This is a genomic window from Alteromonas abrolhosensis, assembly GCF_001953635.1.
Classification (GTDB): Bacteria; Pseudomonadota; Gammaproteobacteria; order Enterobacterales; family Alteromonadaceae; genus Alteromonas; species Alteromonas abrolhosensis.
The window spans coordinates 57,672-115,342 of the sequence record NZ_MEJH01000006.1 but is presented as its reverse complement, the minus strand read 5'-3'; the positions used below and the strand labels follow the sequence as shown (position 1 = coordinate 115,342).

Below are 57,671 nucleotides of genomic sequence, written 5' to 3'. Positions count from 1 at the left end.
AGCAGTGGCTAAGTACTACAAACTCATCTCCTCCAAGGCGCCCTACTGCATCTTGATCGCGGCATCGACTTAGCAGAATCTTAGCAATCACTTGCAGTACCTTGTCGCCACAATGGTGTCCATACCGGTCGTTAATTTCTTTGAAGTTATCTACATCGATAAACAGTAGCGTTAAATAACCACCCTCTTTATTAAAGTTAGCCAGTAGGCTTTGTGCTATGCCCTCCCAGCCGCTGCGATTTAACACTTTACATAATGAGTCTGTAGACGCTCGCTTAAACGCGCTTAGCCTATCATCATCAAGCTTTTTAACTTTTCTTGATGTAGCAATAGCAAAAATAAAGGCTTCGACAGTAATACCTACAATAAGACCATAGCGATACATAAACGCTGACACGTCAGAAAAGACCAAGCGAAAGAGCATAGAGAACACCATGATAGCGATGCCCATTAACACCAGGTTTGAACAGTGAACTTTGCGGTAAGCGGCGTAAATACAACTTGATAGCGTACAGGTCATAGTGATTAGCGTTATAACGCTGAGCATACTGTTAACCTTCATCGCGTCTGATGTCGATAAAATAATTTGCACAAAAGAGAGAGCCAATGCTGAACACGCCATTCCAAGGATGAATTTCCGTTGCCAGACTTTTAACAGCGCTTTGAAATCGAGTAGGTGATCGAGGAACTTCACCGCAGCAAAAACGGTAATCCCAGCAAACATTAAATGTAGCTTGAAGTTAGAGAAAAAGGTGACGTGAGGGTAGGCAATGTTAAGTAGCCCCTCCTGAAGCAAGAAGAAAATCGCTGCGCTGAGCACATAGAAACTGTAGGAATAGAAACCGTAATTGCGCATGCTTGTACCCAGCATTCCTACGTACAGCGTTAATGCCAAACAAAAGCCGATGAATAAACTTAAAGTGAAGGTATGTATGGATGCTAGCTTTTGAAAATCTTGTAGGGCAACGATATTTAACGTTATGGGTCGCTCGACCTGAGAACGAATGTCCAGGAAAAGTAGCTTATGCGTTCTGTCTATGGCATACGACTCGAAAGCACCAGTAAGCTTGGGAACCTTACGCATTTCGCTATCATACAGCTGATTGTAAGACAGGTAATTTCTAGGAAAATAGAGAACATGAGGCGAACTTACGTTGCAGCTAAGTGAAATGCGCTGCTCTCCCTCCTTAAGCGCTACCACCATGGAAGTAGGTGCACTATTTTCTGCATTAATCAAACATGTGGCGCTAGCAAACGTAGCCAAGGTTAACAGGCTAAACCCATATAATAAGCGAAGAATAATATGCGACATGCCACATGCCATAGATATGCTTCCTACTGGTACTGCTGCTCAATCCATGTAGCAAAAATATCCCTGTACGGCTATTTAAAAAGGTGAGCATTTGTATCTATTTGTCGATTGACCTGCTCACACTCATTAAGTCTAGTTTAAAAAAGAAAGAACGCTTGAAAAAATGGTGTGTTTTAATGATAAGAGATTCGTACTTTTACAGTTGCATTAGCCGTTAGCGCCGTCAAAAGAAAAATTAATACTACTAACGCCATTTAACCTAGGTCTTGCAAACAAGAACCCCTGAAACCTTTTTACACCAGCATGCTGCAACCACAACCACTCATCTACCGTTTCGACTCCCTCCACTACTAAGGGAATTCCCATGGAATTGGCAAACTCGAGTACGGCCTCGGTAATAGCTTGTCGATGCCCGTTTCTATCGATACCTGTCGTTATTTTTCTATCTAGTTTAATCTTGTCTGGTGTGAAGTCTGCGAGTAATGACAATCCTGCATATCCTGCACCAAAGTCATCTATGGCGACTCTCATTCCTAGTGAACGGATATGCTCAATCGCTTGGTAAAATGTATCGTTTTCATTGATTATTTCTGTTTCAGTAACTTCTATAACCAGCTGCTGAGGCTTTAAATTATTGTGTTGGACCAGTTCATAAAGGTAATCCGCGACGTTAGGAGAGTAAGTGATTGCACCTGGACACAAGTTAATTGATAAAGTCTGCTCGGAGCTTAACAACGCCGCTCCTTGTTTTATTGCTATAGCCTTGCTTCTTAAGTCAAACTCGTATTTCTCAGGCCCAATTATCCCCTCTAAAATAGCCTCGGGATATCTTCCATCGTCACTTCTAATCAAGGCTTCGATTGAAGAAACACACGCTCTGTGAGTGTCAACAATAGGCTGAAAGGCAAACTGAATATTGGAGTTTTCGACAGGTTTAACTGTCTTCTCTGATGTCATTACAGTAGATCTAACGCCTCTACGAGCTTCCTGGCTTAAACAGGTGCGCCACTTTCCTGAAGCAAAGCTATTAAGAAGTGCAAATATCCGACTTTCCCTGCCGATATTAATGTCTGACGGAAGCCAATAGCAGCGGCTTTCTTCAGCAATGGAGAGTGTTCTTAAATTCCAGTCACCAAAATCGCGTTTGTGAATGACCATTTCGGTCACTTTCATAATATTACTGTGACGACTGTCTTTCTTTATATGCTCGAAAAGTGCATTTACCTTCTCACATTCTCCTTCAAGCACTTGAAAGAAGTATTCTCCATCAAACAAAAGAATACCTGTAATATGGTTTTGCTCATTAAATGGCAACGAATCGTCTGTTATTTTGAGCAGTTCTTTTTCATCAATTTTTGCCGTTGACTGACTTCTGTAAACTAACTGCTTAAGCACGAGATGCCTCTTTTAACACTATGTCTTCATCCCTACTTAGAACCAGCCGCACCGCTAGATACAGCTTTTCACTCTTGTGTGGAACAAAGTATAGTCTCAGAAACAAGATTATCGCAAAGTCAGTTCTGGCAGCCTACATTAACTTTAAGTTATCGTCTTTCTATGGCTGGGATCTCAATATAAGCATCCGGGTCAGATTCTTTTAATGCATTTAGTTTACGTTTTCTTGTCGCTCGCTCATCAATAGTTTCACCAAAGACCTGTAGGTGTAACTCGGCAATAAGGCTTTTGCCCTGTTCATTAGTGATTACCCCAAGCATCTCGCCAGCATGCATAAACCCCTGCACTCGGTATTTCTCAGCATCGACCTTTTTACCGTTTTTGCTTGCTGTATAAAGAGCGATGAGCTGTTCAGTACAAGCATCTAAAAACCTTGCTCTCTCTTTCTCTTCAATCATAACTTTTCCCCTTCCACTGATGGCTTATCGTTATACACCTTAACGAGATTTCGACGCTGAGGATAGACATGAGTTTGTCTATCCTCGTATCGCCGATTGACTTTGACTACTCAGTACTCTTGCCATCACTTCAACTAAAGTTCATTGGTGAGATGTGCGTATCGCGCCTACGCTTTCATTAGTGCTAGAAAAGAAAACTTCTAGGTAGTCACTGTTACTAACTGAGTGAGCATCATTATGCGATACCAAATAGCTTTAGGCTTGGTCACTGCCTTGGCATTTGCCCCCATTGTTGCTGCAAAAGGAAGTGCTCACCATTGGGAAACGTCACCCCATCACTTATCTACATTAGTTGGCACAACGTATACAAAAGAATGTGGTAATGCCTTTACGATAGGCATCGACTATGAATATCGTGTCAGCGACTTTCTAGGTGTGGGTTTCGTTGCCGAATATGCCTTTGAAGACTTGGATGCATATACCTATTTGCTTGTTGCTGACCTTCACATCACCAATAACTTCATTGCTCAAATAGGCCCCGGCGTTGAGTTTCACGGTAGTCATAAGATGGAAGTAGCGAGATTGGGATTTTTGTATGAATTTGAAGTCTCAGGTTTTACCCTTTCACCGCAAATTCATTATGATTACCACCGCAATCACAAAAGTGCGGTGGTCGCAGGATTGGCTATTGGTATGTCGTTTTAAAAGCAGGCAGTTTTTCACTTAAAATGAACCAACCACAGTAGTTGAGCACCAAAAGTGACGAGCTTTAAGCCGATTAAAAGCTCTACTCGTGCCTACATGAAAAAATATCCCGTTTTAATACCAGTTTTGAACAAAGTCTTGTAGCCTCAAACAATGAATAATTTTATTCCGCTGAGCTTGGTACAAAACTATAACGTTGAGGAGACTCGATGAACGATCTCATTGCTTTTGTAAACCGACCTGTCTTCGAGTTTATGTCTCGTGAATTCACGGTTGGCATGCTGATCCTAATCCCGTTAATGCTAATCGTGGCGGTATGGCTACTTAAATTCATTTCTAAAATTATTCCACGCTTGCTTATCAAAAATGGAGTAACACCCGACGCGGTGCACTTAATTAATCGCGTTGTGCAGATATTGGTGCTGGTCATGTTAGTGATAACCACCCTCGATATCTTGAATGTCCCGTTAACTGCTTTCGCCTTTGTTTCAGGTGCAGTAGCTATTGGTGTTGGTTTCGGTGCGCAAAATATAATAAACAACTTTATAAGTGGCTGGATCTTGATGTGGGAGCGGCCAATTCGCATTGGAGACACATTAGAAGTAGATGATACCCGAGGCCGAGTAGAAGCCATTAATACCCGCTCAACGCGTATTCGTCGAGTAGATGGGGTGCATATGCTAGTCCCTAACAGCAAGCTGCTGGAAAATACAGTCATTAACTGGAATCTGGTGAATACCGAAACGCGAACCTCGGTAAAGGTAGGGGTTGCGTACGGCTCTTCGGTAAGAGAAGTGGAACAACTCATATACAGTGCCGTAGGCAAACTTGACGGTGTTCTAAAAACCCCGGCGCCCGCGGTAATGTTTGACGACTTTGGCGACAATGCCCTTAATTTTGAGGTGTACTATTGGCTAAATGCGAGCTCAGAGATGGAGCGGCGTAAGTCTCGTAGTGACCTTCGCTTTCTTATCTGTGAAGCCTTCGAAAAAGCGGGGATTGTGGTCGCCTTTCCGCAACGAGATGTTCATATTGATGGTGAACTTAAGCTCACTAGCGCTGATAAGGCACTGTAATCCTTCATACAACAACTTGCGTGATACGCAGGTTGCCTACCATGTTTTCTGTATTTGTAAGTGCGTACTTGTCCTTTGCAGTAAGAAGTCAGAATGAATAGTAGTTGTTAGGAAAAATAAACTTTTTTCGGCAAAAACTGTGACTTACGCGTAGTAAGAATTGTCTGATAGAAAAAGTAAGGAGATTATATGAAAACGAAGGTAGCGATTTACCTGTCTCTCATCGCATTGCTTGGAGCGGTTCTATTTCAGAATATCGAGGACGTTACTCTGCAACTGCTTTTCATCGAGTTTCAGATTCCACTGGTTTTATTAATGGTCATTATGTTCGTGCTAGGCGCATTGACCTTCGGCTTAGTAAACTATTTTAACGCTAAAAAGAAGAGGTAATGCGTCACTGATGCATCACCACTTGTGCTGATAAAGAGTTGTGGGGGGCTGAACTAAACCACCTGCCCTGCTGCCCAGCCGCTGCTCCATGCCCACTGGAAATTAAAGCCACCCAACCAGCCAGTTACGTCTACGACTTCCCCAATGAAATAAAGCCCTTCGACATTTTTTGCCATCATGGTTTTAGATGAAAGCTCGTTGGTATCTACGCCACCCAATGTAACTTCGGCAGTGCGATACCCTTCCGTGCCATTTGGCTTTATTTTCCAATTCTCTAGGGTGCCCGCAATGGCGTCGCATTCACTGTGAGAAAGCTGTTTTACCGGCACGTTGCGCCAGTTGTGATAATCAATAAAACTCTGCACCATGCGCTTGGGAAATACTTTATTCAAGCAAGTAGCAAGTAAAGCATCGGGCGTGTCGGTACGTGCAGTTTGTAGAAGCGCTGCGGCATCGTCATTAGGTAACGTATTAATAGTAAGCGTGTCACCAGCATCCCAATAGCTTGAAATTTGAAGCATGGCAGGCCCGCTTAAACCTCGGTGAGTAAACAACATCGCCTCTTTGAATGTGGTGTCGTTACAGCTGGCATATACATCAACAGCAATGCCGCTAAGTTCAGCCAAGGTTTCTTTGTCTTTATCGTGTAAGGTAAACGGCACCAATGCTGCTCGAGTTGGCAGAACGTTTAGACCAAATTGCTGCGCAATTTTATAACCGAATGGAGTCGCACCCAGCTTCGGCATGCTTAAACCGCCAGTAGCAATCACTAAAGACTCACATTCATACTCTCCATTGGTGGTAGTAAGTGAGTACCCACTTTCAATTTTTTCGACCTTCAAAATCTCACAGCGAGTGGTAATAGTAACGCCCGATTTACTGCATTCGTTAAGCAATAAATCGACAATGTCTTTCGCGCTGTCATCGCAAAATAACTGGCCTAAGGTTTTTTCATGGTACGCAATGCCGTGCTCTGCAACCAGGCTAATAAAATCCCATTGGGTATAGCGGCTAAGTGCAGATTTACAAAAATGAGGGTTTTGCGATAAAAAATTTTCTGGGCCCGCGTACATGTTGGTAAAGTTACAACGACCACCACCAGACATCAGAATTTTCCGCCCCACTTTTTTAGCGTGATCGAGTACTTCTACACTTCGCCCGCGACTGCCTGCTTGCGCGGCGCAAAAAAGCCCTGCGGCTCCTGCTCCAATTACAAGCACATCGCGTTTTATTACGTTCATAATCTTCCAGTCTACCTAGTTTGAGAAAGCTTAGAAGCTCAATCAGAATATTGGCCGCGAATTATACGTTATCGCATTTCCTAGACAACTAAACCTCAAAAAATACTGACATTTAATGGAAGATATTGCTACACAGACCTCTCTAAAGTTTAGTACTTAGTTGATTAAAAAACGGCTATTATTAAACCAATCACCACATGAGGGGTTTTTAATGGCTATAAAGTCTAATTTGAGCAGCGTAGACCGATATACACGAGGGGCAATCGGTATAGGAGTTACAGCCTTCGCGCTATTTAATGGCAATATTATTGAAGACGTATTTATTGAAGTCCTGTTAGGGATCTTTGGGGTTTTAAACCTTATTTCCCTTTTCAGTGGATGGTGCCCGGTTTATCAAATCGCTGGGATAAGCACGAAAGAGAGAACCTAATATTGAGCAGCAAGGCTTAATGGAGCACTCTCCGTCTCTCCCTAAAAAAACCGCTATTCGTTCAAAATTGATTTTTGCATGTTTAGCGGTATCAATACTCGTTTCTGCAATTTATGTCACAGTTTCTTATCGATTAACTTCGGATGTAAACATGCAGGCGGAAATGAAAAGTATGCAATTGCTTCTTTCTTTAATTGCAAGAGAGGTTAGTGATCCTGTTCCAATGAAAGAGGAACGTCTTAAAGCAATCAAGAATCTCATTTCAGAAAGCGAGACTGCGGCTTTTGTAAACCTTGGCCGAACCGAAGAACAATTCACTATTACCCATAACTTCGATGAGCAACTTGTAAAAGAATTGGTTGCTATCATCGGTAGAGAGCATTTAGCAGGCAATACAAATGAGCCAGTGATCACGCTGGGGGATAAAAGCTATTTGTGGGACGTAGCATCAGAAAATGGCGCTACTATTGTTTACGCGAGAGAGACTGCTTTACTTGACGCAGCGCTCTATACTGTGGCTAAACGATTATTCATAACGACTGTTATTGTTTTTTGGATAGCGGTTTGGCTTGCGTTAACCTTATCTTCTATTATTGCCAAGCGTGCAGATGAAATAAATGAAGCGCTAACTCGCCTAGCAACTCATGATTCGTTAACGGGGCTACCTAACAGCTTTTATCTGAAAGAGTTGTTAGCACACTTCGCAAACACACATAAAGACAGCGGCCCTTCCAACCAAGCCTGCCTTTTCGCCATCGATTTAGACAAATTCAAGGATGTTAACGACGCATTTGGTCACAGTGCTGGCGACCAACTGTTAATTACCTTGTCGTACCGTATATCAGCAATACTAGATAAGCCGTGTGAGTTAATTCGTATTGGGGGCGACGAATTTATCATATGGGCTCCGGGGTTTTCCGTTGAAGAAGGTAAGGCGCTAGCCAAGAAGGTTATCAACGCCTGTGATACCACCATTCCCTTAAATGGCCTAGAGGTAAACACTGGGGCAAGCGTCGGCTTTTCTCATTACCCTTCGCATACCGACAATTTAGAGTCGCTGTTATCGTGTGCAGATACCGCGATGTATAAGGCTAAAAAACAACGCAGTGGGTGGGAAGTTTACGATGTGCAAAATCGCATCAGTAATGAACGGGACATTATGTTAAGGGCAGAGCTTAATAATGCGATGCTAGAAAAACAACTTATCCTGCATTTTCAACCTAAAGTGGATATACGGACAGGCGCTATAACTGGAGTTGAAGGGCTCTGTCGTTGGCAACACCCTTCACTTGGCTTATTAAGCCCTTATCATTTTATTGATTTAATCGAACATTCTGGAAAAGTTCAGGATTTCGGTCGCTACATTATTCAGTCAGCCATGCAGCATGCCAGTGACTGGCGAAAAGAGAATATGAACATCCCTATCGCTATTAACTTGTCTCCTTACAATTTACTCGACCCGACATTGGCTACCTATATTTCACAGCTACTTCGTGAATTTAACCTGCCCCCGAGCGCCATCGAGATTGAGCTTACTGAAAACGAAACCTGCATTAACATCGCACATATTAATAGCGCGCTAAGTGATATAAGAGACCTGGGAGTAGAGATTGCGATAGATGATTTTGGGACAGGTATGAGCTCGTTGGCCTACTTAGATAACCTAAAAGCTAATACTATTAAAATCGATAAGTCTTTTATTTCAGATATAGACACTAACCGGGGTCACCGAGCTATCGTCGCCTCTGCTTTAACCCTTGCCGATACCTTTGAATGCAAAGTGTTAGCTGAGGGTGTAGAAACCCAGTCTCAAGTTGATACGCTTCTCTCTCTGGGCTGCTTTTATGCGCAAGGTTACTTTTACGCTAAACCCATGTGCGAACGCGACTTAAAACACTATATTCAAACAACACTTGTCCAAGCGGTCTGAGCGTCAGCGTAAAGGAGTTCGAGGGCTACTCGCGAAATATATCAGGCTCGATTTTACTAAGACCGAGGAAATACAGCGAGTGGATGTGTGGTGATTAGCTGCACGTAAGCGCGAGTTCCCGGCTTAATAGCATTTTCGTGACTTACACGTACTTTAAGCTCGTCGCCGCTGTCTAAAATAACCGCGTAAAGTCGACTCTCGCCTTCATAACGTACCCACTCTACCGTACAGTTAGTCTCACTAAGGGTAGCATCTAGGCTTAAATCGTCAGGGCGCACCAATAAGTCTACATTACCATTAGCGCCTTGAAGCGGTGTTCCGGGCACCTTGCCAATATCAGTGACTACCGTTCTGTCGACATTTGCTGCGCTACTGTCAAAGGTTGCACTTAGGAAACTTGCCTCACCCATAAAGCGCGCTACAAAGCGGCTAGCTGGCGAAGAGTAGCAGGCTTCCGGTGTGTCTAGTTGCTCCAGTACGCCTTTATTTAGAATGCCTACTCTATCGCCTACGCTGAGCGCCTCTTCCTGATCGTGGGTCACCCAAATAGCGGGAACACCCGCCTTTTTAAGCGCGTCACGTATTTCCCAGCGCAAGCTATCTTTTAGTGCTGCATCAAGGTTTGAAAGCGGCTCATCTAGCAATACAAATGATGGTTCGTGAGCAAGAGTTCTTGCCAGCGCAACGCGCTGCTTCTGACCACCCGAGAGACGAGCTGGCTTTGCATCGCGGAAGTTATCTAAGCCTAGTAATTTAAGCCAATGGTCGGCAAGCTTGGTGTCTTTTAAACGAAAGCACACGTTCTGCTGAACAGTAAGGTGTGGAAAAAGCGCAAAATCTTGAAATACCATACCCACGTTACGCTTTTCAGGTGGCACATGTTTACGTGCTGTACTTTGCCAGTTACCAAGGCTCATAGAACCTTCTGAGATAGGAATAAGCCCTGCCAACGCCTGCAAGATAGTGGTTTTACCACAGCCGGTTGGCCCTACCAACATAAGGATTTCGTCTTGTCCAAGCTCAAGATTTAACTTGTCGACTACGCGGGTAGACCCATAATTCACGGACAAATTATTAACACTAAGCATTACGAACGGCCATCCTCGGTAACGGTAAACTGGGCTTTTCTTTCGCCCGACAGCATGAGAATTAGTCCCACACATGATAATAAAACAAGTAAAAGCCCAGGTACGGCGGCACGGCCAAAGTAACCCGCTTCATATACGCGCCACATGTAGGTAGCCAAGGTTTCAAAACCTGTAGGGCCCAACATAAGCGTGGCTGGCAACTCACGCATAGCTTCTAAAAACACTAACGCAGCGCCGGCTATCATACCACGAAGGGTTAATGGCAGCGTAATTCGCATGAACGCTTCACGGGGGCTCGCACCAAGTACACGGGCAGCTTTTACCAAACCAGAATCAATATTCTCAGCTGTACTTCTTACACTTCCCACGGCAAGTGGAATAAAGCGCAACACATAAGCCATTACCAGCAAACTCAGCGTTTGATACAGCGCGGGTAGTTGTAAGCCGACATATACAAGGGCAGTTCCCATAACGATACCTGGCACGCCAAAGCCAAAATACGTGATGCGCTCCATAAAGCGCCCTGCTTTTCCGGCAATAGCGGCATGAGCAACTGGGATGGCAAGCAGCACAGCAACAATGGCCGCAATGAAAGACGCATGCGCAGAGTTCCACGCGTAGCTTAACTCAAAGCCACCGGTGCCTTCTCGCACTAACCACAGCGTAAAGATAGCCAGAGGAAGAACAATAGCCATAATCACCACTGGCAAGGTGGCCAGCAGCATTAAGTTTCGCTGCCAGCGCACAGGAAACAAGGATAAATGCTTACCCGGACGCTCTTGAGCGCCGCTGATACGGCTTTCAATAAATAAAATAAGCCCCACAATAACCATAAGCTGAAGGCTTAGCATTGCAGCCTGACTCAAGCCAAAGGCATTGTATTCAACAAAAATTACGCGCGTGAAGGTATCAAAGCCCATTATTGCCGGCGTACCAAAGTCCGATAGTGCGTACAGTGCAGCAAGCAGAGCGCCTGCGGCGACGCTATTCACAACACGTGGTAAAACCACGCGCCATAAACTTGCACCTAATGTTAGCCCTAACGTACGTGCAGCGTTGACTAGGCTTGCATCTAAACTCAATAAGCTTGAACGGGTTGTCATCATCACAAAGGGATAAGTGTAAAGACTCATTACCAACGCAGAGCCCCACAGGCCGCTAATAGGGGGTGTGCTAATTCCTAGAACGTTTTCAATCTCGCCGCCCGTGCCAAATGAAAAATACATGGCAAACGCACCAATGTAGCTTGGCAGTGCTAATGGCGCGGCAAGTAAAATAAGCCAAAACCGCTTAAACGGCATTTGCACATAAGCGGTTAAAAAGGCAAGCGGCACACCAATAAGTACCGAGCCAATAATGGTAAGCACAACCAATGAAACTGTGTTACCTAAAACACGAAGATTATGAGTATCAAAAAGTTGTGCACTATCTTGAGCTAAAGAAAATAAAACGCCGACGGGCAATAAAGCCATCAGCGCGATAAGAAGTGCCAGTGGATACGACTTTGGCCAATTTGTCACAGTACGCCAACTTCCCTCATAAGGTTAAGTGTGGGACGCAAATCGGCCAGCTTGCGAAGGTCCATTTCAGGTGGCGACAGCGTACTTAAGTTTGCTAAGCCTTGCGGCTGCTCAACGCCTTGAACCAGTGGAATCTCGTAAGCCTCGCGAGCAAGGTAAGACTGCACTTCATGCGACAGCAGATATCGAATAAAGTTAACCGGCAAGTCACCATCACTTAGCGCCACAATGCCAGAAGCATTAACTAAGCAACCTGCATCGCCTTTGCTGTAGGCCAGCGCCACGTTTGCGTTTGGTTTACCTGATTTAAGGCGAAGTGTGTAATAGTGATTTGCAAAGCCAATATCCACTTCTCCGCGCTCAACACCCATAACCACGCCAAGTTCGCCTGCATACTTTTTAGCGTGCTTATTAATGCCTTTAAGCCATGATTTAGTGGCTTTGTCGCCTTCCAAAATACGCATGGCGGTAACGAAAGACTGAAATGACGAGTAAGCTGGCGCCCAACCAATCTTTAAATCGCTGTCAGCTAGCGCCATCACGCTTTCAGGGATTTGCTCCGGTTTAACGCGTTCAGTGTTATAAGGCAGTGTACGCACGCGGCCTGTTACCGGTGACCAACTCGGGTATTGGAAATCTTCGCGAAGCTGCGCGCGCAAGTCGTCGGGTAACGGCTTTGCTGCACCTGCATCAGTGACAACGCCAATTGAGCCTGTATCTACTGCCCAGAATAGGTCAGCGCGCTTAACGCCCGCCTTGGTTTCGGCAACGATGGTGTTAGCCAAGGCTGCAGACCCGCCGCGTCTAATTTTAAGATTTAGCTTTGGATTGCGCTTTTCGATGGCCTTTAGAACATTCTCGTACAAACCGCCTTCGCCACGCCCCAAATATAGGGTGAGATCACCTTCTAATTTAGGCAGTGACTCAACCGACACACTGCCAGTTTGGGTCATAGCGTGAACAAAACTAAGCGGCAAGCCAGATAATGCACCGGCTGCTGCTAAGCCTTGTAAGAATGTTCTACGTTGCATACACCTTCCTTAAAATACGTCTTTGCGACTTTGTTCAACTTCAACCAACAGTGCGCGAGCGCGATCGAGTTTTGTCTGCATCGACTCTACTACTTTGCGAACCGCATCAACGCCAGTATCTTTTGAGATGGCCTGCGGAAGCGTTACGTTAAAGTCTTTTTCTAAGTCTTCAACCAAGGCTGCGTCTTTTGCAATTAAATCACCTTCTACACCTTCAAAACGCTGAAGGTAGGTGTCGTGAACAAGCGTAGTCGCCACTTCGTGCAGCTGTTCTGCGTACTTGGCAACAACACGATCAAGACGTGTTTTTATATCATCGATAACTTCAGGGCCTGTAGTTGGTTCTTTTTCAGTGGTTTGAACCTTATTCACCAAGCCTTTCTTTTGATACTGGGACGCAAGTTTAACTGCGCCTAACGCCTGCCACAAGGCATGATTTAGCTTCTCTTGCTCTACTCTTACTTCAGCAACCGGCTTATCTTCGTCGATAGCGACTTTCACACCGTAAATGCCCTGCCAGATAGAGGCGTAAATAGGCACGTATTGGGTTTCAATGGCAGAGTGAAAATCGACTTCTTCCCAATATTCAATAAGCGCATCGGTTTTCAGCGACTTATCTTTTGCTTCATACGCGTCAACAACACTGCCAAATTTGCTTTCTAACCAATGCACCTCTTCTGTGTATTCACCGATGTGCGCATGAAGGTTGTTCACGTGATCACCAATGGCACCGTTGGCAAGCGCCTGAGAAGAAAGCATTGAGAAAGTGACGGCAGATGCCAATACCAAAGCACTCATTTTTTTCAGTGTTGTTGTCATAATTATTCCTAAAACATTTGTCTTTTCGCGCAAATGATACTTATTATCATTAAGCAAGTAAAGGTAACTAAACGAGGCTACATGCTACGTAACGCACTGCGCTACCTCTTAATTTCTCTGCATTTTCGTTAAAGCATGTTACACATACGTTCATTAACCTGCACTGAACGTGTTGATATTCAACGCAATTAATAGCGCGCCAGATCATACAAAGGTTACATTTTAATGAAAATGGCAACCAAGTATACGCCTAAGTAAAGAATACCAATCCACATAGATAATTACCCACTCAGAGGCGCGGGTAATTATCTATGCGGACTGGTATTAACGAATATTCACAAACATCTAAATAAAAAAAGCCCGCAACCGTGGTTGCGGGCTTCTTGATATTTTAATGCCGTGCTTGCCGGTTTAAAGGCTATCTAGCATGCTTTGCGCATCGCTTACATCGAAACGACCTGGATCTTCAACGTTAAGCTTTTTCACTTCACCATCTTCTACAAGCATAGAGTAGCGCAGTGAGCGCAAGCCACCGAAGTTGCTAGTGTTCATATCTAAGCCAATTTGCTTCGTGAAATGACCATTGCCATCAGCAAGCATAATAATTTCTTCAGCGTTATTCGCTTTGCCCCACGCATCCATAACGAACGCATCGTTAACAGACAGGCAAATGATGCTATCTATGCCTTTGGCTTTAATTTTGTCTGCAAGCGCCACATAGCCCGGCAAATGAGCTTGTGAACAGGTTGGCGTAAACGCCCCTGGTACTGCAAACAACACAACGCGCTTGTCCGAGAAAAGTTCATTAGTGCCTGGGTTTGTCACTTCTCCATTGACTAAAAGACCGAAATCCACCTCGGGCAAGGTGCTACCAACTTGTATCATGTTGTTCTCCTAGGGTTTTTGACACAAATACACATCAAATCTATGTTTTTTACTTTCTATTGCCATGGAGGGTTTCTCTCCTGCCAGCACGTCTGCACTGTTTGGGCGTTTAACCACTACCCGGTGCGTGGCTAGCTTTAGTGCTGGCGGTAACAGCGCATCTGCGTCTGGATCATGACCAAGCAGTTGCTGAAACAGCCGCATTTCCTTTTTCACCAAGGCTGACTTCTTTTTATGTGGGAACATGGGGTCTAAGTAAATAGCGTTCACATTCTCACCAGTGAAGTATTGCATTACCTCAGCACTATTTCCATGTTGAAGCGACATTTTAGCTGCAAGTTCTGGAAAACTAAGCGCTAATCTGCGAATACCATCTTCGAGTAAAGCGGCAACAACTGGCGAGCGCTCTATCATTGTGACCTTGCAGCCAACGCTTACCAAAACAAAGGCATCACGACCTAGCCCAGGTGTTGCATCCACTACGTGCCACGCTTCGTTGCCTTTAAGGCCAATGGCTTTCACAATGGGCTCTTTGCGCCCACCGCCGTGCTGCTTGCGATACAAACTAGCGGGCGATGCAAAATCAACCTCTACCGGGTTCACTTTTTTCTCGCCTGCGTCGGCAAGGCCTAGCACGCCGTTTTGTACCTGTAGATACAGGCCTTCGGTAGGTTTTTCACTACTGCTGACAACAGGAAAACCCCACTTTTCGCTGATCGCACCAATTAAGGCAGTATCATCTCTATTGGCGTCATCACAAATAATTAAAGGCACACGATTAAGCATGACCGTACTGCTCCTTATGCCCTATCCACCTATTGATGATGGCTTGAGCGTGAGAGGGATATTTGTCCCAAAGGGTATAGGCAATTTCCTGAACCTTAGGAATAAGAGCGGCGTCGCGCACAAGATCTGCTATTTTAAGCTCGGCCATTCCGGTTTGTTTCGTCCCCATAAACTCACCCGGACCACGAATTTCCAAGTCTCGCTGGGCAATATAAAACCCATCGTTAGACTCACGCAATACGCCAAGACGCTGAGTAGCGGTTTTCGATAGTGGGCTTTGGTACATAAGTACACACTGACTTTCTACCGCACCACGCCCTACTCGCCCTCTAAGCTGGTGAAGTTGCGCTAGGCCCAAGCGTTCAGGGTTTTCAATAATCATGATACTGGCATTGGGCACATCTACGCCTACTTCAATAACGGTAGTCGCGACCAATAAATCCAGCTTTCCGTCTTTAAAGTCAGCCATAACCTGCGCTTTTTCAGCGGGTTTTAATCGCCCGTGTACCAAGCCAACGTGTAAGTCTGGCAGCGCGGTACGCAGGGTAATCGCAGCGTCTTCTGCTGCCTGACATTCCAACACTTCCGACTCATCAATAAGCGTACACACCCAATACGCTTGCCGACCATTTTCTTTACAGGCCTGACGCACTCGTTCTATCACATCAGCGCGGCGTGTATCCGGCAGCACCACAGTTTGTACCGGTGTTCTGCCCGGTGGCAATTCATCAATAACCGAAGTGTCTAAATCGGCATAGGCCGTCATGGCCAGCGTTCTTGGAATAGGCGTTGCCGTCATGATCAGCTGGTGAGGATAGCGGCCTTGTTGCTCACCTTTATCACGAAGGGCTAACCGTTGATGCACGCCAAACCGATGCTGCTCATCTACAATCACTAGCGCTAATTGCTGGTAGTTCACGCTTTCTTGGAAAATAGCATGGGTACCCACCAACATTTGAATATCACCGGCTTCTAAGCGGGCTAATACTTCATTGCGGGCTTTGCCTTTAAGCTTTCCAGCAAGCCAACCTACTTCAATACCTAAAGGTTCTAACCAGCCACGAAAGTTATTGGCGTGCTGTTCTGCCAACAGCTCTGTAGGTGCCATTAACGCTACCTGATGCCCTGCACCAATGGCTGATAGCGCTGCCAGTGCGGCAACCAAGGTTTTACCAGAGCCAACGTCTCCTTGAACCAAGCGCATCATGGGTCGCGCATGCTGCATATCTTTTTGAATGTCTTGTACTACGCGAGCCTGAGCACCTGTGGGGGAAAATGGTAATTGGGCAAGCATTTTATCGATAAGCGGCTGATTCACCTTAATGGGAATGCCAGGCTGCGCGTCTGATAGCTTTCGCACTTTAAGCACACTAAGGTGATGAGACAGCAGCTCTTCAAGAATTAATCGATACTGGGCGGGGTGCAACCCCTCTTCCATTTCGTGAACGTCTACATCAGGCGGCGGCCGGTGTACCTGATGAAGGGCCTCATTCAGGCTTATTTGATTATCGTAAATGCCTTCAGGCAGTAAATCAGCAAGCGCTCCTTTATCTAAAAGCTGTAAAGCTTGGTCAGTTAGATTGCGAAGGGTTAGCTGCTTAACCCCGTCTGTGGTGGGGTAAACCGGCGTAAGTGATTCTTCTGATGGTGGCGCGTCTTCATCCACAAGCTTAAACTCTGGGTGCATCATCTCAATGCCCCACTTGCCAGTACGCACTTCTCCAAAACAGCGCACCGTGTTGCCTGGTGTCATGATTGAACGCTGCACCGCACCAAAGTGGAAAAAGCGTAAGGTTATGGTACCAGTACCGTCGCTAAGCTTGACCACCAGCATGCGCTTCTTGCCATATTGAATGTCGGCGCTCATTACCTCGCCCTGCACACTTACATGGGTAAATGGGCGGCACTCTGCCACGCTGTAAATCCGGGTTCTGTCTTCGTAGCGATGAGGGAGGTGAAACAGAATATCTTGAAGGGTAAACAAGCCTATTTTATTGAGCTTTTCTGCCACCTTTGCGCCTACGCCTTTAAGCGCAGTAATGGGTGTAGTGGCCAGTGCTTGCATCAAGCGACATCCTTCTTTTGAAACATTAATTATTTAACCTTTGAATAGACACAAACTGGTGTTATTCAATGTGTTATAAGAAAAGAAGTGTAAAGGATTGTTGAGGGGTTGGCGAGTACGCTTTAGGCCAGTTTTTCACGCTGGCCACTATGCAAGTGAGGGCAAAAGTAAAAGCGAAACCAATACGTTAAGCCTTAGTCGGCTTCGAGCGCGTTTGCTTCCGCTTTAGTGATTTGCATTTCTTTCCACCAGCTATCGTCGGCATCTACTTCGCCTAATGCATTAATAGCCGGCAATGGCAAACCTTTGCGCTGACAAAGCTTATACAGACGAGGGTACCCATTTTGAAAGGCCAGTGCCTGGCACTCTTCTTCTGGTAGTTGCTGAGTGTTATACATACCGGCAATTGTACGCTGGCGCTGAGCTTCGTATAAAACTAACGCTGCCGCTACTGATACATTGAGCGACTGCACCATACCCATCATCGGAATAACGATGTCGTGATCGGCCATTGCTTTGGCTTCGTCGGTTGCCCCGTACTTCTCTTGTCCAAACAAAATAGCCGTTGGCTTGGTGTAATCAATATCGCGAAAATCGACTGCGGTATCAGACAAGTGGGTTACCAGCACCTGCATGCCTTGACCTTTTAGTTCAGCCATCGCGTCGTTGATATTATCGTGGTTGGTTTGGCGCACCCACTGCTGGCTGCCCATTGCCGTACCACGACGAAACTGGTATTTCTTTTCCCACACAGTGTGAACGCGATGAATGCCTACCGCATCACAGGTTCTCACTACAGCCGATACATTATGCGGCTTGTGCACATTTTCAAGGCAAACCGTAAGGTCGGTTTGCCTTCTTTCCAGCACTTGTCTTATGCGCTGGTAACGCTCAGGTGACATGGCTTACTCCGGCAGTTCCATTACACCATCAATTTCAATTTGTGCCCCTTTAGGCAGCGCTGTTACCTGAACGGCAGCACGTGCTGGATAAGGCTTAGTGAAGTAACGGCTCATTATTTCGTTAACCGTCGCAAAGTGACCTAGGTCGATAAGGAAAATGTTAACTTTCACTAGGTCGTTGGTGGTGCCGCCTGCAGCTTCACACACTGCTTTAATGTTCTCAAATACCTGTACGGCTTGCGCTTCAAAGTCGTCCGACACCATTTCCATGGTTTCAGCAACTAGAGGGATTTGACCAGAAAGATAAACGGTAGTGCCTGCTTTAACTGCTTGGCTGTAAGTACCAATAGCAGCAGGTGCCTTATCGGTCTGAATAATAGACTTAGACATAGTGGTTCCTAAATTTGTAGTAATTAGTGTCGTGATTGACTATGACGAGACACTTTTTGAACTTCTGGCATTGTGCGTATTTTCTTCATAACACGGGCCAAGTGCACACGGTTGTGTGTGGTAAGTTCAAGGTCAATAAAGTAGATATTACTCTCTTTTTCTTCAGTTTGCAGACCAATGATATTGGAATCACACCCTGAAATGGTGTTCGTTAAAGTTGCCAGTGTGCCCTGATGGTTTATCAGTTCTATACGCAGTGACGCTTTAAATTCACCCTGCGGGTTATCGTCCCACTGCATGGGCAACACACGCTGGGGTTCTTCGCGGGTAAGTTTACGAATGTTATTGCACCCAATTTGGTGAATAGTCATACCGCGACCTGGGCTTAATACAGCCACAATTTCATCATCAGGGATAGGGTGACAGCAACGAGAATAGTGAACAAGTAGACCTTCCGTTCCGCGAATAGCCACATTACCTTTCTTATCTGATAAGTCTGTTGTGCTTTCACCTAATAAACGGCGCGCTACTATTGCGCTTAATTCGTTGCCTAGGCCTATATCCACCAACAAGTCGTCAAAATTGGCGTGTTTGGTTTCTGCTACCACACGTTCAATATCTTCGTTTGGAATATCGTCTAATTTCACGCTGCCTAGCGCGTGACGAAGTAAACGGTTCCCCATGTTCACTGCTTCTTGAGAGTGCTGTTTACGAAGGTACTGACGAATGCGCGTACGTGCGCGAGCGCTCACCACAAAGTTTAGCCAGTTCGCATTAGGCTTCGCTTTAGGCGAGGTAATAATTTCCACGGTTTGACCGTTTTCAAGTGGCTTACTCAAACTGAAGTTTCGACGTTCTACGCGCACACCTACACAGGTGTTACCCACATCAGAGTGTACGGCATAAGCGAAATCGACAGCGGTGGCGCCCATTGGTAACTCGATAATACGGCCATCTGGCGTAAACACGTAAATTTCATCAGGAAACAGGTCTGTTTTCACCGACTCAATGAACTCAAACGACGAACTTGCCGACTGTTGAAGTTCAAGCAAGCTCTGCATCCACTTGCGCGCACGAAGCTGTGCGGTGGTGCCGTTATCGCCAGGCTCTTTATAAAGCCAATGCGCCGCTACCCCTTTATCTGCCATTTGGTCCATTTCCTGTGTACGAATTTGAATTTCCACAGGAATACCGTGAGGGCCAATTAATGAGGTATGCAACGACTGATAGCCGTTGGTACGAGGAATAGCGATGTAGTCTTTAAAACGATTCTCAATAGGCTTATACAGCCCATGCATAGCACCAAGCGCACGGTAGCAACTGTCTACTGACTCTACCACGATACGAAACGCATAAATGTCCATTACCTCGTTGAACATCAGTTCTTTGTTTTTCATTTTGCGGTAAATGGAATACAGGTGCTTCTCGCGCCCTAATACGTTCGATTCAATCTTATAAGCTTCAAGACGAGTGTTTAACTCTTCGCGAATATTTTCGATTATCTCTTTACGATTGCCTCGCGCTTGTCTAACAGCAGACTTCAACGCGCGGTGACGCATGGGGTACATCGCCTGAAAACCTAAATCTTCAAGCTCGTTTTTAATATCGTGAATACCCAGACGGTGGGCAATAGGCGCATAAATTTCGAGTGTTTCTAGCGCAATACGACGGCGCTTGTCTGGTCGTAACGACCCTAAGGTACGCATGTTATGCGTGCGGTCAGCAAGCTTGATAAGAATAACCCTGATGTCTTGCACCATGGCCATCATCATTTTGCGGAAGTTTTCGGCTTGTGCTTCTTGTTTGGTGCTAAACGCTAGTTTATCTAGCTTACTAACACCTTCTACAAGTTCTGCAACGGTATCACCAAAAGCTTCAGCTAAGTCTTCTTTGCTGTAATGGGTATCTTCAATAACGTCGTGAAGAAGTGCAGCCATGATCGTTTCGTGATCAAGGTGCATATCGGCAAGTATACCAGCCACTGCCACAGGGTGTGTGATGTACGGGTCGCCACTCGAGCGCATTTGGCCGTCGTGAGCCTCTTGAGCAAGAACAAAAGCATCTTGAACCAACTGAACGCGTTCGGTTGGTAAGTACTCAACAACTTTCTGCTTTAAACCTTCAAACAAATACACAGTGGAGCGTGACCCTTATCTAACGTTACAACGCTAAGAATACGTTTAATTGTGCAATAAGCCAATACGCCAAAAGTAAAGCGCCAGTGCTTTTTTCAAAGCACTGGCGCTAAATACGACGTAAAAGCCCTTAAAAGTGGGTTTTACTGATCAGATAGAATGTTTGCTACTGATGCAAATTCAGCGTGTTCTTGCTGTTCTTGAGCTTGAAGTTCTGCTTGTTCAAGCGTAGCAGCCGTTACCAAACCTTCTTCAATTTCACGAAGCGCTGTAACAGTTGGCTTATCGTTTTGAACGTCAACCATAGGATCTTTGCCTTCAGTGGCAATTTGACGTGCACGGCGTGCAGCAACAAGCACTAGGTCAAAGCGGTTACCAATTTTATCTACGGCATCTTCTACAGTTACGCGAGCCATGTATTTCTCCGAAAATTAGGTTGAGCAAGTTATTCAAAAAACGGCCGCGTAGTATACACAGTTACGCGCCGCGATCCTAGCGTTTTGTTTGAAATTGAAGCAGTCAGATCGTAGTGCTTACCTACTGATCATGCGTGCTTAAATCAAAACGCGACATTATGGGTTAAGCTTACGCGCTACCGAGCAGTTCGTCCAATAGCACTTGGTGTCGCATTTGTTGTTTTACCGTGCGCAGACGCTGTGCAGTAACGATAGCTTCCAGATCGTTCAGCGCTGTCGCAAAGTCATCATTCACAATCACACTGTCAAATTCATTGAAATGAGACATTTCAGCCACGGCTTGCGCCATACGCCCTGCTATCTCTTCATCGCTGTCCTGACCGCGGTTATTTAAGCGCTGCTCAAGCACATCAAGTGATGGAGGCAGAATAAAAATACCACATGTGTCTGGCATAAGCTTTTTGACTTGGCGCGCGCCCTGCCAATCGATATCTAAAAATACGTCAATACCACGGTGCAAAGTTTGTTCAATCGTCACACGGGATGTGCCGTAATAGTTTCCAAATACCTCTGCGTATTCAAAAAACACACCCTGTTCAATCAATGCTTCAAACTGCTCTCGGCTAACAAAATGATAGTGCACACCGTCAACTTCACCAGGACGAGGTTGACGTGTTGTATGAGATACAGATACCTGCATAGGCGTGTCTGTATTGCCTTCATACTTTTCCATTAGCGCCTTTATAAGGCTTGATTTTCCTGCCCCCGAAGGAGCAGCAAGAATAAATAAGTTGCCGAGTAGTGAAGCCATAGGATATTAAAATTCTGTCAAAATGTGGTGATTTCAAGTGGCAATGATAGCATATTAAGCGGTTGTGCCGTAACTGCGATTAAGTGTTCACAGCCGTTGAATGTAAAAAATAATGGGGTCAGAGTAATGACTCTGACCCCATTATTTTTGTGTGAGACAGATATTACCGTTGAAAAGGGATTAGGCATCGGTGATAAAGCAACAACAAAAACTAGGAAATATTGAATGACTCAGCAACTTCTGCCGTGCGTAGAGATAAATCCATCCACTGCGCCTGATGCCTGCGTTATCTGGCTACACGGTCTTGGCGATTCAGGCCATGGTTTCGCCCCTATTGTGCCCGAGCTAAAATTGCCTGAATCAATGGCCGTAAAATTTCTTTTCCCTCATGCGCCTGAACGCCCTATTACTATTAATGGCGGTATGCGCATGCGCGCTTGGTATGACATAAAATCATTAGATTTTGAAAGTCGTGCAGATCTAGAAGGTGTGAAAGAATCTGCCGCGCAAGTGGAAGCGCTTATTGAAGCGCAAATCGAAAGCGGTATTCCTAGTGAGCGCATTGTACTGGCAGGGTTTTCACAGGGCGGTGTTATTGCGCTGCACTTAGCGCCTAGATATACGAGAAAGTTTGCTGGTGTCTTGGCACTTTCCACTTATATGTGTGAGCCATCGCTACTTGGCAACGAAGCAAAAGATACCAACCGTGAAACACCTGTAATGATGGCACACGGTGAACAAGATGAGGTAGTGCCTGTATTTATGGGTAATGCTGCATTTAAAACATTAAGCGAAAACGGGTTTAATGCTACATGGCAAACCTACGCAATGCAGCACAATGTATGTATGCAAGAGCTTAACGATATTAGCGCATGGCTTCAAAAAGTACTGGGCTAATCGCTTATCGATAGGATTGAGAAAAATAGCTGGTTTAGCAGTAGCTGCCAGCTATTTTTTTAGGGTCAGCCTTGTGTTTTTTTTGGGTCAGAGAACGAATATTTCTGGCCACGGCTCATTCCACAACTCGATTTCTACCCGCGCTTTTAGCTTTGTAAAGGTTATCATCGGCCTGTTTCAAACAAGCGTGTAAATTGGTATCGGTTAACGCCGTTGCCACGCCAAAGCTTGCTGTTATCGGGTGGTTAATATCTCCTTCCACAAACGGCGTAGCTTCAATAACTTTTCGCATTTTTTCTGCTAATTTTACGGCTTGACTCAATGTCGCGTGGGGAAACAGCACCAAGAACTCTTCTCCCCCCGTTCTAGCTACAACATCAGTTGTTCTTACGGCGTCTTTCATCAAATCTGTGATGTGTATCAGCACTTCATCGCCAATGTCGTGGCCATAGGTATCGTTTATTTTCTTAAAATGGTCGATATCCACCACCACGGCGCTTAAAGGAAAGTGAGCACCAGGAGCTTGCATCGCACGTTCAAAAAATACGGCTTCTAAAAAGCGTCTATTAGGGAGTTTGGTAAGTGGATCGGTATTGGCCTGACGCATGCGCTCTAAATTTTCACGCAGCATTTCTCTTCTGCTTTGATGCCAGAAGTTCTCGCCAATAAACGCCAGACAAATGAAACAAATAGTAGCGATGAGGAAGCGGGAAACATGCTCTTCAGGGTACTTCGCGACTATACCGTCTTGGTTGTATAGCAGAAAAATAGCGATACCCATGGTCACCGCCACATACACCATAGCTGGCTTAAATCGCACTACCACAATCTGCGTGAAAAGCAGCGGAAAAATAAAATAAAGCCCCGTATTGTTCAGGCCACCGGTATAAACCAAGCCGTCTATGGTGAACATTACCACCAAGCCAGCGAGGTAATAAAAGACATCCGAGCGAGGGAACATGTGAGATAACGCGACATTGGCGTATACAAATGCTGCCGAGCCTGCAAGCGTTCCAACCAGTAACGGATTATTGGTACCCATGTTTAGCCACGCCATGAATGCCATGATTGTGCCACCAACATAAGAGATAAAATATAAGATTAATCTTCTACGTTTGGTTTCAGCTTCATCTTGTTGGGCATTTCTAAGCAATTGACGCAGCGACGAATTGTCCATACAAAGACTTTTCTCCAGATTTTTAACTAGTTAATCGAATATCTCTTTCAGCATAGACTGAAAGTTTACTAATAACCAAGAAGAAAACTGCGTCTAATTTCAAACATTAATACAGAAAATGCGTATACTACGAGGTATCTCGTATGACGTTTTGTGATACGTCGTTTTAGTTTCTTTTTTACATAGATTGGAATAGCCATGAGTCACCTCAACACTACCCGCACCGTTCGAATTGCTACTAGAAAAAGTGCATTAGCGCTTTGGCAAGCTGAGTATGTGAAGGCGAAATTGTTGGAGCATTATCCTTCAATGACCGTTGAGCTTGTTCCCATGAATACGCAGGGCGATAAAATCTTAGACACGCCTCTGGCCAAAATTGGTGGTAAAGGGCTTTTCATTAAAGAGCTCGAAATTGCCATGCTAGAAGGTCGTGCCGATATTGCCGTGCATTCTATGAAAGACGTACCGGTAGAGTTTCCAGAAGGCTTTGGTCTTCACGCTATTTGTGAGCGAGAAAACCCGTTCGACGCATTTGTTTCAAATCATCACGATAGTTTAGATGCTCTGCCTCAGGGCGCAGTTGTAGGTACATCTAGCCTGCGCAGACAATGTCAGATTCGCAAGTACCGCCCTGACCTTGTTATTAAGGACCTGCGCGGAAATGTAAACACGCGCTTAGCCAAACTTGACGCGGGTGACTACGACGCCATTATCTTAGCTTGTGCAGGGCTTATTCGCCTTGAAATGGAATCTCGTATTCGCATGTCGTTGCCTGCTTATATTTCATTACCTGCCGTCGGACAAGGTGCGGTTGGTATTGAATGTCGCAACGACGATGAAGAGCTTATTAGCTTGCTACAAGCGTTAAATCATTCAGACACCAACACGCGTGTTATCGCAGAGCGCGCCATGAATGAGAGGTTAGAAGGCGGCTGTCAGGTGCCTATTGGCAGTTTCGCAACTCTGGATGGTGACGTACTCACATTGACCGGCATGGTGGGTCAACCTGATGGCTCTGAATTGCTTTTTGCTTCTGCTACGGCATCGCGAGAAAAAGCTACTGATATCGGCGTTGAAGTTGCAGAATCACTTCTTGAGCAAGGTGCCGGAGAAATTTTAAAGGCGCTTTATAACTAAGTTATATTTCATCGAGTGCGTGCAGGTTTACGCTTTGAATTTACAAGGATAAGAGTTCGAATACATGTTGCTGTTCACACGCCCACTGCCAAAGTTAAAAGCAAGTGCGTCGGCTTTTGAAAAAGCCGGCATCGATGCGGTAGGCGTAGCGACGTCTGACATTCTTGATGTCTCGTCTGAACGAAAGGCTGCTGCAGAATTTTTAGCGACAAACGCAGTAAACGCTATTGTTGTTACCAGCGTATACGCAGTAGATACGGTTGTTTCAGGCTTACGTGATACGGCGGGTGATTTGCCGTTAGTGATTGCTGTAGGCGATGCCACTGCGCGAAAATTACAAGCAGGGCTTCAAGCGTTTTCATCGGCGCAGGTCGCTATTCCCGACGCCCATACATCCGAAGGTATACTGGCAATGCATCAACTTAATGAGGCAAACTGTCAGCATGTCGTTATTATTAAAGGTGAAGGTGGTCGCGACGTCATAGCGAATGGACTCGATGCAAAAGGTATTTTAGTAAATAGCTTTAGCGTTTATAAAAGGGAGCAACTTACACGCCCAGTTTACACAAAACGGTGGAAAATGGACGAAGTTAGCGGCATTATCGCTACAAGCGAAGCAATGGCACTGCAACTAATAGCGCAATTTGGTACTGCACTTAAATCTATTAAATGGTTAACAGTAAGCGACCGAATTGCAAAAAGCCTCGTTAGCCAAGGTATCAACGAGGTCGCGGTTTGTCAGCGAGCCACCGATCAGGCACTCATCGCCTGGGTAAAGGATAACTGGGAGTATTGAATGGCCAACAACAATGAAAGTAGCCCACAAAAAGAGGAACTCGTGAAAGTGGAAGCTGAAAAAGACGTTATCGAATCTTCTGCCACACACAGTGACTCAACACAGTCAGGCGCTGCTGAAAAGAAATCGTCGGGAAATGGTCTACTGTGGTTTGTTGTAATCATCCTTTTCCTTATGGTGCTTGGAATGGCAGGCGCTGGTTACTGGTATTACATGCAACAGCAATCAGCCAGTAAAAGTTCTGAGTCTGCACTGCAGACTACAGCCTCTCAGCTTAATGCAATAGAGCGCGAGCGCGCTGATATTGTTGCGTCTATCGACAAAGTCATGCGCACCAACCAGGCGCTAGAGAGTACGGTCGCCGACCTAAAAGCACAAAATGAGAAGCTAACGCTACAGTCAGAGTCTACCCTTGAGCAACTTAATAATATGGAAGGTCGCCGACCGGCCGACTGGCTTATTGCTGAAGCTGATTACTTGGTTCGCATGGCAGGCAGAAAGCTTTGGTTAGAAAACGACGTACGCACAGCAATTTTGCTGCTAGTTAACGCAGATAAGCGATTAAAATCGCTGGCCGACCCGTCGGTACTGCCTGTTCGTGCAACACTCGCTGAAGACATTCAAACACTTCAACAACTTAACCCTGTATCACAAAGTTCCGTAGCCCTTGCGCTTACAGGCATGATAGCGCAAATAGATAAGCTACCACTTGATACCTTTGAAAAACCCCAAGACGCCAATGCAGAAGACACTACGTTGTCTGAGTCTACTGACGACTGGCAGGAAAACCTTGCTAAAGTGTGGCGTTCGTTGGTGAACGATTTTCTTACGGTGAAAACTATTGAAGGCCCGGTTGAGCCAGTGCTTTCACTGGAAGCGCAGTTTTTAGCAAAAGAACAACTTCGCCTACAGCTTATGCATGCGCAAACCGCCGCGCTTCAAGGCGATGCTGGTCTTTACAGCCAGTCGCTGCAGTACGCGCAAACCCTAATTACGGAAAAATTTGACACTGAAAAGAGCCAGGTAACCGGCTTTGTTGATGCACTACAAAATTTAAGTGCTACCGATATTTCGCGACCTATCCCAACAGAGCTAGCGTCACAAAAACCGCTAGAGCGTTTACTGGATAGCCGCGTTAAGCAGGTGTTCGGACAAGGAGCAAGTGCACTATGAAATGGTTAGCTATTGCCCTTGCGGTATTAGCCGCATTCGTTATTGCACTCATTGTTGGCCCGATGTTGTTAGGCGATAAGGGCTACGTACTGATATCACTAGGTAACACCGCTGTTGAAATGACGGTGATCAGCTTTTGTATTTTAGTGATAGGTGCCGTCATTGCCTGGTACGTACTATCTCGACTTGTATTGTGGGCGTTAAGCCTGATCACAGGCTCACATAAATGGTTTGGCACTTTAGGTGAGCGCAAACGCAAGCGTGCGTTTTACGACGGCTTACACGCAATGGCTGCTGGTGATTTTGATACGGCTCAGAAGGCGCTAAGCAAAACCACCAACGGCGATTTCGAAGGCGTTAACTATTTGGCGTCAGCGCAAATTGCTTTTGCCAATAACGATTTAGCCAAAGCCCGTTATTTCCTTGTCCAGGCAACTGACTTTCCTAAAGCAAAAGTAGCCGCAACAGTCATGCACGCGCGTATTGATATGGTTGAAGAAAAATACGATGCGGCATTAGAGAAACTTAACGAGCTTGACGAGCAAGAGCGCGAGAACAAGCAGGTTGTGCAGTTGAAAGCGCAAATTCTTGCCAAGTTAGGTAAGTGGCAAGTACTTCAGGAGAATTTGTCAGGCTGGCGTAAAGCATTGCCCAAAGCGGATTACACCGCATGGAGCCAGCGTATTGCCAAAGGTAAGTTTGCGGAAATTGCCAGTAAGCAAGGCGCTGTCGAGCTTAAATCATATTGGGAAACCCTACCCCGCAAGCTTCGTCACGACGATGCTTACCGCGCGGCTTACATTCAACAGTTGCTTGACCAAGGTATGCATGCCGACGCACAGAACTTGCTAGTTGAATGGCAAAAACGTGGCCCGAATAGCGCCCTGTTTCCGCTGTTCACGCAACTTAATATTCCTGATGCATCGCCATCGCTACGACTGCTTGAAAGCTGGATAAAGCAAGATGAAGATAATGTTTCGCTGTATTCCACACTAGGTCAGGTTGCGTTCAACTCAGGCGATGATGTGTTGGCGGAAAAAGCGCTGCTTAAAGCCACTAAAATGAAATCGCGCAAAGAAGATTTGTTGCTGCTGTCTGCAATTAGCGAACGCAAGCATGACACTGCCACAGCCCTTCAGCTTTACAAGGAAGGTCAGCAGCTAGCCAGCTAAATGAATATTCGTTTAGCTTTCTGGTTGTACTTGTATTAACCGTAAAATTGAAGATATAGTAAAAAGGAATTCTCAACTCGGGTTATTTAAACAACAACCCGAGTTGACTTAAGCAACTTGTCGGAGTGCTTCACTGGCAACCCAGTAAGCTGAGACCGCGAAAGTGGGATCCGTAGAACCTGATCAGGCTAGTACCTGCGAAGGGAACAAGAAAATACAATGTGCACAATGTTAAGCGATAGTTTGGCACTGTGAAGCGACGTTGTTTTGCTGTTGATGATACATTGTTGGTAATAAGCTGTTGTTTGATAACACTGAAGAGCACAAGATTCTAAATATTGTTGCTGCAAAGTTTGTAAAAACAACATGCGTAAACTTTAAGATAAGAATATCGAGCTTAACGGTGCGGTACATAGCTTAAAGTAGATTGTTAGAGTTTATCGCCAACTAAACATCATCAAAGGTAAGAGCAAAAAGGCAAAAGGTGACTATCACCAGAACCTTTTCAAACAACCCGCTAACGTTATGGGCATCTGCCCTACCACACCTACTCATTGTATTCTCCTTCACTCCTGACAAGCATTTTTTGAACCTAAATCTACAAGGTAAAATGCTATGTCGAACAGACGCGAACAGCGCCAACAAGCACAACAATTCATTAATGAACTTGCGGGCGAAGCTTACCCAAATTCAACACGCCACTACGAGTGTGGCAGCCGTGACGATATTCGTGTGGCCATGCGCCTTATTCACCAACACGACAGTTTAGTGGGTGGTACCGAAGACAACCCTATTTTAGAGCCCAACCCGCCAATTCCGGTTTATGACACCTCAGGTCCCTATGGCGACCCGTCAGAAAATATCGACGTTCATAAAGGCTTAAGCCCGCTTCGACAAAAGTGGATTGAAGAGCGTAACGATACCCTTGAACTAAAAGGCGTATCTTCAAATTTTGCTAAAGAACGTGAAAACGACATATTCACCGAAGATTTCCGCTTTATTCGTAGCCGCAAACCACTAAAAGCGAAAGCGGGCAGAAACGTTACCCAGCTCCACTACGCAAGGCAGGGCATTATTACCCCTGAAATGGAATACATTGCCATTCGCGAGAATATGGGTCGCCAAGCCATTAAAGATGCCGAACTGACGCAGCAGCACAAAGGCGAACTCTTTGGCGCGAATTTACCCGACACCATTACGCCTGAATTTGTGCGTCAGGAAGTGGCTGCAGGCCGCGCCATTATTCCGTGTAACATCAACCACCCTGAGCTAGAGCCAATGATTATTGGGCGCAATTTCTTAGTGAAAATTAACGCGAATATTGGTAACTCGGCCGTTACTTCATCTATTGAAGAAGAGGTAGAGAAGCTGGTGTGGTCAACGCGCTGGGGCGCCGATACCATCATGGATCTATCTACCGGCAGAAACATTCACGAAACACGCGAATGGTTGCTGAGAAATAGCCCTGTTCCCCTGGGCACCGTCCCAATCTATCAAGCGCTAGAAAAAGTAAACGGTATAGCCGAAGACTTAACGTGGGAGATGTTTAAAGACACCCTAATTGAGCAAGCCGAGCAAGGCGTAGACTACTTCACCATTCACGCTGGCGTGCTGCTTGAATACGTACACCTTACCGCAAAGCGGGTTACCGGCATTGTATCGCGCGGCGGCTCGATAATGGCAAAGTGGTGCTTAAGCCACCACCAGCAAAGCTTTCTGTATGAGCACTTTCACGATATTTGCGAAATTTGCGCTAAATACGATGTAGCGTTATCGCTAGGTGATGGTCTGCGCCCTGGCAGCGTAGCTGACGCTAATGACGATGCGCAATTCTCTGAATTACGTACCCTTGGTGAGTTGACGAAAATTGCATGGGAATACGATGTTCAGGTAATGATTGAAGGCCCGGGGCATGTGCCAATGCACATGATTAAAGAAAACATGGAAGAGCAGCTTAAACACTGTCACGAAGCGCCGTTTTATACCCTTGGCCCCCTCACCACAGACATCGCACCTGGCTACGATCACTTCACATCAGGTATTGGTGCCGCCATGATTGGTTGGTATGGCTGCGCAATGCTGTGCTACGTAACGCCCAAAGAACATTTAGGCTTACCTAACAAAGAAGATGTTAAACAGGGGCTGATTACCTACAAAATTGCGGCCCACGCTGCCGACTTGGCAAAAGGACACCCAGGTGCACAAATTCGCGACAACGCCATGTCGAAAGCTCGCTTTGAATTCAGATGGGAAGACCAGTTCAATTTAGCTCTCGACCCGCATACTGCGCGCGCTTATCACGATGAAACCTTGCCGCAGGCGTCTGGTAAAGTTGCGCATTTCTGCTCTATGTGCGGCCCTAAATTTTGCAGTATGAAAATTTCTCAGGAAGTGCGCGATGTGGCTAAACAAGCGCAGCAGCAAGAGTTTGAGAAAGAAAAAGGCATGAAAGAGATGGCCGATGCATTTAACCAGTCGGGCGCTCAGCTTTACCACAAAGCAGATAGCAAGGTAGAGCTACCATGACAGGTAAGGCATCGATTAATCCTGTATTAAACCACCCCACCACTCCACTACCTCTAGTGTGGTGTGTGGGAGGCGTTGACTGTAGCGGCGGTGCGGGCGTTACCCGCGACGCCATTACGTTAGCCGATCTGAACATCCATGCTTGTGTACTCACTACACAGCTTACCGTGCAGTCCAACTCAATTATGCTTAGTAAGGAAAGCATGTGCGCTTCGGCATTAAATCAACAGTGGCAGGTGCTGTTTGAAGATACACCACCACGTGCTATTAAAATTGGCGCTATTGCTAATGATGAGCAAGCGCTGTTGTTGTGTGCACGTATTCAAAAAACATCTAACCCTCGCCCCTTCGTTGTATGGGATCCTGTACTGTCGACCTCGTCGGGTGGCGTGCTGAGTGAGTTAAGCGAGAGCGTAGTTGACGAGCTGTTGAATACGGTAGACATGATTACGCCTAATACCGACGAACTTGCATGGCTCACCCATTTGCCGGTTGTTGATGAGGCGAGCTTGCTAAATGCAATCAATCGCTTAAGAGGTAAAGGCGCAAAGAGCGTGTACGTTAAAGCCGGCCACGCCCATTGGCAAAAAAACGTGAGCGATATTTTTGTTTGTGCCTCCCACACTCTTCGATTTAGTCAACCGAAATATGCAAACGGCAACCTTCGTGGGACAGGTTGTATGTTAGCCAGCGCAGTAGCGGCATTCATCGTGCACGACTACTGCATTGAAGATGCACTAACGCTCGCTAATGCTTACGTTAGTGAAGTTCGCAGCAATACGTTACCAAGGCATTGCACAGCGGATAACGCAAACGCTATAAGTAGCGAGTCAACTACCTACTTTGCACGAACCAACGGCTTTCCCAAAAAGCCAGAAAGCTTTCCACTGGTAACCTTTCAGCAACGTGGCGCCTCTGTTAATGAAAAAGAGCGGGATAAGGATGTCCTTCTTGAAGCCTCGTCTTGTAAAGAAGCCTACTTTCCAGCGCTCACCCAGACCAAATTAGGCATTTATCCAGTGGTAGATAGCGTGCAGTGGATAGCCCGCCTTTGGCCAACGGGTGTAAAAATCATGCAGCTGCGGGTTAAGCAAGGCTCCCAAGAAGACATTCGTCAGCAAATAAAAGAGGCAATAGAATTGGTGAAACACACCGACTGCCAATTATTCATTAATGACTATTGGGAGCTGGCCATAGAACTCGGGGCTTACGGTGTGCATTTAGGACAAGAGGATATCGACTCCGCAGACCTAAACGCCATCCGTAGTGCAGGTTTACGGCTTGGAATATCAACACACGGCTTTGCTGAAATTCAGCGTGTTCGCGCTTTAAACCCGTCTTACATTGCCCTTGGTCACATCTTCCCCACCAATACCAAAGACATGCCTTCAAAGCCGCAAGGGCTAGCACGATTAGAAAAATATAAGCAGCTTTGCGATGGCATTCCCACCGTTGCTATTGGTGGTATTAACTTATCGCGCATAAGCGATGTTGCTAAAACCGGTGTTAACGGCATAGCCGTGGTAAGTGCAATCACTCAGGCAGCACACCCGCTGAAAGCCTACCAAGCATTAGTTCAGGAGGCTGGGTTTGCTTAGCCATTCAGCTACTCATTCAATTAGTCACTCGGTAAGCCGAAAGCTTGAGCATCAGGATATACGTCGCTATAGCAGACAACTTTTGCTCGATTGCATTGATCACGACGGACAGCTTAACCTGGCCAGTTCGCACGCCGTTATTGTGGGATTAGGTGGATTAGGCAGCCTAACCGCCCGCTATTTAGCTGGTGCTGGCGTGGGCAACATTACACTTATAGATGGTGACACCGTCGACATCAGTAATTTGCAGCGCCAGGTAAGCTACAACGAAATGCATTTAGGCGAGCTTAAAGCCAAGTCGCTTTACAACGAGTTGCGTAAAGTGAACGCGCATCTAAACATCCAGTTTAAAAGCTTATTTGCTGATAGTAACAACTTACCAACGTTAATTACTGCAGCCACCTGTGTGCTGGATTGCACCGACAACGTCGCGGTACGAAAACAGATAAACCTGGCGTCAGTTCGCGCGTCTATTCCGCTTTTTATTGCCGCAGCCAGTGGGCTTACCTGGCAAGCGCTGAACTTGCCTCAAAACTCAGTCACCTGCGGTTGCTACGAGTGCTTAGTAAATAACGTTGCCGTACGCGAAGATTGCGTTAGCAAAGGGATACTTGGCCCCGTAGTCGGCATGGCAGCATGCCACCAAGCCACCCAAGCCTTGTTATTTCTGGCAAGAGGCTTCGATGCCGATATTAAATGGGGGCACTACGTAAACGCCCATGCAGGCCTCGGTACGCTGCAAAGCTTCAAGCTGCCCCCCTCTTCTTCTTGTGAGGTATGCCAATGACCCAAATCAACATTAACGTGAATAACCAACCAATGAGCGTGATTTCTCCTATATCGCTTAGCGAGTTAATTGCCCTTAAACAATTGAAAGACGAAGGCACTGCTGTTGCTAAAAACGCAGCGATTGTCAGCAAGCAAGAATGGTCTACGACCTATTTAAGTGACAACGATACCGTGGATATCTTTACTCTAGTGGCAGGAGGCTAAAATGCTAACACTCGCAAATCACACCTTCCCTTCACGTTTATTAACCGGCACGGGCAAATTTAGTAATCCAGACACCATGAAAAACGCGGTTCAGGCAGCTAAAAGCAGCATGGTGACCTTGGCAATGAAGCGCGTTGCTAGCCATAGCTCACAAGATGAAACGCTTTCGGCATTAAAAGCATTAGGCGTTACTCTGTTGCCGAATACCTCTGGAGCAAAGAACGCGAAAGAAGCCATATTCGCCGCTGAACTTGCGTATGAAGCATTAGGTAGCCCTTGGGTAAAGCTTGAAATTCATCCAGACCAGCGCTACCTGTTGCCCGACTCAATCGAAACCCTGCTTGCCGCAGAGGCACTGGTTAAAAAAGGGTTTCACGTTTTGCCCTACTGCGGGGCAGACCCGGTATTGTGTAAACGCTTGGAAGAGGTAGGCTGCGCCGCCGTTATGCCATTGGGCGCGCCTATTGGGAGCAATCAGGGCTTACAAACCGAACCCTTTTTGCAAATTATTGTTGAGCAAGCGTCGATACCCGTCATTGTAGATGCAGGCATTGGTAAGCCGAGCGAAGCCATGGCGGCCATGGAACTGGGAGTAGACGCGGTACTGGTAAATACGGCTATCGCCACGGCTAAGGACCCAGTTGCTATGGCAGCAGCTTTTGCAAGCGCCGTAGAAACGGGGCGAAAAGCCTTTGAAGCTGGACTTGGTGCTACCAGCAGTTTTGCCCAAGCCTCTAGCCCGCTTACCGCCTTTTTGGAGCCGGCGGTATGAAAGTAGCACAGGCATTAATGCAGCAAGACTTGTCGCATTTGGCTATGTCGATAAACAGCAAAACAGCGGGCGACGTAGAACGAGCGCTAGGTAAAGATACGCTGTCTCTAGACGACTTCATGGCATTAATTTCTCCCGCTGGCGCTCAGTACTTAGAAGCCATGGCCTATCGCGCTAAAGCAATGACTCGTCATCGCTTTGGCAACACCATGCAGCTGTTTGTGCCTTTGTATTTATCAAACTTGTGTGCCAACGAATGTACCTATTGCGGCTTTACCATGAGCAACAAAATAAAGCGCAAAACCCTGTCTATAAGCGAAGTGTTAACCGAAATTGAAGCCATTAAAGATTTAGGCTTTTCACAGGTGTTACTGGTTACTGGCGAGCACGAAACTAAAGTGGGAATGGATTATTTTGAGCAAACCCTAAGCGCCATTCGCGAAAAAGTGAGCTACCTTATGATGGAGGTACAGCCATTAAAGCGCGAGCAATATGAAACCTTGAAGTACCTGGGGTTAGATGCGGTGTTGGTGTATCAAGAAACCTACTCACCGCAGCACTACGCCAATTACCATACCCAAGGTAAAAAACAGGATTTTTTATGGCGCTTAGAGGCCACCGATCGCATAGGAAAAGCCGGCATTGATAAAATAGGCATTGGCGCACTACTGGGTTTGGGAGACTGGCGGGTTGATAGCGCCATGACCGCCCTTCACGGCAAGTTAATACAGCAACACTACTGGCAAAGCCGTGTATCCATTGCTTTTCCGCGCCTTCGTAGCTGCGAAGGTAACACCACCGGCGGTAACGTCCTCACCAATAGTAAACTCCCTAACGAGCGAGATTTGCTGCAGCTCATCTGCGCCCACCGCATATTTAACCCTCAAGCCGAACTCTCGCTGTCTACCCGAGAGTCAGCGGTATTTCGAGATGGGGTAATGCCACTTGGCATAACGTCGATGAGTGCTGCCTCGCAAACACAGCCGGGCGGTTACAGCGCGCCATCGAAGGCACTAAATCAATTCGATATTGACGACAACCGATCTGTGTCAGACGTCGTGAGCGCACTTTCAATGAAAGGATTAGAGCCTGTTTGGAAAGACTGGATGCCTTTCACACAGCGCACTTAGGAATAGGAAAAGCATTTTGTTTTGTGAAAAACGTAGTTTAATTCATCACTTTTCTACCCCTTTAAACGATTAGTTTTTTTAAGGGAAAATAAGAGAAAATTTGTTTTGCTTTCGTGCAAAACCCTCCGTACAATCCGCCCAAATTTTAGCCAGACACTTTTCCTATGCGTCTGGCTTTTTTGTCTCATTTATCTCATATTAGATTTATCAAAACTAAAGGGCAGTGCGTTGGATACCGTTGAATTTATTCAAATTCGTAGATTTATAGTGAAGCTAGGCAAAATGCTGCACAAGTACGGTACCCCTGCGTTCCGTCTTGAAGCTTACCTTGGCGAAGTTGCTAAGTATTTAGGTGTACACGCTTCATTTATTTCGACGCCAACTTCGCTAACTTTTGTTATCTGGAGCGACCGCCACGAAGACGAATACAACCATGCTGCGCGTTTGCTTCCTGGTGAACTGGACATGAATGCGTTGTCGCTCACCGATGAACTGGCCAGTGAACTTCTGTCAGGCAAATTAACCTTAAGTGAAGCTGACAAGCGCTTAAATGAAATAGACGCCATGGGCAGCCCCTACGGTAAATGGGTTACAGGTATTGCCTTTGCTATGGCCACCGGCGCGTTTGCTATGCTAATGGGTGCAAGCTGGAGCGAAATTGGCTGGTCAGGCGCTTTGGGTATAGTGGCATATCTTTGGACCTTATGGGCGCAGCAGTCTAAACGCGTAAACTTAATGCTAGAGCCTGTCACCGCGTTCGTTGGCGGCATTCTTGCCTGCGCTATTGGTCAATTCGTTGACCCGGGCATTAACATTCCGCTGGTAGTGCTTTCATCAGTAATTGTGTTTGTACCCGGACTAGCGCTGACGATGGGCCTTGCCGAGCTTTCATCGCGAAACATGGTGTCGGGCACCGCCCGTACCATGGACGCCATCATGCAGCTGTTTAAGCTGTACTTTGGTGCGTTTCTGGGTGTGTCGGTAGGCTTTAGTGCGTTTGGTGAAAACGTGTATACCCCTGCAGAATCGCTGCCTTACTGGGCTACATGGCTGGCGGTATTCTTGCTGTGTATTGCCCTAGTTGCGATATTCAGAACACGCATTAAACACATTCCATGGGCATTGGCGGCAGCATTTATTGCCTACAGTGCTACTGCATGGAGCTCTGATTACATGAGCCCTGGGCTAGGCGCGTTCGTGGGTGCATTTGCGTTAGGTATTTTTGCTAATGCGTTCACCCGCATTGCTAACCAACCCGCAACAATTGTGGCTATGCACGGGCTTATAGTGCTGGTGCCGGGGTCTAAAACCTATATTGGCTTGAACTCGTTTATGACGGGCCAAGACTTTGTAAAGGCCGACCATTTGGGACAGGAAGTATTTCTTATCTTTATGTCACTATTGGCGGGATTAATCTTTGCTAACGTAGTAGTGCCCACTAAAAAGGCGCTATAACGTAACGACTGCAACCTTATGGGGCTCTCGCTAACATACTGTTGTTGTAGTTAGGCTACGCAAAATCAATAGCGCAGCCCAAAAAGCAGGCAAGACGCGCTATTTAAGCAACTTGATCAACGCTCGTCCTAAACGGGCGTTGAGCGCACCTGCAGCAATAGCTTCAGCAGAATTTTCCATAAACTTTGCAGACAGGCTGCCGCCGATTTGATTGGCAACCTCATCGGTAGCTAAGTCAAACACGCCTTGCGCCGCAATGTTTTGCGCCAACACTTTGAGCAATTTCCAGTTTCCTGCTGTACTTGGTCTTAGTCCGTACACACGGGCCATTCGACGAATGGTGCGAAAGCTAATCCATACCACCGCGAATGTTTGAATAAGATTATTTGGGCTTATAAACGCAAGGCTTCCGGCGGTCACCGACTCTTTATTCAGCACCTTGTGCGCCTTTTCCTGAACCGGTTTTAGTACCGTGTCTTCGTACAGGCCTAATCGTTCTGGGCCTGTCATGTCGTCTTGAAGCTGTTGCTTGTAACGCTCGAAACAATGCGCTGCATAAGAACCACGCGAAAAGCGTTTGCCGTGCTGGCTTAGCACGCGGTCTATTTTCTGTGGCGATGCTTCTGTTCCCGCTGAGGTCTCTTGTTGCGCTAAAGGCTTTTGTTTCGCTGAAGGCTCTCCTCCCGCTGATGGCTTTTGTTTCGCTAAGGGCTCTCCTCCCGCTGATGGCTCTACCCCATTACTAGCCAGCAAATCTCGGATAACGCTTGCATCTTCCATCGCCGTATTTACTTGCTTGTAGCCTCGCCACTCTTTAAAACTCAAAAAGCTAAAGCAGCTAACAAATCCAACTAATAGCGCGCCTAGTACACCTGTACCGATGGGGTGCTCAGAAACGTTTGCCGCAAGGGTGGTATATGCTTCAAATACGAAAAATCCAATTAAGGAAAACACACCAAACCCTAGTGTTGCCGCACCTAACGACAGGCCACTATTTTTGGCGTCGACTTCCCATATATCTTCAGCAACTTGCTTGGGAAGTTTGGTTTCAGGCTGCGCTATATCTAAAGTTTGCGTTTTAACTTTGGTTTTGTATTGTGGCTTTTTTACCGCATCACTTTCACTGTCATTATTGGGTTTACCATACCCAGTTGCCGTATTGCGCTGCGCTTCCTCATCGGCATTGCCGTAAATTGCATCGCTTCTAAGCGTAGACTGGCTTACCTGCTCTGGGCTTTCGTCAAATTTATAAGGTTTATCGCTCATTCTTACTCTCCTTTGCCCAGTAAAAACTGAAGCAATCTGTCTACGCCCTTACCCGCTAAAATGCGCGCCTTAAAATCGTTAGGCACACTCACATCGGGTACTGGAAAATGGCTACCCTCTTCCATCTCTTTTAGTGTGCTGGGAATAGGTTCGAACGTAGATTCTACATAGCGGCCATCAGCGTCTTTATAACGAATAGCATCGTCGTTACTACCCTCATCAGTCACTTGCATGCTAGACACTAGAAAATGCTCGAACTGAATAGGTTTACCATCGAACCGTGCTCTGGCTCCTTCGGTAATTTGGGTAAGTAAATTAAGTAAGTTAGCGCGCTGACTTACGGGCACAAGATCAGACTTAGTGGCCACAAACGCCACTTTGCCAATTTGCTCTTTTTTCAGCACATTGCGTGAAAACCAAGTACTTTGCCCGTACACAAAAGTATCTGCCAAGTGACTCAGGGTTTCCTTCAGCTGATACAAATGCTGCCTGCTGTGGTTAAGCCCTTCAAACAAGTCGACAAGAATTATCTGCTTGTCGGTCTCTTTAAAAATGGACTGCTTCAACGGCGTTAACCACCCACTTTGGAATTTAGCAAAGTGCTTATTGAACACTTTAAACCAGGGGTGTGACACATCGCTGGTAATGCTAGATGGCAGCGGCGTAAAACCAAACGCCTGCCAGTCGAAATCGCTCGACTCCAATAAAAAACTGCCCGGCTGAAGAAGCGATATACCGTTGGCCTTAGCTTCTACTAAATAATCGCGATAAGCATTAACCAGAAGCTGAATGCGCTGCTCGGTTGGCTCTTGTTCGAAATCAAACTGATTAACAAACGCTTTCCACTGGTTAGCAAAATACTGTTGCGGGCCACTACTAAGCTGCGCCCACGCAGAGTCTGACCAATGGGCATAGGTTTTACTTAGCATGGGAATGTCGGTCACCCATTCTCCGGGGTAATCGATAAATTCAAATACCACGTCGCTGTGCGGGAGTACATGACGCTTAAGCGAGGCAGTCTCTTTTAAACGCACCACCAGCTTAAAACCGAATGCTTCTTCAGTGGCCTTAGGCCATTGCCCGTTTTCAAGATCAGCAATGTTTTGCAAATGTGGAAATGGTTTGTAGCCTTCAATGGGCTCTATGCGCATATCAAGCACTTGGGATGGCGGCAAATAACGTAGCAGAGGCAAACACGCATAGCCCTCTTCGCTACGGCTTTTCAGCATAGTAATGAGGCTGGTGAACAGCATAGATTTACCGCTTCGACTAAGCCCAGTAATGGTGAATCGGTGGGTTTCTTTATTAAACACACTGCTAAGTTTGTCGCCAGTTAGCGACGCCATTGCCCGAGTCTTGTCAAAAAGCGTAGCGATATTTTTTTGCATTATTTTGTTTGTATTCTGCCTTTGCAGTTCCTATTCGCTTGAACCTAAACCCTTTAAAAATAATGTGCAAAGAGGGCTGGTCTTACATCTTTGCCTTCACATTATTATAGATATGCTCATAGGATTAATGTGGTTGTTAACGCAGAAAAGCAAGGGCAGTGCCAGCTAAACACGCTACTTTATGACTAAGCAGCGCAGTTCGAATATTGTTTATTAATGCTCGCGGGTTTGATTAAAGAGCTTTTTCTTAATGCGGTTCTTACTGGAATGCCAGTGATTCTTGGGCTTGCGCGGTGCGTTTTCGATAACGTGTTCAAAATCGATATCCGACTTTTTAGTGGGCGGCACGTGGGCGCAAAAGAATGTATCAATATGTGACTGAGCGAGCCTTTTTAAGCTTTCGCGATATTGATTTGGGTGGCATAACGGATACGGTGGTACTAATTCACCTTTCACCTGTACCAAAACATCGGCAATGTAAGCCTGATGCGTAGGAATGTGCTGAAGCGTTAAGTCGTGATCGGTATGACCTGGCGTATACATGACCTGCCAATCTGGGAAACCGGGCAGTGGTTGGTTGTCGGCAAGGGTCATATCTGGCGTTAGTATCGGGTTGTACCATATGGGCATTTTTGGCTTACCAATACGGTTAGCCACCCACCAGGTTAGCAGCAAATCTATACCGTGAGCAGTACGCCCAGCAAACCCAGAATACCAATTGATGGCTTTAGGATGAGATGCCACCTGCGCGCCAGTTCGCTCACGCAGCTTAATGGCACCACCGGCGTGATCGGGGTGCATGTGTGTAACCACAATCAGCTTTAAATCACTTAACGGGCGCCCTAAGGTTTGCGTAATAAACTGACAGACCTTATCTACATCGGCGCGGCTACATCCATCAAGCAATAGCAGCCCGTTACTGTCTTCAACCAGATAAATATGCTGTATGTAGCCTGCTAATGTGTGAATTTTCATTACTGCTTCCTTTTCACCCTAACTCGCGCCGCTTAGCAAAGTGCCTGCAGTCAAACCTAAGCCCCCACTTTGCTTCGTGCTTCTATATTCCATGCTTATACTGCAAACGTAGCTTGGCACCGCAACACGTTGATACCACTTTAGTACCCGTGATGGAATTAACGCCGTTAGCGCTGAATCCTATCAGGATCTATCTGGTAAGACCAGATTCAGCGAACAAGTGTAGCATTAAATTTCGTAACCACATTAGACCCGGTTCGCCTTCCTGTTGGCTATGCCAGTAAAGATGGGTTTCCAAGGCTGGTAACTGATACGGTAGTTTAGTGCTAATCAGATTATCGTCGCTTACCGCATCAGCCACGGATCCAGGCAAAGTTAATAAAGCGTTAGTCTTAGCAACCACGTCTGCCGCAGCCCGATAGTTTTGGCAGCGCCACAAAGAAGGTCGGCTTACGCCCAGTTGTTGCAATGCAATTTCTTCCACCGACGCCCCTTTTGCGCGATTAGACACTGTAATATGGCGTGCCGCCACATACTTTTTCTTATCTATATTCTGAGCCAACGGGTTTTGCTTATTCATAAGCACTTTATAGGTGTCGCGACGTAACAACGAGTGCGAGATGGGCGCAGCAACGGCGCGACCTATATCGATGACTAAATGCAGATTGCGGTTAGTTAAGTCTGCCAGCATAGCGTCGCGATGTAAGCGAGTGCTTACTATTTCAATATTAGGAGCCTGCCTTTCAAGGGTTGAAAGCAGTACAGGCAAAACCCCTAATTCAAGAGACTCTTGCATAGCGATAACAAAGCGCTGATGGCTATGTAAAGGGTCGAAGTCAGCAAACTCCCCCAGTGCTTTTCGAATATCTCCCAAGGCTTTTAGGATAGTGGGCGCCAATCGTTCGCAGGCTGCGGTTGGCAACATGCTTTGTTTTTCTTTCACAAACAGTGGGTCGCCCAAAATATCCCTAAACCTGCGCATGGCATGACTAACGGCCGAGGGCGTAATGTGAAGCGCTTCCGCTACGCGGGTCATATTTCTGTGCTGCCACAGCGCTTCAAAAACCTTTAGCAGGTTTAGATCTAGTTTTTCGAATTGTCTGCTTTCAAGCATTACCAGCACCATGAACGAAATTCACAACAAGCAAGGATTATATTTCATTTCATTCACTGAGCAACTTTCACTAGTATGGATTTAAGGAATAGTGTTCGCACGCCTAGAAACGGCCCATCAACTTTGTTTTGACTGACCGGTGGCGTGATGCGAAGCACAACTACTCTACTTTTAAATATTACAAACTAAATGAACTGCAAAAAGGTGCCCTATGGATTTTTCACATAACGACAAAACCAAAGCCTTACTAGAAAAGCTCGATAACTTTATAGCCGAGCATATAGCGCCTATCGAAAATGAAGTTTACGACTTTCACCATACAGAAAATAATCACGGCGACTGGAAGAGTTGGAAGCTACACCCTGGTACAGAAGCGCTGAAAGCTAAAGCGCGCGAAGCAGGGCTAGCCAACCTATTTTTGCCCGATGCTGAATTAGGCCAAGGCCTTACCACGCTTGAATATGCGCCAATGGCTGAGCGCATGGGTAAATACCTTTTTGCACCAGAGATTTTTAACTGTAATGCGCCTGATACCGGCAATATGGAAGTGCTGTATCACTTCGGTAGCGATGCTCAAAAAGCGAAATGGCTTAAACCATTGCTGGCAGGTGAAATACGCTCGGTGTTTGGTATGACAGAGCCTGATGTTGCATCGTCTGACGCCACCAATATGGCCGCTACTATTATCGAAGACGGTGATGACGTAGTGATTAACGGCAAAAAGTGGTGGTCGACAGGCCTTGGCCACCCTAACGCTGCAATAACCATATTCATGGGATTGTCTAACCCAGATAACGACAAACACAGTCGCCACAGTATGGTAATAGTGCCACTTGATACACCAGGGATCACCATCAAACGTATGCTAGATGCCTATGGCGATTTTGATGCCCCTTACGGCCATGGGGAAATGCATTTCGATAATGTACGTGTGAGCAAAGACAACCTAATTATGGGATTAGGAAAAGGCTTTGCTATTGCACAAGGGCGCTTGGGCCCTGGCCGTATTCACCACTGCATGCGTGCTATCGGTATGGCAGAAAAAGCCCTAGAGCTTGCTCTGAAGCGCGGTCACGAACGCGTTGCGTTTGGTAAACCAATCATCCGCTTAGGTGGCAACTTAGAACGCGTAGCAGATGCTCGTATGGCTATTGAACAAGCACGATTGCTTACTCTTCACGCCGCATGGAAAATTGATAATTTAGGTGTTAAACACGCCATGACTGAAATCTCGGCTATTAAAGTGGTAGTGCCTAACATGCTACAAAACGTGGTGGATATGGCGTTACAAATTCACGGTGGTGCGGGTATGTGTAGCGACTTCCCTCTGGCGCGATTTGCCGCTGGCGCAAGAGCACTTCGCTTAGCTGACGGCCCTGACGAGGTACACAAAGGCATGGTGTCTCGTTTAGAGCTTAAGAAGTACCTATAAATTAAAGACAAAAAATGCGGCTTTAGGCCGCATTTTTGTATGTGAAATATAAATTGTTAGGCTAGTCATCGATATGTGAATTCGAGACATGAATGCTAGCCTATGTACACCTTGCGCTGTTAGGTTAGTTGGTCTGTGATACGGCTTCCTGCTGCATGCGCTGATGGATTGCATCGAGCTTGGAAAAACTCTGATACAGTTCTGGGTGCGTAGCTATCAGTGCCGATACATGTTCAAAGACTTCTTCTCTTGTATCTTGCGTTAACAAACGTACGTGCTCATTGGTAGGCAATCGGCTCATGTCGATGCCGTGTTGGGACGGTGTTTGCTCAAGCATAGAACGAAAATCTTTCACATAGCGCGGCTCACAACTTTTGCGCCCTACTTGGCTGCCAATAGGTTTGTGATATTGGCAAACCATGTCAGTCTGGGCAGTTTCGCTTATGCGGTTAAAAAGCGCGAGAAACGCGAAACGTTGTTCATCAAATGCATGCTTTAACTGAGGTGTGGCTTTCTCGTCTATGGCTTCAGCAATGTCATAGCTGCGCGGATTTGTATGCGCCGACAGTTCGCAACACATACAAATGCCCGCTGTCAGCACAGCGAGTTGGAAAGTATGATTAAACGCATTGCTTAAATGCTTAGTCACTTGAAACTCCATCTTCTTAGTGTTTAGTAACAGTAGCAAGTGGTTTAATTTTAATCAATTAATAAACATTGGCTTTCGCAGGCAAACCTGCAAAGTTGCTCACAACTCGCTGAGAGCACAAACAAAAAATGCGGCCGAAGCCGCATTTTATCATTCAAATTTTCGAGCATTTTTTACGTCGAATACATTAGAAAGTATACGATGCACTCAACTGCGCATTGATACCAGCACCGTAGTAACCAACCGTATGAAGGCTGTTAATGTACTTCTTATCGAAGATGTTGTTGATGTTCATGCGAACAGTGAAATCTTCAGTAAACGCGTGAGAAGCATAAACGTTACCTAGGAAGTATGCGCCTTGCTTAACGTTGTAGTCTACGTTGCTGATTTCAGACTGCCATCTACCACCAAAACCAACTTCAATTTCTGGTGCTTGTGGTACGGTATAACCTAATTGGAACGTAACTACGTCACGTGGTGCCCATAGGTTAGCGTCGTTACCTTGCTGGTCTTCTACGTCAATATTGGTGTATGACGCATTAACACGTAGGTCGTCAGTTAGCTGACCTGCCAGCTCAATTTCAAAACCGTCAGACTCTACCGATACACCTTTGTAGTAATACTGAAGGGTATCAGGGTTAGTACCAGCATAGGCTGCCAAATTGTCTTGCTCAGCAGTGAAATAAGCGAATGTGGTTAGTAGTCTGTCGTCGAACCACTGTGCCTTGAAGCCCGCTTCAAAGTTCTTACCTTTAGTTGGGTCAAGGTATTGGCCGTTTACGTCATACTGCTCTTGTGGCTGATACACGTCAGAGTAACTTACGTACGCATTCACATCTTCTGTTACTGCGTAAGTTGCACCTACATAAGGGCTAGCTTCGCTTTCTGAGTTGTCGATAACCGCACCTGAGTTTTGACCGGTACGCTCAAAATCAATGGCGTTGAAACCCGCAATGATGTGCATTGCGTCAGTTACGCTGAATCGGGCAGAGCCAAAGTAACGGGTAAGTGTTTGCTCAATATTCGAGTACTCAGATACACCCAACCACTCTGGCTCGGCAATAGCGTCTAAGCCATATGGGAAAGCTGGTGTTGGCCCGTATGCCGGTGTGGTGCCGTAATCAAAAGCGTGAACAAAAGACACGTCATCGCTAGTAGCGTGACTTGCACCGAAGTTCACTTCATGACTGCGACCAAACAACTCGAAGTTACCAAATACACGGCCTTCAAAAAGGTGTGAATCAATTTCAGAATCGTAACGACCTGGCCAGCCAACTAAACCTAAGCCAGTTTCTTTATCAATAGCGCCGTACGCATAAAACAGCTTACTTTCATCTTCGTAGCCACGGAAGTTGTAGCTAAGTAGCAATTGCCAGTCGTTGTCGAATTCGTAGTCTAGCTCAACAAAGGCGTTAGTGGTTTCAGTGTCCCACTTTGTCCATTCTTGAGTAGTCGTGTCGTTAATGTCCCACTCGGCTTGGGTGCCGTCGGTGTAGTTAAATACTAGCCCGCCCCACGTGTTGCCATCAGTATTGGCATCTTGGTAAGACAAGCCAAAGGTTACTGTTGCGTTGTCGGTTAACTGACCGTCAATAACACCGTAAACAAAGCCACGATCGTTTTCCAAACCATCTAGGTGAGACTCTTTGTCTTCAAAGCTACCTACCACACGCGCAGCCCAGCGGCCGTCTTCGGTAAGTAACATTGAGTAGTCGCCTTGAACGCGCTTGAAGTTGTAAGAGCCAATGCTTGCACCTACTTCACCACCTTCTTCATTGGTAGGACGCTTGCGCACGTAGTTAATGGTTCCTGACGCGTTACCCACACCTGTAAGTAGGCCGTTCGCACCACGAATCACTTCAATTTCTTCGTAACCGTAAGCTTCAACAGCGCCGGTCACAATACCCCAGTCGTTAGGCAGGCCTACACCATCAATTTGGGTGTTTTTAATTTCAAAACCACGTGCAGTGTAGTTAGTACGGTTGGTTTCCCACTCTTCAACATTGATACCTGGAGCCAGCTTTAGCGCATCGTTAATGTTAAACGCACCAAACGACTGCATAAGGTCTTCAGAAAGAATGCTGATAGACTGAGGCGTTTCACTGATTTCCATGGTCAAGCCAGTTGCACCGCGACTTACACGGTTTTGGCGAACACCCACAATACGAATTTTTTCTACATCTGCTTCTTTTACTTCTACTGTATCGTTTTGCGTGGTTTGTGCATTTACCGACAAAGCAAACGCGATAGGCGTTAGTGCAAATAAACTGCTTAGTTTCATGGTCTTCTCAGTGTTATATGTGGTTATTAACAACAGGGTTATTTTTGAGCGCAGATTATACGTAAAAGTAAAGCAACTTCAAATGATAATTATTACCATTCACTAAAAATAAAGTGAAAGCTCTTTTTAGTAATAAAAATGCTAGGCCATGCTTCCAATTGTGTTTTTGAAGCGTTTAAAGGCAATAAAGTAGAATGCGCACCCTATTAGAAAAAGCGCGATGAGTTGCGGGTATATCACGGTAATGCCTGCACTTCTGTAAAGTACGCTTTGAGATGCCATTACGAAGTGCGTATTAGGCATCAGTAACATTATGTATTGGATGAAATCAGGCATACTTTCTCTGGGTGTGGTGCCCCCTGACAACAATTGAAGCGGTAATAAAACTAATATCAGCAGCAGACCAAACTGCGGCATGGAACGAGCGATGGTAGCCATAAAAATTCCCATACTCGATACCGCAAACAACTGTAATGCAACTGCTGCCATAAATAGGCGAATGTCGCCACTTATTGGCACATCCAACGCGCCCATTATGATTAAGTAGACCGACATTAGTGTAGCGAGCCACACCACCAGACTGGTCGCGAGAATTTTAGAGAGCATGATTTCACTGTTTGAAACGGGCATTGCCAGTAAGTGCTCTATTGTGCCGCGCTCCTTTTCACGGATAAGCGCAGCGCCGGATAAAATAATGGCAATCATAGTAACGGCACTAATCAACTCCATCACAGAACCGAACCAGTAGCTCTCTAATGCTGGGTTAAAACGTGCACGAAGCACTAACTCGACCGGCAGCACAGTTTCACTTTTATGACCTCGTAAATAAGCCCCCACTTCATCGTTAATAATTTCAGTAATGTATCCATTTCCGGTGAAAGCTTGACTGATACGCGTTGCGTCGACGTTTACTTGGATATCGGGGGTTAGCCCCTTACTTGCCTCCTTTTCAAAGTTAGGCGGAATGGTAACTACAAAAGTAAACAAGCCAGTATCGAGAGCTTCGTTAACTTGATGATGCTCAATAATTTCGGGAGTTAGAAAGTAAGGCGGCACAAAAGCATCAATAACTCTTCGGGATAATTGAGATTGGTCGTGGTCGACAAAAGCAATTGGCGCGTTGTGAAGGGTTTCAGGTACCGCCGTTGCGGCCGTGTAAATATTCAGCGTAAAAACGTAGACGATAAGAATAAGCATGGCCGGATCACGCCATAAACTCCACAGTTCTTTAATGCTTAATTGAAAAACAGTTTTTGTTTTCACTCTTAGCGCTCCTGTTTTTTAAGCAAAACAGTGGAAAGCCACAATGTGATAGGTATAGAGAGCGCGATGGGAATAATCGCGAAGTCTAACGAACTAAAATCCAGACCTTTGCTGAAAATACCGCGACTTACCAACAAGAAATAGCTAACCGGATGCACTTCCCCAATAACGCGACCTGCGCCCTCCAATGCAGAAACAGGCGTGATCATGCCAGCAAATTGAACCGCTGGTACCATAGTGCCTATGGTTGTGAGCAAGATAGCGGCAATTTGGCTATTGGTGAATACCGATGCCAGCAAGCCAAAGCTGGTTGAGAACGTGACGAACAACAAAGCTATAACGCATAACGCCACAATGTCACCTTTAAGGGGCACGTTAAACAGCCATACCGCCATTGCCACCAGCAGCAGAAAACTGACGAAAGAAGTTACGATGTAAGGAAGCTGTTTACCAAGTAGAAACTCAAGTTTTGTCACCGGCGTAACGTATAGATTGATAATGGAACCCAGCTCCTTTTCTCGCACCACAGCTAGCGACGTTAATAACGCAGGGATCATCAGAAGTAGCATGGGTATTACCGCAGGCACAATTGCCACTAGGCTACGTATATCTGGGTTGTACAAATAGCGTGATACCACATTAACATCGCTTGTTGACTGCACTTGGCTCATTTGTGATGCTTGCTGAAGCAACCACGTCATGTGAATGCCTGTAACGTAACCTTGTATGGTTTCGGCACGTGAAGGCATAGACCCATCTATCCACGCGCCCAGTTGCACTTGCTCTCCTTTGTGCACCTTCTGCCCAAATTCAGGCGGAATTTCCACGGCAAGAGAAATCTCGCCGCTTTTCATTCTTTTATCCATATCGCTGTAACTAACGATGGCAGGTTGCTCGTTGAAATAGCGCGAGCCAGAAAGAGCACTGCGGTACTCGATACTTGTTGCAGACTGGTCGCGGTCGAACACCGCATAACGCAAATCTTCCACATCCATGGTAATGCCATAACCAATAACCACCATAAGCACCATACTTCCCAGAAATGACATGGTTAGGCGAATAGGATCTCTTATAAGCTCTAATGTTTCTCGGGAGGTATAACTCAGTAACCGGCGAAGGGAATTAGTGTGTTTGCTTGAAGTTGATTGCGCTGTAAAAGCAGCGGGATTTGATGCCGTATCGTTAAGCTTATCTTGAGTAGACTGTGCGTCTAACAAATAGGCGATAAAAGCTTCCTCAAGGGAGTGAGAAGACTTATTCACTTTTATCGCTTCCGGTGTGTCTGTAGCTAAAACCTTGCCCGCATGCATCAGTGAAATGCGGTCACATCGCGCCGCTTCATTCATAAAGTGCGTAGATATAAAAATGGTTACGCCATCTTGGCGCGCTAAGCCTATAAGCAGCTGCCAAAAATCATCCCGCGCAACGGGGTCTACCCCAGATGTGGGCTCATCTAGAATGAGAACTTCAGGTTTATGAACCATAGCGACAGCTAAAGACAAGCGTTGACGTATTCCCAACGGTAAAGCGTCTGGCAGGCTGTGCTGATGATGGTGAAGTGAAAAGCGAGTTAGCATTTCATCCACCCGCGTATTGAGTGTGTTGGCGGCAACGTCAAAAAGCTTGGCGTGCAGCGTTAAGTTTTGCCTTACGGTTAGCTCTGAATACAAGGAAAAGCTTTGCGACATATAGCCTACACGGTATCGCGTGCTAAGGTCGCTTGCGCCTAGCGGGCTACCTAACATCCACGCTTCGCCTGCGGTTTGAGGCAACAGGCCGGTTAGCATTTTCATGGTGGTCGACTTGCCACAACCGTTCGACCCCAGAAACCCAAAGATCTCACCTTTTTTAATACTAAAACTTACCTTGTCTACCGCAACAAAGTCACCAAATTTCATGGTTAGATTCTTCGCTTCAATAGCGGTTTCAGTGTGATTACTCGCTAAGTGAGTTTGAGTATCTACGCGCTGATGCTTGTGCTTAATCTCATCCGGTAAAAGCGCGATAAACGCTGATTCCAAATCAGTGGTATGTGTGCGTGTTAACAGCTCCTCGCTTGTTCCCGTCGCTAAAATTTCACCTGCATTGAGGGCAATTAGATGGTCGAACTGTTGCGCCTCTTCCATGTACGCTGTTGCGACTAAAACCGTTATCTCTGGCCGAGCGGTACGTATGTCGCGAACTAATGCCCAAAACTGACTTCTGGCAAGCGGGTCTACACCCGTAGTGGGTTCATCTAAAATCAATAAGCGAGGGTCGTGAATTAACGCGCAACATAAGCCCAATTTCTGCTTCATTCCACCAGATAGCTTACCCGCAGGCCGGCTTAAAAAAGGATAAAGCCCTGTTCGCTTAGTTAGGTTGTCTATACGGGCCCTGCGCTGTTTACTGCTATGCCCAAACAGCTTGGCAAAAAACTGGAGGTTTTCTTCTACCGTTAGCGTGGGATAAAGGTTTTTACCTAGCCCCTGAGGCATATAGGCAACGTCGGAGCAGATGATTTTTCTGTGCTTATTGCTGCGTATATCCCCACCTAGCACTCTCAGCTGCCCTTGCTGCATCACCCTTTCACCCGCGATTAATGACAGTAAAGTAGACTTCCCCACTCCATCAGGGCCAATTACACCCACCGTTACACCCGCAGGTATAGATAGCGAAACATTACTAAGGGCAGTAGCGTTTTTGTACCGAACCGTTAGGTCGTGCGCCTCAATAATGTTGCTCATCGCTCAATAAACTCAATAAGCTCAGGAAGGCTTTCAGGCCAAGTAGCTTCTTCGTTTAGCTTCACCCAAACAACGCCAGGCAAGCCCGTTTTAACCCTTTCAATGTGTTGATTTAATAAAGAAACAGGTATTTGGGCTTTCACCCTGAACATTAACTTTTCGCGTTCGCTTTGGGTTTCCACCGACCTAGGAGTAAATTGGGCAACGTCAGCCACGTAAGAAATAACCGCAGGAATAGCTATATTGGGCGCTGCATCAAGCACAATTCGCGCCTCGCCTCCTATAGCCAGCCTTCCCACTTGAGAGGCAGGCAAAAAGAACGTCATGTAAACATTGGTGAGATCCACCAGACTTAACACTCTGCCACCGGCGCCAACCACCTCACCAGGCTCAACCACTCGATATTGAATGCGCCCGTTGCGCGGCGCTTTAAGCACCATGTCATTTATTTCAGACTCTATCTGGGCAATGGTGGCATCGGCTGCACTTACTGCCGCCTGCGCCGAGAAGTACTGTGCTTTCGTTGCTTCAATAGTGGCATCGGCAGCAGTTAATCGCGCCTTTGCAGCATTAACCGCAGCCTTGGCGCTTTCTACTGATGTTAGGTTGTCTTCTGCTAGCTGTTTGGATACAGCCCCGGTTTTAGCCAGTTCGCTGGTGCGCTTGGCATGAGCGATAGCCGCTTTTAACTCAGCCTTTGCTTGAAGCAAGGCTGCTTCTAATGCGGCCTTTTCACTCTCTCGCTGGGCTATGGCCATGTTTGCAGCTTCAACAGCGCTTCGGGTTTGCTGGCGCTGCGCTTTAGCCTGCTGCAACTGACTGTTTATGGTAGACGCATCGAGCTTTGCGACCACGTCACCTGCGCTGACCATGTCGCCTTCCCGGACATATATTTCTTCAACACGCCCTGCGACTTTTGCCGAAATACCAATTTCGGTAGCTTCAATTCGCCCGTTCCCCGACACGACATCAAGGTCTTCGTCGCCATTAAAAACCATGCTGACAACCACAAATACAAGCACAACAAACAATATGGATAAGATAAAAGGTGTTTTTTTCACAGTGTGCTCCGGGTATTTGATAATCGAGGTCAAGGTGAGGCTATGACGCTGGGCCAGCTTAAAAAGTATACTGAATAGTGCACTTAGGCTTTGCGCTGGATCAAAGTTTTGGTAGGTTGGATTCGCTAGCCGAGCATGTGTGCATACGGTAAATTAAGGTCAAACAAAGAATGGACTCTGTTCACAGTGACACAAACGATTAAACATTACAGCGAAAAAGCGCAGCATTACTTCGACTTATATAATTCGGTAGATGCCGAGAAGGTACATTGCGATTGGAAAGCCTTTTTGCACAGGACCAATCCGGGAACAGCATTAGATGTAGGTGCTGGCAGTGGCCGTGATGCAAATTGGTTAGCCGAGCAAGGCTGGAAAGTAGTAGCTGTAGAACCTGCTGATGAGTTACGAACCCTAGCAAAGGCTAGTTCATATAACAGTGTTACATGGTGTAACGCCAGCTTACCTGCGCTTACCGCCCTCCCCAAAGAACCAGAAACATACGATTTAGTGCTGCTTTCCGCTGTATGGATGCACCTGCCGGAAAGTGAAAGGCCACGAGCATTAGAACGTTTGGCTGAATTGCTATCAGAAAACGGAACCATGTACATAAGCCTTCGGTTCGGCCCCAATGATGAAGCAAGACCCATGCACCCGGTTAGCTACGAGGAATTGGCTACTTTAGCTAACAACAATGGACTCACCGCACGCAATTTAAACCCAGTTCCGAGTCAGGATGGCTTGAAGCGAGAAGATGTGAAGTGGGTTACGGTTGAAGTGGTGAAGGGATAATGTCGGGAAAAAGTTTTGTGATTATGGATAGAAGTAGATGAGTTTATCGAAGTTATTAGAAAGCAAAGGATTTCAACTAATCGATTCACAATATACTTCAGATCTATACAGTGACACCGCGCAAGAAACTGGCATTATTCTAGATACACGGTTATATGGCACTGACAAACCTAAATTCCCATATCATGAATATACTGGTTGGCAAAATGCGCTTATGCATAAATTTTCCAAGCTATATAGATTCATTGATGATCAAGAACCTGACAATAAGTGGCTTGTTGACACCGTTTTAGGTGAATCAGACGATGAATATGATTTTCAACAATATGGTACTGACAGGCACATAAACGAAATAGATCCCACAAGGCCTGAGTACAACTTCGAAAGCCTATTTGAACAGGTTTATGGTTCTAGGTATCTTTATGCACTTGAACGGGAACATCAATACATAGATCTACGCGGTAAAAGCCGTTATGTAGACTACATGCTAAAAACCCGACACGGTGATATTGCAATTGAATTAAATGGCGAAGCTTTCCATCACCCGTTGGTGATTGATAGAAAACGATACCTCTCCCAGCTACTTAAGCAGAACTCGTTAATGAAAGACGGTATAAAAGTATATCGTTGGTCAAATGCGGGAATGGCTGATGAAAAAAAGTTTGCTGATCAAATTCGGCTTTATTTTGGAAACACGGAATCGTTCTGCGAAAAACCCTCAGCAAGTCAGTTTCGAAACATTAGTTTTTCACTTTTTAAACACCAAAAAGACGCTCTATCTGAGATACAAAATAGTAGAGAGGCTGGAAAAGATACTTTTTTATTGGTACTTCCGACTGGCACAGGCAAAACAGAAGTATTTATCGCTGACCACGATAGGCAGCGAAAACTGGGGCTGGCAAAGAGGGGATTAGTTATTGTTCCTTTCAAGGAACTTCGCGACCAAACAAAGTCGCGATTTGTTGAGCGTAACTCTTGTCTGAATATGTCTTCGGATATAACCGATTTAAAAGCAGATGTTATTGTACAAACAACGCAAGCCATACAGCGGCATTTCTCGTCTCTTCCTTCAGACCACTTTGACTATATTGTAGTGGACGAGGCACATCATGCTCCTGCACAAGGTCTTAAAAGAGTGCTACAACACTTTAAACCCAAAACGCTTCTGGGTTGCACTGCAACCGATAAACGATTGGATCAAAAAGACTTAGCTGAGATATTTGGTCGATACCGACTAAACATGACCTTAGAAGAGGCTATAAAACAACACCTCTTACCACCAATACGCGCTTTTCGATTAGAGAGTAATATTGATTTTTCACAAGTAAGATTTAATGGGAAAGAATTTGTAAAAAGCGACCTCAATAATGACGTCATCATTCCTTCTCGAGATCAGCTGATAGTTGATGTTATTTCTAAATACTTTGGCCAAGAAGACACCACTACCCGCCAATCTCTGTCTTCACTTCAAGGTGTTATATTTTGCGTAGATGTAAGACACGCTAATAGACTCGCTACGCTTCTAAACAAAAACAAAATTAGTGCGGAGGCTGTATCGGCAAACAGCCGAGAAGGTCTAAAAAAATATAAAGAAGGAAAACTACGGTTTTTATGTGCATGTGATTTGTTAAATGAGGGTTGGGATGCCCCCAATACTTCAATTATCGTAATGGCAAGACCGACCATGTCCAAAGTGCTATACATGCAGCAGTTGGGAAGGGGTACACGAAACCACCCAGGAAAAGAAGCGCTTTACGTAGTTGATGTTGTCGATAGCTATGGGCCAGCACTTCAACCTTGGAGCTTACACAGCATATTCAATTTGACTGATTACAAACCTTTCGCTGATGTGTTTAACCCAAACGCAGCACCTGTAGGCGAAGAGATTGTTCTTGATCACCTTTATGAGTCCGTAAGAAATCTAAAACCTATTAAGCTATTTAATTTCGAGGATGAATTCGGTGATTATGTAAATGATGAACAACTTGCAAGAGAACTATTTGTTTCCACGGGCACAGTAAAAAAATGGGTAAAAAACCTAAGTGTAGTTCCTGACAAGCAATTACCGTTTGGCAATAAAATGCTTAACTATTACAAACAAAGTAGAGTTCACGAGATACGCGAAGAAAAAAACCTGAAGCTTCGTAGCGAAGCCACGAGAAGGGAGGATTTTTTCGAGTTTTTGGAGCAACGAGATTATACGTTTTCATTCAAAATCATCTTTTTGCTATTAATGCTTAAGCACGCAGATAAAACTGGCGAAGTATCACTTACATTGCTAAGAGATGATTACCAGTCATTTTATAAAGACTTACTGACAAAATACGGAAAATCTGAAAAACCAAACAGCCCTCTGAATAATGAAGAGTTTTTAAATGACAAAAGTCGGCTAACTAAAAGCATTCTTCAGAACCCATTCGAAAAATTCGAGCGCAAAAGCTTTATGTACCACGCCAAGGATTTAGACAAACTAGCCTTTGATGCTGTTTTGTGGGACAAGCTAGAGAGCAGCGATATAGAGTTGATAAGGATTCAAATGTTTGAAGATGGTGATGATTATTTTTATAAATATATAGAAAGAAATACACTCTTAGCAGACAGCGAATTTTTTTAAAAATATGAGTGACATATTAAAAAAACTAGGTTACACGTTAGACTTTAGTATAATAAAATATTAGCAGTATAATTATCAGGGACGAGTGCAAATGGACACAGCGTACTTCAATGCGCAAAGAAACGAGCTTTTATCTTTTATCCGAAAGCAACTTACAGGCCCATATAGTTCAGAGACAGAACTTCTCAAAGATTCGCCACAAAAACGCTATTTATCAGGAATACTCTACCCCGTAGCAGCGACAAAAATTACTGATGACGAGCAGGATTCACAAAGTGATGAGGATGCACTCAAATCAGATTTCAAACCTTCATCAATGGCGCTTTCATTCGCAGTGAAAAAAGGTACTTCGCTCAAAATAGAGCTGAGTGCCGGCAAATATACTGCTGGACAGGCAAGTGAATGGCGCAGAAAACCTCTCAGCTTTTGCCAGACTTATGTTTTGAATGAATACGGTAAAGTCGAAAAAAAAATCTGGGATGATAACGCCGCACTTATTCTTAAAAAACGCAAAAGCGGCGATGATTTTATAGTCACTATTGCACTAACAAACCGTCATACTGGAACAGAAAAGCTGGAAGTGGGATATTGCCTTTTCCAAGCCGGTATTAAAGTATCCGTCGTGGAAGGCGCTGTTCTCAAGTATCCAGATTCTGCCAGATTCAGGAATGACGAAGAGCATGCTGAGCTCTCCCTTATCTACAGAAACCGTGTGACATGGGCTGTGGGGCACGGTGTTTCTGCAAACTGGATTTCTCAGGGCAATGCCTCGCCTGAGACTCTGTTTTCCGAGCACCTGCCAGCCTACGAAATTCAGCCGCTTACTGCAGACTTCAGCGATGAGGATCTTGAGAAATGGGAAATATCCGCAGATGTGCTGAATCTTCACAAACTTGCCTTTCCCGCTTACAGTACTGATGAAGATGTTATTATTTCGCTGGAAACGCTGGCTAACGGCTACAGTTACTGGATTGAGGAACTGGAACACAGGATCCTCCCAGAGCAGCATGACACCGCACGGGCGAATATTTTTTCGCGGCTGAAAAAGGCGTCAGAAAGACTGTTCAGCGGCATTGAGAAACTGGGCCGGAACAAGAATGCAATGTTTGCATTCAGAATGGCCAACCGTGCCATGCTCATGCAGATGATTCATTCAGATGAGAAAATAACCTCAGTATCCAGGGACGCAGACGGGTTATTTATAACTCCCGATTACTGCGCTGCTCAGTTTAAGGATGAATACCGGTGGAGGCCGTTTCAGCTGGCTTATCAGCTGATAGTGCTGGAATCGATGATCTCGGATGAAAACGGGGAACTCCCTGAATCACACGATGAAGCAGACCTGTTGTGGTTCCCCACTGGTGGCGGAAAAACAGAAGCCTATCTTGCCGTGGCGGCCTGGGAAATTATTTCCCGTCGTATACTGCACGGCACCAGAGGTGGTGGTACAGCAGTCATCAAGCGGTATACTCTGAGACTGCTTACATCACAGCAGTTTGAACGTGCCGGCACGCTGATTTGTGCGCTGGAATCACTCAGAAAGGAGGAGCCCGAACTTCTTGGCGAAGAACAGATTACCTTGGGGTTCTGGGCAGGCAGCAACACTTCCCCTAACAAATATAGAGCTGCAGTTCAGCAGTTTGAAACGCTGCGGAATGAGAATGAGCCCGACAACCCGTTTCAGCTCAGAAGCTGTCCGTGGTGCAGCAAGCCTGTGATCCCCCAGTACTTTTCAGACAACAACGAAGATTATGGTATTCGTTCAACGTCGACCTCATTTGAATTTTACTGTCCGGACAGCGGCTGTGACTTTCACGAATCTCTGCCCGTTTCGGTTATCGATGAACAACTTTACAGCCAGCCACCAACGCTGCTGATCGCAACCACGGACAAGTTTGCACAACTCGCCTGGATTGCAGAAGCCCACAATCTGATTGCCCCCGAACACACGTTACCACCGTCGCTGATCATTCAGGACGAGCTGCATCTGATATCCGGGCCACTGGGCACCATTGCGTCGGTGTATGAATCGGGCATCGATACAGCCATCAGCATGGCCGGTAAGCGGCCCAAAGTACTGGCCGCAACAGCAACCATCCGAAATGCCCCCTACCAGGTAAACCGGCTGTTTGGCAGAAAAGTGAACATATTCCCGCCCACCGGCATTGAAGATGATGATTCATTCTTTTCAAAGTCTGATACAACAGGGCCGGGCCGGATGTATCTGGGCGTAATGCCATCGGGGCATACAGGTCAGACATCCATGGTGCAGTCTGCAGCAGCAATTCTGCAGGCCCCCGTTTCACTGGGCATGCAGGACACTGTACTTGACAGTTACTGGACGCTGCCGGTTTATCACAACAGCCGCCGGGAACTGGGGAAAACCATGACCCTGGCGCGGGATGACATTCCTGCAAGGATAAAGGTTATAGCAACAGACGAACAGGATGCGCGTGACATTACACGTGTTGAGGAACTGAGTGCAAACGTAAAAGGGCCCAAAATTCCTGAGCTTCTTAAGAATCTTGCCAAACCGCAGCGTTCGGGTGAAGCCGTCGACATACTGCCCTGCACCAATATGATTTCTGTTGGTGTGGACATCAGCCGACTTAATACGATGATCGTGGTCGGGCAACCCAAATCCTCAGCTGAGTATATTCAGGCATCAAGCCGGGTTGGCCGGAGCAGCAAATATCCTCCCGGTCTTGTGGTCACGCTGTATTCACCAAATAAGCCGCGGGACATTTCTCACTACGAGACTTTCAGAAGCTACCATCAGGCGCTTTACCGGCATGTTGAGGCCACCAGCGTGACACCGTGGACGGAGCCGGCAATGGAACGGGCGCTGCACGCTGCTCTCATCATTGCCATCCGGGCTGCGGCAGGCCTTCGTGATAGCGGAAGCGCAAAGCACTTCCGCAAGGATAACGAGGACATAAAACGGGTAACCGATGCACTTAAAGAAAGGATGCAAAACGCAATGGAAGGCCTTACCGGGAAAGAGCAGAAGGATATCTTTCTGTTTCTGGACAACCTAATTGATGAATGGCACGGCAAAGCCGAATCGGGCGATATTAACCGCTATGAAAGCCGGAAAGCAGGCAAGCAGTTCCAGCCGCTGATGAAGAGCTTTGATGCTAAAAGTGAAGACAAAGGCTGGGCCACACTGAACTCCATGCGCAACGTGGATAGTGAGACATTAATTAAGGTTAAAGGAGAAAAGAGATGAGCGGAAACCGTCGTACCTTCCGGACATCACAATTAATCAGCCCTTTCGGCCCGGGCGCCATTGTGGATATCGGAGAAGAGTCGCTGATCATGAACGGAACGGATCAGTGGCCCTCTAAGCTGGAGCGGATAGAATTGAAAAGGCTCACCGAGGCCACCGGTGTATTTCATCTCAAAAAAGCCCCTCCGGTCGTCAGAGATTCACACGACGGGCTGTGGGCTTCGCGCTTCCCTGCCTGGCTTTTCTGCTCACGCTGCAGAAAGCTGGAATACC

Annotated in this window: 48 protein-coding genes and 1 riboswitch (2 of these 49 cut by a window edge); of the genes, 22 read left to right on the top strand and 26 right to left on the bottom strand. The window is 46.1% G+C overall.

Translation table 11 applies throughout. The features are described from left to right. The 3 genes from BGK61_RS10835 to BGK61_RS10825 form a co-directional block, all read right to left on the bottom strand. Window positions 1–1,312, bottom strand: partial view of a diguanylate cyclase gene (locus BGK61_RS10835; RefSeq protein WP_234349493.1) — the 5' portion only. The gene continues 221 nt to the left of window position 1, outside the view; the window shows 1,312 of its 1,533 coding nt (coding positions 1–1,312); it begins with the start codon at window positions 1,310–1,312; its stop codon lies off the left edge, out of view. Window positions 1,313–1,519: 207 nt separating this feature from the next. Further along, a complete protein-coding gene (locus tag BGK61_RS10830) occupies window positions 1,520–2,707 on the bottom strand; it encodes a diguanylate phosphodiesterase (protein ID WP_076012070.1) in 1,188 nt (395 codons plus the stop codon). 149 nt (window positions 2,708–2,856) lie between these two features. Further along, window positions 2,857–3,165, bottom strand: a complete 309-nt coding sequence (locus tag BGK61_RS10825) for a hypothetical protein (protein ID WP_014996872.1) — start codon at window positions 3,163–3,165, stop codon at window positions 2,857–2,859. A gap of 237 nt (window positions 3,166–3,402) precedes the next feature. Here BGK61_RS10825 and BGK61_RS10820 point away from each other — a divergent pair, with 237 nt between their 5' ends. From BGK61_RS10820 to BGK61_RS10810, 3 genes are all read left to right on the top strand, one after another. Next, window positions 3,403–3,870, top strand: a complete 468-nt coding sequence (locus tag BGK61_RS10820; RefSeq protein WP_014996871.1) for a hypothetical protein — start codon at window positions 3,403–3,405, stop codon at window positions 3,868–3,870. Window positions 3,871–4,079: 209 nt separating this feature from the next. Beyond that, window positions 4,080–4,946: a mechanosensitive ion channel family protein gene (locus BGK61_RS10815; RefSeq protein ID WP_014996870.1), complete on the top strand. Its 867-nt coding sequence runs from the start codon at window positions 4,080–4,082 to the stop codon at window positions 4,944–4,946. 189 nt (window positions 4,947–5,135) lie between these two features. Continuing rightward, a complete protein-coding gene (locus BGK61_RS10810; RefSeq protein WP_014996869.1) occupies window positions 5,136–5,336 on the top strand; it encodes a lipopolysaccharide assembly protein LapA domain-containing protein in 201 nt (66 codons plus the stop codon). A gap of 53 nt (window positions 5,337–5,389) precedes the next feature. On the opposite strand, the gene BGK61_RS10805 is transcribed toward BGK61_RS10810, so the two are convergent. After that, the gene (locus BGK61_RS10805; protein ID WP_076012069.1) at window positions 5,390–6,577 is read right to left on the bottom strand and encodes a BaiN/RdsA family NAD(P)/FAD-dependent oxidoreductase; all 1,188 of its coding nucleotides are present in this window, start codon (window positions 6,575–6,577) and stop codon (window positions 5,390–5,392) included. A gap of 211 nt (window positions 6,578–6,788) precedes the next feature. On the opposite strand from BGK61_RS10805, the gene BGK61_RS10800 reads away from it, so the two are divergent. After that, window positions 6,789–7,007, top strand: coding sequence for a YgaP family membrane protein (locus BGK61_RS10800; protein ID WP_076012068.1), 219 nt, complete (start codon window positions 6,789–6,791; stop codon window positions 7,005–7,007). 163 nt (window positions 7,008–7,170) lie between these two features. Next, the gene (locus tag BGK61_RS10795; protein WP_167369497.1) at window positions 7,171–8,937 is read left to right on the top strand and encodes a putative bifunctional diguanylate cyclase/phosphodiesterase; all 1,767 of its coding nucleotides are present in this window, start codon (window positions 7,171–7,173) and stop codon (window positions 8,935–8,937) included. Between the two features lie 56 nt (window positions 8,938–8,993). On the opposite strand, the gene BGK61_RS10790 is transcribed toward BGK61_RS10795, so the two are convergent. The 12 genes from BGK61_RS10790 to gmk form a co-directional block, all read right to left on the bottom strand. Continuing rightward, window positions 8,994–10,025: an ABC transporter ATP-binding protein gene (locus BGK61_RS10790; RefSeq protein WP_076012066.1), complete on the bottom strand. Its 1,032-nt coding sequence runs from the start codon at window positions 10,023–10,025 to the stop codon at window positions 8,994–8,996. After that, on the bottom strand, window positions 10,025–11,545 hold the full coding sequence (locus BGK61_RS10785; RefSeq protein ID WP_083653882.1) for an ABC transporter permease: 1,521 nt from the start codon (window positions 11,543–11,545) through the stop codon (window positions 10,025–10,027). The genes BGK61_RS10790 and BGK61_RS10785 overlap by 1 nt, the downstream gene beginning before the upstream one ends. Next, window positions 11,542–12,576, bottom strand: a complete 1,035-nt coding sequence (locus BGK61_RS10780; RefSeq protein ID WP_076026065.1) for an extracellular solute-binding protein — start codon at window positions 12,574–12,576, stop codon at window positions 11,542–11,544. Before BGK61_RS10780 ends, BGK61_RS10785 begins: the two co-directional genes overlap by 4 nt. 9 nt (window positions 12,577–12,585) lie before the next feature. Next, window positions 12,586–13,395, bottom strand: coding sequence for a hypothetical protein (locus BGK61_RS10775; protein WP_076012358.1), 810 nt, complete (start codon window positions 13,393–13,395; stop codon window positions 12,586–12,588). 411 nt (window positions 13,396–13,806) lie between these two features. Continuing rightward, window positions 13,807–14,280, bottom strand: coding sequence for a peroxiredoxin (locus BGK61_RS10770; protein ID WP_014996861.1), 474 nt, complete (start codon window positions 14,278–14,280; stop codon window positions 13,807–13,809). A 9-nt stretch (window positions 14,281–14,289) separates the two neighbouring features. Next, complete coding sequence (locus BGK61_RS10765) at window positions 14,290–15,066, bottom strand: class I SAM-dependent methyltransferase (RefSeq protein ID WP_076012359.1); 777 nt, start codon at window positions 15,064–15,066, stop codon at window positions 14,290–14,292. Next, the gene (gene recG, locus BGK61_RS10760; RefSeq protein ID WP_076012360.1) at window positions 15,059–17,131 is read right to left on the bottom strand and encodes an ATP-dependent DNA helicase RecG; all 2,073 of its coding nucleotides are present in this window, start codon (window positions 17,129–17,131) and stop codon (window positions 15,059–15,061) included. Before recG ends, BGK61_RS10765 begins: the two co-directional genes overlap by 8 nt. A 194-nt stretch (window positions 17,132–17,325) precedes the next feature. Further along, on the bottom strand, window positions 17,326–18,033 hold the full coding sequence (gene trmH, locus BGK61_RS10755; RefSeq protein ID WP_076012361.1) for a tRNA (guanosine(18)-2'-O)-methyltransferase TrmH: 708 nt from the start codon (window positions 18,031–18,033) through the stop codon (window positions 17,326–17,328). A gap of 3 nt (window positions 18,034–18,036) precedes the next feature. After that, a complete protein-coding gene (locus BGK61_RS10750; protein ID WP_014996857.1) occupies window positions 18,037–18,423 on the bottom strand; it encodes a RidA family protein in 387 nt (128 codons plus the stop codon). Window positions 18,424–18,446: 23 nt separating this feature from the next. Then, the gene (spoT, locus tag BGK61_RS10745) at window positions 18,447–20,558 is read right to left on the bottom strand and encodes a bifunctional GTP diphosphokinase/guanosine-3',5'-bis pyrophosphate 3'-pyrophosphohydrolase (RefSeq protein WP_014996856.1); all 2,112 of its coding nucleotides are present in this window, start codon (window positions 20,556–20,558) and stop codon (window positions 18,447–18,449) included. A gap of 143 nt (window positions 20,559–20,701) precedes the next feature. Continuing rightward, a complete protein-coding gene (rpoZ, locus tag BGK61_RS10740) occupies window positions 20,702–20,974 on the bottom strand; it encodes a DNA-directed RNA polymerase subunit omega (RefSeq protein ID WP_014947805.1) in 273 nt (90 codons plus the stop codon). Between the two features lie 169 nt (window positions 20,975–21,143). After that, complete coding sequence (gene gmk / locus BGK61_RS10735) at window positions 21,144–21,785, bottom strand: guanylate kinase (RefSeq protein ID WP_076012362.1); 642 nt, start codon at window positions 21,783–21,785, stop codon at window positions 21,144–21,146. Window positions 21,786–22,010: 225 nt separating this feature from the next. On the opposite strand from gmk, the gene BGK61_RS10730 reads away from it, so the two are divergent. Continuing rightward, entirely contained in the window at window positions 22,011–22,682 is a 672-nt protein-coding gene (locus BGK61_RS10730; protein ID WP_014996854.1) for an alpha/beta hydrolase, read from the top strand. Between the two features lie 115 nt (window positions 22,683–22,797). Here the strand turns inward: BGK61_RS10730 and BGK61_RS10725 are convergent, their stop codons facing one another. Then, the gene (locus tag BGK61_RS10725; RefSeq protein WP_076012363.1) at window positions 22,798–23,859 is read right to left on the bottom strand and encodes a GGDEF domain-containing protein; all 1,062 of its coding nucleotides are present in this window, start codon (window positions 23,857–23,859) and stop codon (window positions 22,798–22,800) included. 198 nt (window positions 23,860–24,057) lie between these two features. Here BGK61_RS10725 and hemC point away from each other — a divergent pair, with 198 nt between their 5' ends. The 11 genes from hemC to BGK61_RS10670 all read left to right on the top strand — a co-directional run bounded on the left by hemC (window position 24,058) and on the right by BGK61_RS10670 (window position 36,611). Next, complete coding sequence (gene hemC / locus BGK61_RS10720; protein WP_076012364.1) at window positions 24,058–24,996, top strand: hydroxymethylbilane synthase; 939 nt, start codon at window positions 24,058–24,060, stop codon at window positions 24,994–24,996. Window positions 24,997–25,060: 64 nt separating this feature from the next. After that, window positions 25,061–25,792, top strand: a complete 732-nt coding sequence (locus BGK61_RS10715) for a uroporphyrinogen-III synthase (protein ID WP_076012365.1) — start codon at window positions 25,061–25,063, stop codon at window positions 25,790–25,792. Beyond that, window positions 25,793–26,965, top strand: coding sequence for a uroporphyrinogen-III C-methyltransferase (locus BGK61_RS10710; protein ID WP_076012366.1), 1,173 nt, complete (start codon window positions 25,793–25,795; stop codon window positions 26,963–26,965). It abuts the gene before it with no gap. Further along, on the top strand, window positions 26,962–28,137 hold the full coding sequence (locus tag BGK61_RS10705; protein WP_076012367.1) for a heme biosynthesis HemY N-terminal domain-containing protein: 1,176 nt from the start codon (window positions 26,962–26,964) through the stop codon (window positions 28,135–28,137). The genes BGK61_RS10710 and BGK61_RS10705 overlap by 4 nt, the downstream gene beginning before the upstream one ends. 111 nt (window positions 28,138–28,248) lie before the next feature. Next, a riboswitch (TPP riboswitch) is annotated at window positions 28,249–28,360 on the top strand. A gap of 392 nt (window positions 28,361–28,752) precedes the next feature. Beyond that, on the top strand, window positions 28,753–30,663 hold the full coding sequence (gene thiC / locus BGK61_RS10700; RefSeq protein ID WP_076012368.1) for a phosphomethylpyrimidine synthase ThiC: 1,911 nt from the start codon (window positions 28,753–28,755) through the stop codon (window positions 30,661–30,663). After that, on the top strand, window positions 30,660–32,261 hold the full coding sequence (thiE, locus tag BGK61_RS10695; protein ID WP_076012369.1) for a thiamine phosphate synthase: 1,602 nt from the start codon (window positions 30,660–30,662) through the stop codon (window positions 32,259–32,261). The genes thiC and thiE overlap by 4 nt, the downstream gene beginning before the upstream one ends. Continuing rightward, complete coding sequence (locus BGK61_RS10690; RefSeq protein WP_076012370.1) at window positions 32,254–33,048, top strand: HesA/MoeB/ThiF family protein; 795 nt, start codon at window positions 32,254–32,256, stop codon at window positions 33,046–33,048. Before thiE ends, BGK61_RS10690 begins: the two co-directional genes overlap by 8 nt. After that, on the top strand, window positions 33,045–33,254 hold the full coding sequence (thiS, locus tag BGK61_RS10685; protein ID WP_014996845.1) for a sulfur carrier protein ThiS: 210 nt from the start codon (window positions 33,045–33,047) through the stop codon (window positions 33,252–33,254). The genes BGK61_RS10690 and thiS overlap by 4 nt, the downstream gene beginning before the upstream one ends. 1 nt (window position 33,255) lies before the next feature. Further along, complete coding sequence (locus BGK61_RS10680; RefSeq protein WP_076026064.1) at window positions 33,256–34,026, top strand: thiazole synthase; 771 nt, start codon at window positions 33,256–33,258, stop codon at window positions 34,024–34,026. Further along, window positions 34,023–35,156 (top strand): 2-iminoacetate synthase ThiH, encoded by a 1,134-nt coding sequence (gene thiH, locus BGK61_RS10675; RefSeq protein WP_076026063.1) that lies wholly within the window; start codon window positions 34,023–34,025, stop codon window positions 35,154–35,156. Before BGK61_RS10680 ends, thiH begins: the two co-directional genes overlap by 4 nt. Window positions 35,157–35,384: 228 nt before the next feature. Next, the gene (locus BGK61_RS10670; protein WP_076026062.1) at window positions 35,385–36,611 is read left to right on the top strand and encodes a threonine/serine exporter family protein; all 1,227 of its coding nucleotides are present in this window, start codon (window positions 35,385–35,387) and stop codon (window positions 36,609–36,611) included. A gap of 99 nt (window positions 36,612–36,710) precedes the next feature. Here BGK61_RS10670 and BGK61_RS10665 read toward each other — a convergent pair whose 3' ends face one another. The 4 genes from BGK61_RS10665 to BGK61_RS10650 form a co-directional block, all read right to left on the bottom strand. Beyond that, a complete protein-coding gene (locus BGK61_RS10665; RefSeq protein ID WP_076012641.1) occupies window positions 36,711–37,877 on the bottom strand; it encodes a YcjF family protein in 1,167 nt (388 codons plus the stop codon). A gap of 2 nt (window positions 37,878–37,879) precedes the next feature. Beyond that, complete coding sequence (locus BGK61_RS10660) at window positions 37,880–39,265, bottom strand: YcjX family protein (RefSeq protein WP_076012642.1); 1,386 nt, start codon at window positions 39,263–39,265, stop codon at window positions 37,880–37,882. Window positions 39,266–39,478: 213 nt separating this feature from the next. Next, the gene (locus tag BGK61_RS10655) at window positions 39,479–40,240 is read right to left on the bottom strand and encodes an MBL fold metallo-hydrolase (protein ID WP_076012643.1); all 762 of its coding nucleotides are present in this window, start codon (window positions 40,238–40,240) and stop codon (window positions 39,479–39,481) included. Window positions 40,241–40,430: 190 nt separating this feature from the next. Continuing rightward, entirely contained in the window at window positions 40,431–41,354 is a 924-nt protein-coding gene (locus tag BGK61_RS10650; RefSeq protein ID WP_014996838.1) for a LysR family transcriptional regulator, read from the bottom strand. Between the two features lie 211 nt (window positions 41,355–41,565). On the opposite strand from BGK61_RS10650, the gene BGK61_RS10645 reads away from it, so the two are divergent. After that, entirely contained in the window at window positions 41,566–42,786 is a 1,221-nt protein-coding gene (locus tag BGK61_RS10645) for an acyl-CoA dehydrogenase family protein (RefSeq protein ID WP_076012644.1), read from the top strand. Window positions 42,787–42,910: 124 nt separating this feature from the next. Here BGK61_RS10645 and BGK61_RS10640 read toward each other — a convergent pair whose 3' ends face one another. From BGK61_RS10640 to BGK61_RS10620, 5 genes are all read right to left on the bottom strand, one after another. Further along, on the bottom strand, window positions 42,911–43,435 hold the full coding sequence (locus tag BGK61_RS10640) for a hypothetical protein (RefSeq protein ID WP_076012646.1): 525 nt from the start codon (window positions 43,433–43,435) through the stop codon (window positions 42,911–42,913). 187 nt (window positions 43,436–43,622) lie between these two features. Further along, on the bottom strand, window positions 43,623–45,716 hold the full coding sequence (locus tag BGK61_RS10635; protein ID WP_014996835.1) for a TonB-dependent siderophore receptor: 2,094 nt from the start codon (window positions 45,714–45,716) through the stop codon (window positions 43,623–43,625). A gap of 141 nt (window positions 45,717–45,857) precedes the next feature. Then, window positions 45,858–46,979, bottom strand: a complete 1,122-nt coding sequence (locus BGK61_RS10630; RefSeq protein WP_076012645.1) for an ABC transporter permease — start codon at window positions 46,977–46,979, stop codon at window positions 45,858–45,860. Between the two features lie 2 nt (window positions 46,980–46,981). Beyond that, the gene (gene rbbA / locus BGK61_RS10625; protein WP_076026061.1) at window positions 46,982–49,705 is read right to left on the bottom strand and encodes a ribosome-associated ATPase/putative transporter RbbA; all 2,724 of its coding nucleotides are present in this window, start codon (window positions 49,703–49,705) and stop codon (window positions 46,982–46,984) included. Beyond that, a complete protein-coding gene (locus BGK61_RS10620; protein WP_076026060.1) occupies window positions 49,702–50,766 on the bottom strand; it encodes an HlyD family secretion protein in 1,065 nt (354 codons plus the stop codon). The genes rbbA and BGK61_RS10620 overlap by 4 nt, the downstream gene beginning before the upstream one ends. Before the next feature lie 186 nt (window positions 50,767–50,952). On the opposite strand from BGK61_RS10620, the gene BGK61_RS10615 reads away from it, so the two are divergent. The 4 genes from BGK61_RS10615 to drmB all read left to right on the top strand — a co-directional run. Continuing rightward, complete coding sequence (locus BGK61_RS10615) at window positions 50,953–51,555, top strand: class I SAM-dependent methyltransferase (protein WP_234349546.1); 603 nt, start codon at window positions 50,953–50,955, stop codon at window positions 51,553–51,555. 37 nt (window positions 51,556–51,592) lie between these two features. Next, a complete protein-coding gene (locus BGK61_RS10610) occupies window positions 51,593–54,169 on the top strand; it encodes a DEAD/DEAH box helicase (protein ID WP_076012887.1) in 2,577 nt (858 codons plus the stop codon). 91 nt (window positions 54,170–54,260) lie between these two features. Further along, window positions 54,261–57,398 (top strand): helicase-related protein, encoded by a 3,138-nt coding sequence (locus BGK61_RS10605; protein WP_076026059.1) that lies wholly within the window; start codon window positions 54,261–54,263, stop codon window positions 57,396–57,398. After that, window positions 57,395–57,671: the 5' portion of a DUF1998 domain-containing protein gene (drmB, locus tag BGK61_RS10600; protein WP_076026058.1), read on the top strand. Its footprint extends 1,523 nt past the window's final position; the window shows 277 of its 1,800 coding nt (coding positions 1–277); the start codon lies at window positions 57,395–57,397; its stop codon lies off the right edge, out of view. Before BGK61_RS10605 ends, drmB begins: the two co-directional genes overlap by 4 nt.

Bases quoted from the DNA above. Each gene is read 5' to 3' on its own strand.
- BGK61_RS10710 (WP_076012366.1), top strand. From the start codon at position 25,793: ATGGCCAACAACAATGAAAGTAGCCCACAAAAAGAGGAACTCGTGAAA.
- BGK61_RS10800 (WP_076012068.1), top strand. From the start codon at position 6,789: ATGGCTATAAAGTCTAATTTGAGCAGCGTAGACCGATATACACGAGGG.
- hemC (WP_076012364.1), top strand. From the start codon at position 24,058: ATGAGTCACCTCAACACTACCCGCACCGTTCGAATTGCTACTAGAAAA.
- rpoZ (WP_014947805.1), bottom strand. From the start codon at position 20,974: ATGGCTCGCGTAACTGTAGAAGATGCCGTAGATAAAATTGGTAACCGC.
- BGK61_RS10650 (WP_014996838.1), bottom strand. From the start codon at position 41,354: ATGCTTGAAAGCAGACAATTCGAAAAACTAGATCTAAACCTGCTAAAG.
- BGK61_RS10765 (WP_076012359.1), bottom strand. From the start codon at position 15,066: ATGCTTAATCGTGTGCCTTTAATTATTTGTGATGACGCCAATAGAGAT.
- BGK61_RS10775 (WP_076012358.1), bottom strand. From the start codon at position 13,395: ATGACAACAACACTGAAAAAAATGAGTGCTTTGGTATTGGCATCTGCC.
- gmk (WP_076012362.1), bottom strand. From the start codon at position 21,785: ATGGCTTCACTACTCGGCAACTTATTTATTCTTGCTGCTCCTTCGGGG.
- BGK61_RS10780 (WP_076026065.1), bottom strand. From the start codon at position 12,576: ATGCAACGTAGAACATTCTTACAAGGCTTAGCAGCAGCCGGTGCATTA.
- BGK61_RS10635 (WP_014996835.1), bottom strand. From the start codon at position 45,716: ATGAAACTAAGCAGTTTATTTGCACTAACGCCTATCGCGTTTGCTTTG.
- BGK61_RS10795 (WP_167369497.1), top strand. From the start codon at position 7,171: ATGAAAAGTATGCAATTGCTTCTTTCTTTAATTGCAAGAGAGGTTAGT.
- thiS (WP_014996845.1), top strand. From the start codon at position 33,045: ATGACCCAAATCAACATTAACGTGAATAACCAACCAATGAGCGTGATT.
- trmH (WP_076012361.1), bottom strand. From the start codon at position 18,033: ATGTCACCTGAGCGTTACCAGCGCATAAGACAAGTGCTGGAAAGAAGG.
- BGK61_RS10715 (WP_076012365.1), top strand. From the start codon at position 25,061: ATGTTGCTGTTCACACGCCCACTGCCAAAGTTAAAAGCAAGTGCGTCG.
- BGK61_RS10660 (WP_076012642.1), bottom strand. From the start codon at position 39,265: ATGCAAAAAAATATCGCTACGCTTTTTGACAAGACTCGGGCAATGGCG.
- BGK61_RS10645 (WP_076012644.1), top strand. From the start codon at position 41,566: ATGGATTTTTCACATAACGACAAAACCAAAGCCTTACTAGAAAAGCTC.
- rbbA (WP_076026061.1), bottom strand. From the start codon at position 49,705: ATGAGCAACATTATTGAGGCGCACGACCTAACGGTTCGGTACAAAAAC.
- BGK61_RS10805 (WP_076012069.1), bottom strand. From the start codon at position 6,577: ATGAACGTAATAAAACGCGATGTGCTTGTAATTGGAGCAGGAGCCGCA.
- BGK61_RS10820 (WP_014996871.1), top strand. From the start codon at position 3,403: ATGCGATACCAAATAGCTTTAGGCTTGGTCACTGCCTTGGCATTTGCC.
- BGK61_RS10655 (WP_076012643.1), bottom strand. From the start codon at position 40,240: ATGAAAATTCACACATTAGCAGGCTACATACAGCATATTTATCTGGTT.
- recG (WP_076012360.1), bottom strand. From the start codon at position 17,131: ATGCAAGCACTGGCCACTACACCCATTACTGCGCTTAAAGGCGTAGGC.
- BGK61_RS10770 (WP_014996861.1), bottom strand. From the start codon at position 14,280: ATGATACAAGTTGGTAGCACCTTGCCCGAGGTGGATTTCGGTCTTTTA.
- BGK61_RS10705 (WP_076012367.1), top strand. From the start codon at position 26,962: ATGAAATGGTTAGCTATTGCCCTTGCGGTATTAGCCGCATTCGTTATT.
- BGK61_RS10750 (WP_014996857.1), bottom strand. From the start codon at position 18,423: ATGTCTAAGTCTATTATTCAGACCGATAAGGCACCTGCTGCTATTGGT.
- BGK61_RS10790 (WP_076012066.1), bottom strand. From the start codon at position 10,025: ATGCTTAGTGTTAATAATTTGTCCGTGAATTATGGGTCTACCCGCGTA.
- BGK61_RS10665 (WP_076012641.1), bottom strand. From the start codon at position 37,877: ATGAGCGATAAACCTTATAAATTTGACGAAAGCCCAGAGCAGGTAAGC.
- BGK61_RS10725 (WP_076012363.1), bottom strand. From the start codon at position 23,859: ATGGACAATTCGTCGCTGCGTCAATTGCTTAGAAATGCCCAACAAGAT.
- thiC (WP_076012368.1), top strand. From the start codon at position 28,753: ATGTCGAACAGACGCGAACAGCGCCAACAAGCACAACAATTCATTAAT.
- BGK61_RS10810 (WP_014996869.1), top strand. From the start codon at position 5,136: ATGAAAACGAAGGTAGCGATTTACCTGTCTCTCATCGCATTGCTTGGA.
- BGK61_RS10605 (WP_076026059.1), top strand. From the start codon at position 54,261: ATGGACACAGCGTACTTCAATGCGCAAAGAAACGAGCTTTTATCTTTT.
- BGK61_RS10730 (WP_014996854.1), top strand. From the start codon at position 22,011: ATGACTCAGCAACTTCTGCCGTGCGTAGAGATAAATCCATCCACTGCG.
- thiE (WP_076012369.1), top strand. From the start codon at position 30,660: ATGACAGGTAAGGCATCGATTAATCCTGTATTAAACCACCCCACCACT.
- BGK61_RS10680 (WP_076026064.1), top strand. From the start codon at position 33,256: ATGCTAACACTCGCAAATCACACCTTCCCTTCACGTTTATTAACCGGC.
- BGK61_RS10825 (WP_014996872.1), bottom strand. From the start codon at position 3,165: ATGATTGAAGAGAAAGAGAGAGCAAGGTTTTTAGATGCTTGTACTGAA.
- BGK61_RS10610 (WP_076012887.1), top strand. From the start codon at position 51,593: ATGAGTTTATCGAAGTTATTAGAAAGCAAAGGATTTCAACTAATCGAT.
- thiH (WP_076026063.1), top strand. From the start codon at position 34,023: ATGAAAGTAGCACAGGCATTAATGCAGCAAGACTTGTCGCATTTGGCT.
- BGK61_RS10815 (WP_014996870.1), top strand. From the start codon at position 4,080: ATGAACGATCTCATTGCTTTTGTAAACCGACCTGTCTTCGAGTTTATG.